61 protein-coding genes, 1 pseudogene and 1 other annotated feature (2 of these 63 cut by a window edge) are annotated in these 57,671 nt (G+C 35.3%); of the genes and pseudogenes, 23 read left to right on the top strand and 39 right to left on the bottom strand.

The genetic code is table 11. The features are described 5' to 3' along the window. Both MWJ95_RS19265 and MWJ95_RS19260 read left to right on the top strand, forming a co-directional pair. A protein-coding gene (locus MWJ95_RS19265) for an alpha-E domain-containing protein (protein ID WP_249106985.1) crosses the window boundary here: on the top strand, positions 1–84 show its end. 882 nt of this gene lie to the left of the window's left edge; the window shows 84 of its 966 coding nt (coding positions 883–966); its start codon lies beyond the left edge, outside the window; its stop codon occupies positions 82–84. A 61-nt stretch (positions 85–145) separates the two neighbouring features. Then, the gene (locus tag MWJ95_RS19260; protein ID WP_249075929.1) at positions 146–1,000 is read left to right on the top strand and encodes a transglutaminase family protein; all 855 of its coding nucleotides are present in this window, start codon (positions 146–148) and stop codon (positions 998–1,000) included. Positions 1,001–1,125: 125 nt separating this feature from the next. On the opposite strand, the gene MWJ95_RS19255 is transcribed toward MWJ95_RS19260, so the two are convergent. The 7 genes from MWJ95_RS19255 to MWJ95_RS19225 all read right to left on the bottom strand — a co-directional run bounded on the left by MWJ95_RS19255 (position 1,126) and on the right by MWJ95_RS19225 (position 8,255). Next, complete coding sequence (locus MWJ95_RS19255) at positions 1,126–2,160, bottom strand: C45 family autoproteolytic acyltransferase/hydrolase (protein WP_249106984.1); 1,035 nt, start codon at positions 2,158–2,160, stop codon at positions 1,126–1,128. A gap of 226 nt (positions 2,161–2,386) precedes the next feature. Beyond that, positions 2,387–3,241 carry a polyamine aminopropyltransferase gene (gene speE / locus MWJ95_RS19250; RefSeq protein ID WP_249106983.1) on the bottom strand — a complete coding sequence of 285 codons (855 nt, stop codon included), beginning with the start codon at positions 3,239–3,241 and terminating at the stop codon, positions 2,387–2,389. After that, positions 3,241–3,675, bottom strand: a complete 435-nt coding sequence (gene speD, locus MWJ95_RS19245; RefSeq protein ID WP_249075926.1) for an adenosylmethionine decarboxylase — start codon at positions 3,673–3,675, stop codon at positions 3,241–3,243. Before speD ends, speE begins: the two co-directional genes overlap by 1 nt. After that, positions 3,672–5,168: an aminotransferase class I/II-fold pyridoxal phosphate-dependent enzyme gene (locus tag MWJ95_RS19240; RefSeq protein ID WP_249075925.1), complete on the bottom strand. Its 1,497-nt coding sequence runs from the start codon at positions 5,166–5,168 to the stop codon at positions 3,672–3,674. Before MWJ95_RS19240 ends, speD begins: the two co-directional genes overlap by 4 nt. Next, positions 5,168–6,343, bottom strand: coding sequence for a methionine adenosyltransferase (gene metK, locus MWJ95_RS19235; protein WP_249106982.1), 1,176 nt, complete (start codon positions 6,341–6,343; stop codon positions 5,168–5,170). Before metK ends, MWJ95_RS19240 begins: the two co-directional genes overlap by 1 nt. A gap of 633 nt (positions 6,344–6,976) precedes the next feature. Further along, positions 6,977–7,135, bottom strand: coding sequence for a hypothetical protein (locus MWJ95_RS19230; RefSeq protein ID WP_249075763.1), 159 nt, complete (start codon positions 7,133–7,135; stop codon positions 6,977–6,979). A 244-nt stretch (positions 7,136–7,379) separates the two neighbouring features. Beyond that, positions 7,380–8,255, bottom strand: a complete 876-nt coding sequence (locus MWJ95_RS19225) for a tyrosine-type recombinase/integrase (RefSeq protein ID WP_249106981.1) — start codon at positions 8,253–8,255, stop codon at positions 7,380–7,382. Between the two features lie 350 nt (positions 8,256–8,605). Between MWJ95_RS19225 and MWJ95_RS19220 the strand changes: the two genes are divergently transcribed. Continuing rightward, positions 8,606–9,400: an enoyl-CoA hydratase/isomerase family protein gene (locus MWJ95_RS19220; RefSeq protein WP_249075765.1), complete on the top strand. Its 795-nt coding sequence runs from the start codon at positions 8,606–8,608 to the stop codon at positions 9,398–9,400. Positions 9,401–9,447: 47 nt separating this feature from the next. On the opposite strand, the gene MWJ95_RS19215 is transcribed toward MWJ95_RS19220, so the two are convergent. Then, positions 9,448–10,263 (bottom strand): hypothetical protein, encoded by an 816-nt coding sequence (locus tag MWJ95_RS19215; RefSeq protein WP_249106980.1) that lies wholly within the window; start codon positions 10,261–10,263, stop codon positions 9,448–9,450. A gap of 221 nt (positions 10,264–10,484) precedes the next feature. Between MWJ95_RS19215 and MWJ95_RS19210 the strand changes: the two genes are divergently transcribed. After that, the gene (locus MWJ95_RS19210) at positions 10,485–11,660 is read left to right on the top strand and encodes an aminotransferase class I/II-fold pyridoxal phosphate-dependent enzyme (RefSeq protein ID WP_249106979.1); all 1,176 of its coding nucleotides are present in this window, start codon (positions 10,485–10,487) and stop codon (positions 11,658–11,660) included. A 30-nt stretch (positions 11,661–11,690) separates the two neighbouring features. Here MWJ95_RS19210 and MWJ95_RS19205 read toward each other — a convergent pair whose 3' ends face one another. From MWJ95_RS19205 to MWJ95_RS19170, 8 genes and pseudogenes are all read right to left on the bottom strand, one after another. After that, the gene (locus tag MWJ95_RS19205) at positions 11,691–12,161 is read right to left on the bottom strand and encodes an NUDIX hydrolase (RefSeq protein ID WP_249106978.1); all 471 of its coding nucleotides are present in this window, start codon (positions 12,159–12,161) and stop codon (positions 11,691–11,693) included. 67 nt (positions 12,162–12,228) lie between these two features. Beyond that, the gene (locus MWJ95_RS19200) at positions 12,229–12,429 is read right to left on the bottom strand and encodes a hypothetical protein (RefSeq protein WP_249106977.1); all 201 of its coding nucleotides are present in this window, start codon (positions 12,427–12,429) and stop codon (positions 12,229–12,231) included. A 475-nt stretch (positions 12,430–12,904) separates the two neighbouring features. Continuing rightward, entirely contained in the window at positions 12,905–14,098 is a 1,194-nt protein-coding gene (locus tag MWJ95_RS19195; RefSeq protein ID WP_249106976.1) for an MFS transporter, read from the bottom strand. A gap of 72 nt (positions 14,099–14,170) precedes the next feature. Then, positions 14,171–14,821 (bottom strand): TetR/AcrR family transcriptional regulator, encoded by a 651-nt coding sequence (locus tag MWJ95_RS19190; protein WP_249106975.1) that lies wholly within the window; start codon positions 14,819–14,821, stop codon positions 14,171–14,173. A gap of 353 nt (positions 14,822–15,174) precedes the next feature. Then, positions 15,175–15,594 carry a DUF1801 domain-containing protein gene (locus tag MWJ95_RS19185; protein WP_249075771.1) on the bottom strand — a complete coding sequence of 140 codons (420 nt, stop codon included), beginning with the start codon at positions 15,592–15,594 and terminating at the stop codon, positions 15,175–15,177. 180 nt (positions 15,595–15,774) lie between these two features. Then, positions 15,775–15,872 (bottom strand): annotated as a pseudogene (locus tag MWJ95_RS24735) (cupin domain-containing protein); the annotation flags it as partial. 113 nt (positions 15,873–15,985) lie between these two features. Further along, positions 15,986–17,185, bottom strand: coding sequence for an AI-2E family transporter (locus tag MWJ95_RS19175; RefSeq protein WP_249075773.1), 1,200 nt, complete (start codon positions 17,183–17,185; stop codon positions 15,986–15,988). Between the two features lie 64 nt (positions 17,186–17,249). Further along, positions 17,250–18,200 carry an LCP family protein gene (locus MWJ95_RS19170; protein WP_249075774.1) on the bottom strand — a complete coding sequence of 317 codons (951 nt, stop codon included), beginning with the start codon at positions 18,198–18,200 and terminating at the stop codon, positions 17,250–17,252. Positions 18,201–18,375: 175 nt separating this feature from the next. On the opposite strand from MWJ95_RS19170, the gene msrA reads away from it, so the two are divergent. From msrA to MWJ95_RS19155, 3 genes are all read left to right on the top strand, one after another. Continuing rightward, a complete protein-coding gene (gene msrA, locus MWJ95_RS19165) occupies positions 18,376–18,897 on the top strand; it encodes a peptide-methionine (S)-S-oxide reductase MsrA (protein WP_249075775.1) in 522 nt (173 codons plus the stop codon). Positions 18,898–19,730: 833 nt separating this feature from the next. Then, the gene (locus MWJ95_RS19160; protein WP_249106974.1) at positions 19,731–20,831 is read left to right on the top strand and encodes a saccharopine dehydrogenase family protein; all 1,101 of its coding nucleotides are present in this window, start codon (positions 19,731–19,733) and stop codon (positions 20,829–20,831) included. Positions 20,832–20,952: 121 nt separating this feature from the next. Beyond that, a complete protein-coding gene (locus MWJ95_RS19155) occupies positions 20,953–21,300 on the top strand; it encodes a VOC family protein (protein WP_249106973.1) in 348 nt (115 codons plus the stop codon). Positions 21,301–21,360: 60 nt separating this feature from the next. Here MWJ95_RS19155 and recQ read toward each other — a convergent pair whose 3' ends face one another. After that, positions 21,361–23,130 (bottom strand): DNA helicase RecQ, encoded by a 1,770-nt coding sequence (gene recQ / locus MWJ95_RS19150; RefSeq protein WP_249075778.1) that lies wholly within the window; start codon positions 23,128–23,130, stop codon positions 21,361–21,363. An 8-nt stretch (positions 23,131–23,138) separates the two neighbouring features. After that, positions 23,139–24,242, bottom strand: coding sequence for a TcaA NTF2-like domain-containing protein (locus MWJ95_RS19145; RefSeq protein ID WP_249075779.1), 1,104 nt, complete (start codon positions 24,240–24,242; stop codon positions 23,139–23,141). A gap of 320 nt (positions 24,243–24,562) precedes the next feature. Between MWJ95_RS19145 and MWJ95_RS19140 the strand changes: the two genes are divergently transcribed. Both MWJ95_RS19140 and MWJ95_RS19135 read left to right on the top strand, forming a co-directional pair. Then, the gene (locus tag MWJ95_RS19140) at positions 24,563–24,907 is read left to right on the top strand and encodes a hypothetical protein (RefSeq protein ID WP_249075780.1); all 345 of its coding nucleotides are present in this window, start codon (positions 24,563–24,565) and stop codon (positions 24,905–24,907) included. A 185-nt stretch (positions 24,908–25,092) separates the two neighbouring features. Further along, complete coding sequence (locus tag MWJ95_RS19135) at positions 25,093–25,533, top strand: hypothetical protein (protein ID WP_249075781.1); 441 nt, start codon at positions 25,093–25,095, stop codon at positions 25,531–25,533. A gap of 134 nt (positions 25,534–25,667) precedes the next feature. On the opposite strand, the gene MWJ95_RS19130 is transcribed toward MWJ95_RS19135, so the two are convergent. From MWJ95_RS19130 to argS, 6 genes are all read right to left on the bottom strand, one after another. Then, a complete protein-coding gene (locus MWJ95_RS19130; RefSeq protein WP_249106972.1) occupies positions 25,668–26,567 on the bottom strand; it encodes a cell division site-positioning protein MapZ family protein in 900 nt (299 codons plus the stop codon). Between the two features lie 55 nt (positions 26,568–26,622). Beyond that, complete coding sequence (locus MWJ95_RS19125) at positions 26,623–27,633, bottom strand: hypothetical protein (RefSeq protein ID WP_249075783.1); 1,011 nt, start codon at positions 27,631–27,633, stop codon at positions 26,623–26,625. An 846-nt stretch (positions 27,634–28,479) separates the two neighbouring features. After that, positions 28,480–28,833 (bottom strand): GNAT family N-acetyltransferase, encoded by a 354-nt coding sequence (locus MWJ95_RS19120; protein WP_249106971.1) that lies wholly within the window; start codon positions 28,831–28,833, stop codon positions 28,480–28,482. A 22-nt stretch (positions 28,834–28,855) separates the two neighbouring features. Further along, a complete protein-coding gene (locus MWJ95_RS19115) occupies positions 28,856–29,893 on the bottom strand; it encodes a serine hydrolase domain-containing protein (protein ID WP_249075785.1) in 1,038 nt (345 codons plus the stop codon). Positions 29,894–30,076: 183 nt separating this feature from the next. Then, entirely contained in the window at positions 30,077–31,249 is a 1,173-nt protein-coding gene (locus MWJ95_RS19110; RefSeq protein ID WP_249106970.1) for an MFS transporter, read from the bottom strand. Positions 31,250–31,421: 172 nt separating this feature from the next. Continuing rightward, positions 31,422–33,095 (bottom strand): arginine--tRNA ligase, encoded by a 1,674-nt coding sequence (argS, locus tag MWJ95_RS19105; protein WP_283175781.1) that lies wholly within the window; start codon positions 33,093–33,095, stop codon positions 31,422–31,424. 41 nt (positions 33,096–33,136) lie between these two features. Further along, positions 33,137–33,356 (bottom strand) — a binding site (T-box leader). Positions 33,357–33,542: 186 nt separating this feature from the next. Between argS and MWJ95_RS19100 the strand changes: the two genes are divergently transcribed. From MWJ95_RS19100 to MWJ95_RS19085, 4 genes are all read left to right on the top strand, one after another. Continuing rightward, entirely contained in the window at positions 33,543–34,094 is a 552-nt protein-coding gene (locus MWJ95_RS19100) for a sigma-70 family RNA polymerase sigma factor (RefSeq protein WP_249075787.1), read from the top strand. After that, positions 34,075–34,470 (top strand): helix-turn-helix transcriptional regulator, encoded by a 396-nt coding sequence (locus MWJ95_RS19095; protein ID WP_249075788.1) that lies wholly within the window; start codon positions 34,075–34,077, stop codon positions 34,468–34,470. The genes MWJ95_RS19100 and MWJ95_RS19095 overlap by 20 nt, the downstream gene beginning before the upstream one ends. Continuing rightward, positions 34,457–35,695 carry an FtsW/RodA/SpoVE family cell cycle protein gene (locus MWJ95_RS19090; RefSeq protein ID WP_249106969.1) on the top strand — a complete coding sequence of 413 codons (1,239 nt, stop codon included), beginning with the start codon at positions 34,457–34,459 and terminating at the stop codon, positions 35,693–35,695. The genes MWJ95_RS19095 and MWJ95_RS19090 overlap by 14 nt, the downstream gene beginning before the upstream one ends. A gap of 559 nt (positions 35,696–36,254) precedes the next feature. Next, complete coding sequence (locus tag MWJ95_RS19085; RefSeq protein WP_249106968.1) at positions 36,255–37,859, top strand: ABC-F family ATP-binding cassette domain-containing protein; 1,605 nt, start codon at positions 36,255–36,257, stop codon at positions 37,857–37,859. Between the two features lie 287 nt (positions 37,860–38,146). Here MWJ95_RS19085 and MWJ95_RS19080 read toward each other — a convergent pair whose 3' ends face one another. The 4 genes from MWJ95_RS19080 to MWJ95_RS19065 all read right to left on the bottom strand — a co-directional run bounded on the left by MWJ95_RS19080 (position 38,147) and on the right by MWJ95_RS19065 (position 41,347). Continuing rightward, positions 38,147–38,284 (bottom strand): hypothetical protein, encoded by a 138-nt coding sequence (locus MWJ95_RS19080; protein ID WP_249106967.1) that lies wholly within the window; start codon positions 38,282–38,284, stop codon positions 38,147–38,149. A 108-nt stretch (positions 38,285–38,392) separates the two neighbouring features. After that, complete coding sequence (locus tag MWJ95_RS19075; protein WP_249075792.1) at positions 38,393–38,866, bottom strand: DinB family protein; 474 nt, start codon at positions 38,864–38,866, stop codon at positions 38,393–38,395. Positions 38,867–39,205: 339 nt separating this feature from the next. Then, complete coding sequence (locus MWJ95_RS19070) at positions 39,206–40,180, bottom strand: TolB-like translocation protein (protein ID WP_249106966.1); 975 nt, start codon at positions 40,178–40,180, stop codon at positions 39,206–39,208. Between the two features lie 489 nt (positions 40,181–40,669). Further along, a complete protein-coding gene (locus MWJ95_RS19065; protein WP_249106965.1) occupies positions 40,670–41,347 on the bottom strand; it encodes a class I SAM-dependent methyltransferase in 678 nt (225 codons plus the stop codon). A gap of 698 nt (positions 41,348–42,045) precedes the next feature. Between MWJ95_RS19065 and MWJ95_RS19060 the strand changes: the two genes are divergently transcribed. Next, positions 42,046–42,855, top strand: a complete 810-nt coding sequence (locus MWJ95_RS19060) for a S1C family serine protease (protein ID WP_249106964.1) — start codon at positions 42,046–42,048, stop codon at positions 42,853–42,855. Positions 42,856–43,130: 275 nt separating this feature from the next. On the opposite strand, the gene MWJ95_RS19055 is transcribed toward MWJ95_RS19060, so the two are convergent. After that, positions 43,131–43,331, bottom strand: a complete 201-nt coding sequence (locus MWJ95_RS19055) for a cold-shock protein (RefSeq protein ID WP_004230088.1) — start codon at positions 43,329–43,331, stop codon at positions 43,131–43,133. 217 nt (positions 43,332–43,548) lie between these two features. Next, positions 43,549–43,836, bottom strand: a complete 288-nt coding sequence (locus tag MWJ95_RS19050) for a DUF1033 family protein (RefSeq protein ID WP_249075796.1) — start codon at positions 43,834–43,836, stop codon at positions 43,549–43,551. A 126-nt stretch (positions 43,837–43,962) separates the two neighbouring features. Between MWJ95_RS19050 and MWJ95_RS19045 the strand changes: the two genes are divergently transcribed. Continuing rightward, on the top strand, positions 43,963–45,690 hold the full coding sequence (locus MWJ95_RS19045) for a globin-coupled sensor protein (RefSeq protein ID WP_249075797.1): 1,728 nt from the start codon (positions 43,963–43,965) through the stop codon (positions 45,688–45,690). A gap of 45 nt (positions 45,691–45,735) precedes the next feature. After that, complete coding sequence (locus MWJ95_RS19040; RefSeq protein WP_249075798.1) at positions 45,736–46,017, top strand: acylphosphatase; 282 nt, start codon at positions 45,736–45,738, stop codon at positions 46,015–46,017. Between the two features lie 706 nt (positions 46,018–46,723). Here MWJ95_RS19040 and MWJ95_RS19035 read toward each other — a convergent pair. After that, positions 46,724–47,458, bottom strand: a complete 735-nt coding sequence (locus MWJ95_RS19035) for a hypothetical protein (RefSeq protein WP_249106963.1) — start codon at positions 47,456–47,458, stop codon at positions 46,724–46,726. A gap of 314 nt (positions 47,459–47,772) precedes the next feature. Between MWJ95_RS19035 and MWJ95_RS19030 the strand changes: the two genes are divergently transcribed. Continuing rightward, a complete protein-coding gene (locus MWJ95_RS19030; RefSeq protein ID WP_249075800.1) occupies positions 47,773–48,399 on the top strand; it encodes a hypothetical protein in 627 nt (208 codons plus the stop codon). A gap of 69 nt (positions 48,400–48,468) precedes the next feature. Here MWJ95_RS19030 and MWJ95_RS19025 read toward each other — a convergent pair whose 3' ends face one another. From MWJ95_RS19025 to MWJ95_RS19005, 5 genes are all read right to left on the bottom strand, one after another. Continuing rightward, positions 48,469–48,645, bottom strand: coding sequence for a hypothetical protein (locus tag MWJ95_RS19025; protein WP_249075801.1), 177 nt, complete (start codon positions 48,643–48,645; stop codon positions 48,469–48,471). A 55-nt stretch (positions 48,646–48,700) separates the two neighbouring features. Beyond that, positions 48,701–49,216: a phage terminase small subunit P27 family gene (locus MWJ95_RS19020; protein WP_249106962.1), complete on the bottom strand. Its 516-nt coding sequence runs from the start codon at positions 49,214–49,216 to the stop codon at positions 48,701–48,703. A 127-nt stretch (positions 49,217–49,343) separates the two neighbouring features. After that, on the bottom strand, positions 49,344–49,724 hold the full coding sequence (locus MWJ95_RS19015) for an HNH endonuclease (RefSeq protein WP_249106961.1): 381 nt from the start codon (positions 49,722–49,724) through the stop codon (positions 49,344–49,346). After that, a complete protein-coding gene (locus MWJ95_RS19010) occupies positions 49,717–50,046 on the bottom strand; it encodes an FmdB family zinc ribbon protein (RefSeq protein ID WP_249106960.1) in 330 nt (109 codons plus the stop codon). The genes MWJ95_RS19015 and MWJ95_RS19010 overlap by 8 nt, the downstream gene beginning before the upstream one ends. 174 nt (positions 50,047–50,220) lie before the next feature. After that, positions 50,221–50,400 (bottom strand): hypothetical protein, encoded by a 180-nt coding sequence (locus MWJ95_RS19005; RefSeq protein WP_249106959.1) that lies wholly within the window; start codon positions 50,398–50,400, stop codon positions 50,221–50,223. Positions 50,401–50,500: 100 nt separating this feature from the next. Here MWJ95_RS19005 and MWJ95_RS19000 point away from each other — a divergent pair, with 100 nt between their 5' ends. Together MWJ95_RS19000 and MWJ95_RS18995 are read left to right on the top strand one after the other, a co-directional pair. After that, positions 50,501–50,782 (top strand): site-specific integrase, encoded by a 282-nt coding sequence (locus MWJ95_RS19000; protein WP_249106958.1) that lies wholly within the window; start codon positions 50,501–50,503, stop codon positions 50,780–50,782. Positions 50,783–51,286: 504 nt separating this feature from the next. Continuing rightward, on the top strand, positions 51,287–51,994 hold the full coding sequence (locus MWJ95_RS18995) for a coiled-coil domain-containing protein (RefSeq protein ID WP_249106957.1): 708 nt from the start codon (positions 51,287–51,289) through the stop codon (positions 51,992–51,994). A gap of 828 nt (positions 51,995–52,822) precedes the next feature. Here the strand turns inward: MWJ95_RS18995 and MWJ95_RS18990 are convergent. Next, positions 52,823–53,530, bottom strand: coding sequence for a DNA alkylation repair protein (locus MWJ95_RS18990; RefSeq protein WP_249106956.1), 708 nt, complete (start codon positions 53,528–53,530; stop codon positions 52,823–52,825). Positions 53,531–53,798: 268 nt separating this feature from the next. On the opposite strand from MWJ95_RS18990, the gene MWJ95_RS18985 reads away from it, so the two are divergent. Further along, a complete protein-coding gene (locus tag MWJ95_RS18985) occupies positions 53,799–53,918 on the top strand; it encodes a YjcZ family sporulation protein (RefSeq protein WP_249075807.1) in 120 nt (39 codons plus the stop codon). Between the two features lie 263 nt (positions 53,919–54,181). On the opposite strand, the gene MWJ95_RS18980 is transcribed toward MWJ95_RS18985, so the two are convergent. Next, a complete protein-coding gene (locus tag MWJ95_RS18980) occupies positions 54,182–54,415 on the bottom strand; it encodes a hypothetical protein (protein ID WP_249075808.1) in 234 nt (77 codons plus the stop codon). Positions 54,416–54,666: 251 nt separating this feature from the next. Then, positions 54,667–55,023, bottom strand: coding sequence for a VOC family protein (locus MWJ95_RS18975; protein WP_249075809.1), 357 nt, complete (start codon positions 55,021–55,023; stop codon positions 54,667–54,669). A gap of 666 nt (positions 55,024–55,689) precedes the next feature. On the opposite strand from MWJ95_RS18975, the gene MWJ95_RS18970 reads away from it, so the two are divergent. The 3 genes from MWJ95_RS18970 to MWJ95_RS18960 all read left to right on the top strand — a co-directional run. Beyond that, a complete protein-coding gene (locus MWJ95_RS18970) occupies positions 55,690–56,187 on the top strand; it encodes an RNA polymerase sigma factor (protein ID WP_249106955.1) in 498 nt (165 codons plus the stop codon). Then, on the top strand, positions 56,177–56,860 hold the full coding sequence (locus tag MWJ95_RS18965; RefSeq protein ID WP_249106954.1) for a zf-HC2 domain-containing protein: 684 nt from the start codon (positions 56,177–56,179) through the stop codon (positions 56,858–56,860). The genes MWJ95_RS18970 and MWJ95_RS18965 overlap by 11 nt, the downstream gene beginning before the upstream one ends. 386 nt (positions 56,861–57,246) lie before the next feature. Continuing rightward, positions 57,247–57,671, top strand: partial view of a 5-bromo-4-chloroindolyl phosphate hydrolysis family protein gene (locus tag MWJ95_RS18960; protein ID WP_249106953.1) — the 5' portion only. The gene runs 226 nt beyond the window's last position; only the first 425 of its 651 coding nucleotides appear in the window; it begins with the start codon at positions 57,247–57,249; the stop codon falls past the right edge of the window.

Raw genomic sequence — 57,671 nt, 5'->3', positions numbered from 1 at the left:
GAGGAAAGATTGTGTCAATGTATTGATTTTGGCAATACGTTTTCAACAATTTATCATTTATATGAACCCAGCGTACAACCTTGAAAGGAATCAACCACAGCTCCCTTTCAACAGGCAAGTCAGTAATCCAAAGGAAGCGGACACGATGAAATTTGAAATTCAACATACTAATATTTTTCAATATGAGTCTGAAGTCGATCAAAGCTTAAATACAATCCGCTTAAAGCCAAGGAGTGATGAGCGTCAGCGCTTATTATCCTATAGAATTGCCATTACACCTTCATCTTTAACGCGGGAGCATACAGATATTTGGGGCAATACGGTTGGCACATTTTATATACCTGAGCAGCATCAAGAACTAGAAATTCAAACGACCTCTATTGTCAGTATTCAACGTGCACCTTTCATTCATAGGATTCAATATTCACCAGAGATGCAGACAATTTTTCATTCGAAACTGTTTTATGAGCATTATTTACCGTATTTAAAGTTTACCCATTTTACGTATATGACTGACAATCAGTTAGAGGAAGTTTATCATACAATTGGTCATGCTGAAAATCCTGTGCTATTTTCGTTGAATTTAATGCAATATTTATACTCGACTTTTGAATACGTACCTGGTGCAACCGATGTCACGACAACTGCAAGTGAAGCGTTTACCCTTAAACGTGGGGTTTGTCAGGATTTTACACATGTCATGCTTGCGGTGCTAAGAGCTAAAGGAATTCCAGCACGCTATGTTAGCGGTTATTTATACGTCGATGAAAACTCTGCCTTGGTCGGTGATATTGCAACTCACGCTTGGGTAGAAGTCATGATTCCAGGGATTGGCTGGATTGGTCTAGATCCAACTAATAACGTAGAAGTTTTAGAAAATCACATTATTTTATGCATCGGCCGTGATTATACCGATATAAGCCCTGTTGAAGGTGTTTATTCGGGTGGCAAACATGATTTAACAGTTAAAGTGAGCGTAAAAGCATTGAATCATTTGTAATAAAACATGCAATAGTTTACATTAAAACTCCTGATTTTTCTAGCTAAACAGAAGAATCAGGAGTTTATTTAGATCTATTGAGGTTAAAAAATTCATGACTGACTTCCATGGGAAATATGTCCTTTTTATTTATTGTGTTTAATGGTCCCTTTCATATATTCTGGTAGAACGAATGTCCCCTCCTTATATTCTTTTAGAGAAAACTTCATCGGTTTACTATTTCCCCCAACGCCAATTATGATGCTTAAATCATTTGAGGAATAGACAACTGTATGCAACGTACCAAAATACTCTTTATATTGTGTAAAAAATAGCGGGGAACTTTCATCATTAAAGTGATGATATGTAGACATGGGTGATAAACTTTCCGATAATAAGGAACTGACATAGTCCTTACGTTTGACCGATCCTTGTACTTCTTTTCTGTTTTTCTCTCTCAAACGTTCCGACTCAAAGTGATTGGTACAAATAAGAGGATGAGTGAAATTGATAATCTGTTGTTGTGGAGAAGCTTCTACAATGACACTTGAGCCACTTTGGTCCGTAATGGAGTAATTGTAGCAATAACCATGAGGTATATTGGTGATGAAATTTAATGCCTCTTCCATATTTGCACATTGTTCTAAAAGCATTCTAACAATAGTCGTTGCCATAAATCCCTCTTCCCTGTATTCGTTATTCACAAAATGTAACCCTACAATGAGTCCCTTTTCATTCATTCCATCAAGTCTTCCAAAAATTTGCTGACTAAAGCCTACGCTAGCATAGCCATCCGTAGGATTTGTCCAGACAAGCCTTGCATCGTACATTTCCGAACTAAAATCATAATTGCGTACGTAATAGCCATCATTTACCAATGTAGTACACCCCATTTGCGGAAATGCTACATCATATCCACTAAAAAGCTTAACCGTATGATCTATTTCCATATCTAATCCTTCTGCCAAGCCGATTAGTTCTTCAAAAAGATTTGGTGAAACACTTTTTAATAGTTCCTTCGCCTTTTGTACATTTGAGTTAACATTCAATTTCCCTAGCTGTTCCAATTGTTTTAAAATCGGTAATGACCTTACTTCGCTACCTTGCTCCAAGCCGAATTGATAATAATTTCCGCTCAATTCTACTAATCTTACAACTAACTCTTCATCATTTTTATCCATTTTTATTTCCTCCTCTCGATAAATCAAAGGTACATCTTAAAGTTACTTGAAGGTCAAGAGGTAAACTAAAAATAATAAGCCTGCTATACAATAATCTATGTATGCATTCAAAAAAACCAAGCATTCAAAGTTTTTTCACTTTGAATGCTTGGTTACTTATTTCGCTCAATTCTGCAGCATTGCACTAATTAGTGCTGTTGATGCTCGATATGGCTATTATGTTAAATTATTCATCACGATCAAGTGATTCTTTTACAAATGTAGGAAGGGCGAATGCACCAACGTGTAATTCTGTATTGTAATATTTCGTTTTTAGACCAAAATTGTCCCAAGCTTCTACTTGAATATCTTTAACTGGATGCAATGCTTTTGAAGCAAATCCGAATAGCCAGTGTCCCGATGGATATGTTGGCATATGGAATTGATATACGCTTGCAATTGGGAAAATGCCTTTAATTTTTTTATGTGCTTTACGCATGTTTTCTGCATACTCCGCAAAGTATGGTGATTCGTGTTGGTTAATTAGTATTCCTTTTTCATTTAACACACGGTAACATTCTTTATAGAAAGCTGTTGTAAATAAACCTTCACCGACTGAGATTGGATCAGTCGAATCTACTAATATTAAATCAAATGATTGATCAGCTGCGTTTTGAACGTAAGCTAAGCCATCGTCGAAAATCATTTCCATACGCGGATCTTCTTCAATACCAGCAGCTGTAATTGGAAGGTATTTTTGACTTAAACGGAATACTAACTCATCGATTTCAACCATTACTACTTTTTCTACTGATTTGTAACGTAGTACTTCACGAGCAGTACCGCCATCACCACCACCGATAATTAATACTTTTTTGATAGCTGGGTTAGTAGCGAATGCTGGGTGCGTAATCATATCGTGATAAACGAACTCATCTTTTTCATTGACCATCATCAATCCATCTAAGGTGAAGAAAGTACCAAACTCTTCACTTTTATAAAAATCGATTTTTTGAAACGGAGATTGTTCACTATGAATTTCTTCGTTGTATCCGATTGAAAATTTACAATGATTGCTCCATTGTTCTGTATACCATTTCATTAAATCACGTCCTCTAATACTTCTTGTTTCACTAGAATTGTATCAATCTGTTGATCAGCAAATTGACGAATCTTATCTGCCATGCCACGTGGTACTTCAAATGATTCTGTCTTTTTCGCTTGCAGTTTTTGTTCTAAATATTCTGCCGCTTTCCAAGGGCTTACTGAGTCGCCACAAGTGTAAACATCTACAGAAGCAAATCCGTATTCTGGCCAAGTATGAATCGTTAAATGTGACTCAGCAATAATGACTGCACCCGAAACACCATATGGGTTGAAATGATGGAAGCAAGATTCTACAATTGTCGCTCCAGAATAGTCCGCAGCTTCATTCATAAACTGCTCGATTAAAGCGTTTTGCTCAATAATTTCACTTGGGCAACCATAAAATTCGATTAATACGTGTCTTCCTAATGTTGATAATTCAATGCTCATTTATCTATCTCCCTTACGACTGTAATATAATTTTCTTCTTTATTGTCAATCAAAACATTCCCAAAATTAAGAAAATAGAAGTTATATAGTTCTACTACTTCCTCTGAAATAACCTCTCCAGGGATCACTAGTGGAATTCCTGGTGGATAAATCATTAATGAATCTGCACTAATTCGACCTACCGCATCAAAAATTAAAATTGTTTCTGTTTCTGCGTTACACGCCTGTTGCGGTGTCATTGCTAATGTATTTATTTGATTCGCTGTCACATAAGCTGACTGAATCGGATCTTTTTTTGCGTGATAAAGTTCTATATCTTTTAACGCATATACTAGTTTACCGATTGTTTCACTCGTATCTACATGACTAATGACTGCCATAATGACATATCCTTCAGCAAGTTCTACTTGAATCCCGTACTGTTGTTTCAATATTGTGTAAACTTCGAAACCAGTTAAACCGAGATCGTTCACACGAATAACAAGTTTCGTCCAATCATAGGATTGATTGAATTTTTTTTGTACGTATTCAGCTACTAGTACTTCATAGCGTGAATTATTTTCAATTTCTTTAATTGCTGCATCAACAATTGACTTTAAATTACTATAACGTTGCTGACCATTCATCGCTAAATCCCTGCGTGCTACATCTAAAGAACTCATTAATAAATAATTTGCACTCGTCGTTTGCAGCATATTTAATACCTTTTGCATATGCTTCGAATCGATTCGTTTTTCTTGTAGTAACAGAAGAGAACTTTGCGTTAATGAACCCCCAGTTTTATGCATACTCAACGTTACTGCATCTGCACCAGCACGAATCGCATCTTCTGCATCAGGTAAAAATGTTAAGTGCGCACCGTGTGCACTATCAACAATAACGGTTACATTTTGTTCATGTGCGAGTTTACAAATTTCTTGTAGTTGATTCATCGAACCAAAATAGGTTGGATACGTTACAAGTAAAGCTTTCGCTTGTGGATTTTCTGCCAGCGCTGATTTTACATTGTCAACTGAAATTCCATGGGCAATTCCAAAATGTTGATCAACTTCAGGTTGAATAAATACTGGTCTTGCTCCACTTAATATAATGCCGTTCATGACTGATTTATGGCAGTTACGAGGTACAATCAATGTATCCCCTTGTTTACATGTTGCTAAAATCATTGCTAGAATACCCACAGTAGTTCCATTTACTAAAAAGTAAGCATGGTCTACATTAAATGCTTGTGCAGCTAATTGCTGAGCTTCTTTAATAACCGATTCCGGATGACTTAATAAATCAAGCTCCTTCATTGAATTTACGTCCATTCTTAATGTCATTTCTCCAAGCGTCCATTTTAAAGGGTTTTCTTGTAGCCCCATTTTATGTCCTGGTACATCAAACGGCGTAACTTCTTGTTTGGCATAATTGACCAAAGCTTCAAATAATGGCATGCGGTCTTGAGTGACTAAAAATTCCTCTGTAGCCACTCGATCTTGCACGCACTGCATTATTGTCCAATAGCAACTGCTAAGAGTTGCTGTAATTCCGAAATTTTGTCTGTTTTTTCCCAAGTTACGTCTACATCATTACGACCAAAGTGACCATAAGCTGCAACTTGTTGATATTGTGGTTTACGTAGATTTAACATGTTAATGATGCCCGTTGGCGTTAAGTCGAATAATTGACGAATCGCTAGTAGAATTTCTTCTTTCGCTACTTTTTCTGTACCAAATGTTTCTAAAGCGATACTAATTGGTTCACTCACACCAATTGCATAGGATAATTGGATTTCACATTTATCTGCCAAGCCTGCTGCAACAATATTTTTAGCAACATATCGCGCTGCGTAAGCCGCTGAACGGTCAACTTTTGTACAGTCTTTACCAGAGAATGCGCCACCACCATGGCGAGCTGCCCCACCATAAGTATCAACAATAATCTTACGTCCTGTTAAACCTGCATCTCCGTGTGGTCCGCCTACTACGAAACGACCAGTAGGATTAATTAAAATGCGGAAGTCTTCATTCATACCAAATTGCTTTGCAACAGCTTTAATTACGTTTTCAGTAACGTAATCAATGAATGCTACTCGGTCAAAATCATCATCATGTTGTATTGACATTAAAACAGTATCAATTTTAGGTTGCATACTATTTGTATAGTCAATGGTTACTTGTGATTTCATATCTGGGCGAGCCCATTTGAATTGACCATTTTTACGTAGCTCAGTTGCACGTTTTACAAGCATATGCGCCATTTCAATAGCTAAAGGCATATAGTTCTCAGTTTCATTTGTCGCAAAACCGAACATAATACCTTGGTCACCTGCACCAACTTCTTTTGTATCGCTTGAAGAATCAACACCCATTGCGATATCAGGTGATTGCGTGTGTACTAAAACTTGTACATTGCAATTGTGACCATCAATACCGAACTGATCATCTGTGTAACCAATGCCGATTAGGGTATCACGGGCAATTTTTTCGATATAAAGTTCTGCTTTTGTTGTAATCTCTCCACCAACAATAACTGTGTTTGTAGTTGTGAATACTTCACATGCTACACGTGATAGAGGATCTTGCAATAATGCTGCGTCTAATACTGCATCTGAAATTTGGTCTGCAATTTTATCTGGATGTCCTTCCGATACAGACTCCGATGTGAATAATACTTTTTCTGACAATTTTCACTGCTCCTAACAAATTTATAGATTTTAGGGCATAAAAAAAAGCTCACCCAATTTTAAGGAAAGCTTCGAATACTATCAGCTGCTGTTCCTCTTATTGTTCACAAAAGTTCATTTTGTGCTCAGGTTCGGCCCACTGGATTTAATTCATGATGAACTAAATTGTTTGGCCACCGTATCTTCGACCCCTCGTCTCAACGGTTATTAATAAGAGCTATATTATTATGCTGAGACTCATATTAAGTCATAAACATTTGAGTGTCAATTTATTTTTTTATATTTTTTTATAATTAATCGCTATGAAGATTAATTCATTTACCCGTTTCAACACAAAAATATTAAGTGTAACTTTTTGCGGCGATCAATATTTATTATAAAAAATGAATAATAATACATTCAGGTTTTTTTTATATTAATAATAGAATGAACTCCTATTAAATTTGTTAATAGAGACGTCAAAATAACATATTGTAAGCATAAAAAATTTTAGATTATCAAGTGAGATATAGGAATTTTCTAAGTCTTTTAATTATAGAAATCTTTTAAATTTCTATAATTCAGACTATTAATCCCGCCCATTTATAACAAGACAAAGACGATAATTTGATTTCAAAAAAGGTATTTGATAAATCAATTTGCTTGTGTGCTTTCCACTTTGGTTTGGCAACCCCCTTCAAATTTTATTTTATATTTTGCATGTATTTTTTCTGTTACCTTGTTCAATCTATATTGATTTAGTCTTTCTTTAGTAAATATAGGTTTTTTGTTCCTACCTACTCTTTTTAACAATTAATCCCACCTGATCAGAAGGTATAATTGTATTTCTGCAAAAGTCATAAAAAACACAATGTCTCTTTTGTATGTAACATGTTCCATTAGAAAAAAGCGTTACTATTGTAGAAACGCTTTTATTTGTTCATTATTAGAAAATAAATTGACTGTTCTGATTAAGAATCTAAGAAATTATTGATACTCTCGATAACAATTCAATAAAGGAGAAAAACTATTCTAATCTTTTTTATAAACAACAATTTTATTCAAAACGCCCCTGTCTTTCTGTTAGCACCCACTTTCGGACATAGCCCATTTTTTCTTGAATATTTTCAATTGTTTTTTCACTTTGGAATGCCTTTTGCATAACGGTGTAGCGCAAATCCGTAGCTCTAACATTTGTGCCTATCTCCTTTGACAACGTTTGGAAAATTCGCTCAATTGTTTTCGTTGAGATTGATTTTGATTGACTAGCTTCGCTAACCCAAATCCACTCTCCCATTTTTTCTTTGTGTAATTCCTCTGTCGCTTCTTTATAATTCATTAGCATATCCTTTAACAGCGGAGAAAGTTTTATTTCTCTACGCCCATTTTGGTTAGAAATATATATCATCGCTGAGTCGAAGTTAATATGAGACCATTTCATACGTACAAGCTCTGCTGGTTTACATCCAGTTTCCATAAGCATTTGGACGATACAGCCATTACGTCTAGCTAGCCATGCATGCTCCAAGGTTTTAGCGTATTGAAAATAGGTTGGCCAAACATTTGCAATTTGCATCAATTGTTTAGTTGTCAGTAATGTCAAAGCCTCTTTTTGCCTCTTTTTTGGCTGTAAAATGGTCTCATAGTCAAAAGGCTCAACCCACTCTCTTAAAAAGACAAAGTCTACAAAGCCTCGTAATGTTGCAATTTTATGATTAAACGTGTTGACATTGGCATAGGTCTCTTTCAAATAATTACTATACACAAATAATAATTCTTTCAATTGATGATCTACATTTAAGAAGTTATTTTCATGAGCAAATGTTAGTAATTGCTGCCCATCTATATTGTATTGCTTTTTAGTAGCAGCGCTTTTCTTTAAAGAATTTAAAAATAATACATAGCTATTCCATGCTTCTTTTAATGCGACCATCTGGCTACCCCCCTTATATAACTGTGCGTGTTGTATCTTTAGTTTACTATATTTTGGGCGCGTACGTTTATAAATAATTTTATAAATTATAATGTCGGTTAATCTGTAGTATTCATACACTTCACGGCTTTCAGTGATCGAAACAAATGTTTCTGTAGCAGTGTCTCATACCTTTTGTTTTCTTACAATAGTAATATCCCTTTTTCCTGTTGTAGTACAATTTCTTTAAAATGACTGAATTCTTGTATAACAAAGCTGATTTACATGAAAATTCGTATAATTTAGTGTTTATTGTTGTTTGTGTTATATAATAAGTGTATCAACTATAAAATGTAGGGGGCTTTTCAAGTATGCAAGTAAAAACAACTCGACTTGAAGCAGAAGACGCAAAAATTATTTATCAGGAAACAGCTGGGCTAGCAATTATTACAATCCATCGCCCACAGGCTAAAAACGCATTAACAGCAAATATGTGGGATCAATTAGCTAAAATTGCTCTACAAGTATTGGATAATCCGAAAAATAAAGTGTTGATTTTACGTGGCTCTGGCGAAAACTTTACGGCAGGTTCTGATATTAAAGAATTCAACGCTATCTCTCTTGAAAAAGCCGAAGAAGCATTTGTACATATGGAAAAAACGATTTCCACCATTGAACGTTTACCAATACCAACGATTGGCGTCATTAATGGCCCTGCAATGGGTGCTGGTTTAGAGCTTGCATTAGCTTGTGATATCCGCATTGGCTCTGAAAAAGCAAAGCTCGGTATCCCTGTTGGTAAATTAGGTATCACTTTAAATAACAAATTTGCACAGCGTTTAGTTCAACTTGTTGGCCCTTCTACTACGAAGGATTTAGTATTTACGGGGCGTATGTTTAAAGCTGAAGAAGCCTTCAAGTTAGGCATGCTTAACTATTTAGTAACAGAAAAAGACTTAAATAAATACATGATTCGCATGGGTAAGCTTGTTGCAGGAATGTCACCTGAATCTTTATTAGCTGTGAAGCAATCTGTTCAAGAATGCGTGGACAGTGTTCCAACATTATGGCAAGGTTCAACACCGTTTGTCGGAAAGGATTTTGCAGAAGGTTGCCGTGCCTTTGTAGAAAAGCGTCAACCACAATTTACCCGCCAATCAAAATAGAAAACAGGTACTCTGCTCGCCCCTCTCGCGAATGGAGTACCTGTTTTTTAGGATTTTCGCTTTAACACAACTGACTTAATGTGGAGATGGATTGCATCTAATTCATAACCAAAATGCTGTAGAAATTCCATTTGTATCGTTTTTTGTAATGTGTATAATCGATCTGGTAAAGAATAATTAATAGGTAGCTTTAGCTGTAATGTAATCGTTGCTTGTGCCATATCCCCTAATATGAATTGTACGTGCTCTACTTTCTGTACAATATCTTGCTTTGCACAGCAAAACGTTAAAAGCTGCACATAAACATGCCGACTAATATCTATATACTCCTGTTGAAAATCAGGGCGAACTATCGTCGTCTCCCCTATTTTTTCACGCTTTGGAGAGAAAATCTCCATTCCCTTTTGAACAAGACGTTTAAAAAAATTTTGCTCGACTTGACGGTACGGTATTGGCATTACATGCTTACCTTGTGTCTGTCGAATAAAGCGCGCTTTTGCAATCTCTTTTTGAGAACGTACATCCTCGACATAGTAATATTGATCGATTGCGCCAAGCTCTAACTGCCGAGCGATCGTTTTTGTCATCTTATCGGATGTGCCGATTAGTAAAATCGACTGTACCTTATATGTATCAAGTGCTTTTTTTACTTCCTCACGGTGTGTATCGTCTGTAAAAATAGCTCGACGAACAGCAGTAATCGTATTTTTCTCAAATTTTGCGGAGATACCCGCTACTTTCACACCATTGACAATAAGAAGACCATCATCAATAAGAGCGTCTACCCCGATTTTATGAGCGAAAACAAGGGCACTTGTACTTTTCCCTGTTCCACTTGGACCACTTAAAGAATAAACATTCATGACTTCCAGCTCCTTTCCTTTTATGATAGCAGAATCATAACATTTTTTCTGTTAATATTATTATTTCTAGCAATAGGTAAATCATTTCCGCTAGCCTACGCACACATCTTCTTTAATATAGAAATATATTCTTTTTTCAGAATAACTTTCCCTTTATGTTCTTTAGTATGATAAAATGTGAACTACTATTCTGTTATACAACTATAAGGAGTGTACTAGTTTTGAAAATCGTACCATCTAAAAAAATGTCATTATTTAAACCAGCAATTTTCGGAGATTTAAAAAATCATGCTAAACAACAAGAAGCGAAAGGCATAAAAATGATTGATTTGAGCCTAGGTAGCCCAGACCTTCCCCCAGACGCTAAAATTCGCGAGCATTTATCGCATAGAGCGGGTTTAGCTGAATCTTACGGATATACATTAACCGGCACACAACGTTTTTATGAAGCCGTTAGTCGCTATTATAAACGTCGTAGCAATGTTGATTTAGATCCCGCTTCTGAAATCATTCAAACAATCGGCTCCCAAGAAGGGTTAGTACATCTACCAATCGCCTTTTGCGATCCAGGCGATATCGTCTTATCCACAAACCCAGCGTACGTTGCCTATGATGCAGGAATTCATTTAGCAGGGGCAACTCCTTACTATATGCCTCAAACAGCCGACAACGATTATTTACCAGACTTAGATGCTGTTCCTGAAGATATTGCACAAAAAGCAAAACTACTAATTTTAAACTTACCAGGTAATCCTGTTCCTGCAATGCCTTCATTAGCCTATTTTGAAAAAGTCATTGCGTTTGCGAAAAAATATAACATCATCGTGCTACATGATGCGGCATACTCTGAGTTCTACTTTACAGGTGATGGCCCGATTAGCTTCCTATCTACGCCTGGCGCAAAAGAAGTTGGAATGGAAATTAACTCTTTATCGAAAAGCTTTAGCCTAGCAGGTACACGTATCGCTTATATCGCTGGTAACGCCGAGATGATTGCAATCTTGAAACAATTAAAATCAAATTTAGATTTCGGTATTTTTGAGCCAATTCAAGACGCTGCGGTCGTAGCGCTTGATAACGCAGAGGAAATTACAGCAGGCCTACGTGCAACATTCTCAGAACGCCATAAAACATTAATGAACGGCTTACGTGATTTAGGATGGGATGCAGCCCCTTCTGACGGTGGTATGTTTGTCTGGGCAAAATATCCATACGATATTGACTGCGTAGAGCTTGCCTTTAAAATAATTGAACAAGCTGGTATCGTGACAGTCCCTGGTACTGTATTTGGTTCAGCTGGACAAGGATACTTACGTTTAGCTTTAGTACAACCGAAAGAATTGTTACAAGAAGCTGTTGAACGTTTAGCACAAGTACAAGTGACACCACAAAAATAATTATGTGAACAATATGAAACCCTTCTACCTTTAATGGTTAGAAGGGTTTTTGCTATAGTTGACTATGTAATCTTCAAGTATGGGTATATCAGGCGGACTAATATTTTTAGGTAAATCATTTAATGAGAAAAACTGTAGCATTGTTGCCTCTTCTTGATCATGAATAAGTAAGCCACTATATTCTTTACATTCAAACGCTGTAACAACGTTATATACTTCATCACCGTGCGGATATTGATAATAAAATTTTTGTCCCGAATACGTATTGATTAATGTTAGATTTTTAGCTGTAAGTCCTGTTTCCTCCAATAATTCTCGATGTGCAACTTGCTCTAATGTTTCACCTAGTTCCATTGAGCCCCCAATTAACCCCCAACACTCATTATCTATTCGAAGCTGTAATAAAACCTGTTGATGATTATTAATGACTAAAACACAAGCACCGCACATAATTAATGGTCTAGTTCCAACTTCTTTACGTAAATCTTTTATATATCCCATAAAAATCTCCTTTATAAACAGGTTCATTTATAGTCAAAATATGCAAAAGTTAACGTTCTACATCTTTTTACTTATTCCTTCTTTTTACTATAAGTATTAGGTAAACGATCACAAATAAAACTATGTAAGCAATTAAAATAATTCCAAGTTCAACCCAGATGCCGTTTTCGAGTCTATCGAGCCTCGTATAAGGTGGAATCAGTCTGAATACTAACTTGATAATCATGATAGTCAAAGCTATGGCCGCAGCGTCTTTTACATTTCTCATTGATACACCACCTTAAAACATATTCATTTTTGTTTATTTCTCTTTAATGGTTCCTTCATGGATCCTGGTACTAAAGACTAGAAAACTTACGCGTAAAATCAATGCTAGTAATACGATTTGAAATCCCTCAAGGCTCGTAAACATTCCTTCATAACAACTACCACTTTATCTTTTAATGTTGAGAGGTGCTTAATACCAAAAATTTCATTTACTATATTATATAATTTTGGATGGTAAATGTCTTAGAAAGCGAAAATTATGTACCTATTTTAATTCGTATGAAAATTGTTAAAAAGCCGCTACAAATCAATAAAAAAGGATATCCAAATTATTTCGTTTTGAAATCCTTTTTATTGTGTTTTTTATGTTTTGTACTCAAAAACAGAACCCATTATCATAAACTGGTCTTTTTTTCATCTACGACCCATTATTATTGTGTAGCATCATTTTTCAACTATCAACACCAGTAGTTCCATTACTTTTTTTCCGTCGCATAATAAATCATCGCCATGGTCGGTAAAGCTATTCCAATCACTAATGCCGCTTTCCAGTCAAACACGGCATATGCCCATCCTCCTGTCGCAGAACCTATAGCACCGCCAGCAAAAAATATGGCCATGTATAAACCATTAAGTCTGCTTCGAAATTCTGCTCCTAATGAGAAAATAGCACGTTGACCAAGCACCAGATTAGCAGAAACTCCCATATCTAAAAGAATGGCGGAAATGACCAAGATTACTAATGATAACGTCGAGCCACTTTGGATCATAAGGGGAAAAATTACAGAAATAATAACTAAAGCTAAAGCGAATCCGGTTGCTGGTCGAACCCAACCTTTATCAGCAAAACGGCCCGCCATAGGTGCAGCTACCGCCCCAGACACCCCAACCAATGCGTACAGTGCCACTTCTTTTTGGGAAAAATTAAAAATTGGACCGGTCAATAACATAGGAACAGTTGTCCAGAACAAACTAAAAGTTCCAAACACACAAAAGTGATAAATTGCTCTACGTTGTAAGACTGGTGTCGTTTTAAGTAAATGAAGCATAGATTTCAGCAGTATTGGATATTGTGTTGTTGTCATTGGCTGCCTTGGAGGCAATAACTTACCTAATACAAGAGCCAGAACAAAAATTATTGCAGCCGAAAAGACAAATATAGCGCGCCAGCCCATATACTCCGCCGCAATACTTGAAATAGGACGGGCGAGCATAATACCAAGTAACAAACCACTCATAACATTACCAACATTTCGGCCGCGTGTGGCATCGGGTGAAAGATGAGCTGCATACGGTACAAGTACCTGAGCTGCTACTGAGCCTAACCCGATAAACAGTGAAGCTGCAAGGAATAGCGTAGCGCTTTTGACTACTGCAGCAATCGCCAACACGACTGCAGTGAAGAGCAATAAAGTAACAACAAGTTTCCGGTTTTCAAGGATATCTCCCAAAGGAACGATCAATAACAATCCGATTCCGTACCCAATTTGAGTCAGCGTCACGATAAGGCCCGCTGCTCCGGAAGATAATTCTAGTGTAGAACTGATGGGTCCTACTAAAGGCTGCGCATAATAGAGATTAGCAACAATCACGCCACAAGCTATAGCCAGAACAAGCATAATCCACGATGAAACTGGTTTCTCCATTTTCGGTTTTGCGATTGAACTCATAGAAATTCTCCCTCACTTTTTTTAGGTCGCATTTTCCGGAATGATCGTTCCGGAAAACATAAAAAAATTTGTCTATATTATCTCTATGACAGTATTCATCATGTCATAAATAATTTTTTTATTGTTTTTCACCTTGGATACTACTTTGATACTATGATTAAGGTTAAGCAATAGATGTGATAGAGCCTTTATATCTTTCTTTGGGTCAATTTCTCCCATTTGCTGTCCTTTACTTAATAGTTCATAGAAAGACTGTTCTAATTCCTCAAAACTATCTCGTATCAATTTACGTAGTTGTTCATCCGGTGAATCCAAGCCAATGCTTGCGTTTGTAATCAAGCATCCCTTGGGCAATTCATCATCAAATGCTTGAGTTATATGCTTATCAAAATACTGTCGTATTCCAACTTTTGCAGATGGCGCATTTACCAAAAAATTGCGTTTATTTTGATTGAATTTTTTGTATTGGTGTATTGCCTCAACATAAAGTGTCTGTTTGTCCGTAAAAGTTTCGTACAAACTTGATCTGCTTAACTCCATAGCTTCTAACAAATCCGGAATACTTGTTGCATCGTAGCCTTTTTCCCAAAATACTAACATTGCCTTATGGAGTACGTGCTCCTTGTCAAACTCTTTTGAACGTCCGATGGTAAATTCCTCCTTTGAATATGAATAATATACTATTTCCGGAACGAATAGTCCAGTATTATTTTTTCTACTCAATACTACGGAGGATAAAATCTTCTCCGGTTACCTTATCGACAAATATGTGGTAAGCTTCTACCCTTCATTTTAGTATTTTATGTAATTGTCGTTGTATTTTTTATTCTTTCCTGCTTACCTTTTTGCAGCCATTCTCAGAACGCCATATTGAACGGCATACGTGAATTAGGATGAGATGCAGCTCTTTCGTACAATCGAAAGAATTTTTTACAGGCAACTGTTGATATCGTTTAGCACAAGTGCAAGTAGCACCACAAAAATAATTATCTAAACAACATGCAACCCCTTCTAACTTTTATGGTCGGAAGGGGTTAAGTAAATTAATTTCATATAAAATGTTAAACATCTATTCATTATAAACCAAGCATTGGAAGATGCTTTCGAGTATGATATGTAAGTGCCAATGCAATACACTGTTTTATTTCATTTACTGGTATTTCGTCATTTTCATCAAATACAATCGCTCGATTACCTTCATAGTTGAATACATCTCTATATACCTCTTTAAACGTATCTATTAGCTTCGTATTACAGTTAAAATACATGGCGTATTGATCTGGACGTGATTGTTTCCATCCTATTCTAATTGTACTCCCTTTTTTTGTGATATAACTAGGCTCTCCCCATTTTAACGTTTCTTCCATATGATCTACACTTTCTGTCTCTAATGCCGTATCCAAAATTAACTGGCGAAGAATCAAAAGTTTCGACTGAATGTGTTTTGGATACTGTTTGAATACTTCCTCAACCTTACTATTTTCAATTGCACTCATAGTATTCATTCCTTTTTTAAAATAATAAATATCTCTAGATGCTAACTCGTACAGATTTAGCGATTCAACATGATACCTATTTTATTGAAATATAAATTTCTGCTTGTCCGTCCTCTGGATTAATATCCTTGCTATAATATTCAAAATCACCTGCTAAATCACCTTATACTTTGACTAGCTAAAATTAATATCATTCATTTCCGCAATAACCTTTGGAGACCAGTGATCTTGGAATTTAGCTAATTTCTCTCTTGTAAATTAATCGGCACGAAATTCAGTTTCTGTTCCCTCCTTGCGACCCAAAGTTAACATATTGAGACCTCATTCTTATCGGTATTGTGCAATTTTAATAAAAAACAGCTACTGCACATTCGCAGTAGCTGTCTCTTCATTACACATCATATTTTTGATGACTCTCATCCTCGTAACGATTATAACGCTGTTTAAATAACTTAAATAAATGTGTCACAAGCACTTTAATAATGGCATAGCCCGGAATCCCTAAAATGACACCTGGAACGCCAAATAAAGAACCTGCCGTCAATAAAACGAAAATTATTGTAATTGGATGGATACTTAGTGATTTACCCATAATTTGTGGAGAAATGAATTTCCCTTCAATTAACTGAACGACCGTCCATACAATGGCTAGCTTAATAAGCATGAATGGCGATGTGACAAGTGCGATAATAACCGCTGGTGTAATGGCGATAACAGGCCCTAAGTAAGGAACAACACTCGTAATCATGGCAAGGAATCCAAGCAATAAAGCATATTTCATACCGATAATTAAAAAGCCAATTGTCACCATGGCACCTATGCACATTGACACTAAAATTTGTCCTTGAATATAAGAACTAATTTGCTTGTCCATGTCATGGAAAATTTCGTGCACTTCTTTACGCATACGTGGTGGGCACATTTTTAAAATAAAGCTCGGTAGTTTTTCACCATCTTTAAGTAAGTAAAATAAAATAAACGGTACTGTAACTAATGATAAAACAATTCCTGTTAACGTTGAAACGAAGCCAGTAATACCAGATGCCACGCCTTGAGCTAAATTCGCAGCTGTGTTTTTAACTGTCTCCACGATATCCGTAGTAAAATTCTTCACCATTGCATCGTAGTTTAAATTTATTTTATCTAGGTATTCATTAAAGCGTGAATTATTGAGATAATCAGCAATATTTTGCGTTAACGCCATAAAATATCCCGGAAATTCCTGTGCTAAATTAGTAAATTGGTCTCGCAAAAACGGATAGACTAATACTACTAATAACGTTATTATGCCAATCAGAATGATATATAGAAGGAAGATACCCCAAACTCTTGAGATCCGCCATCTTTCAAAAAGCCCTACTATTGGACGTAATAAATAATAACCAATACTGGCAAGTACCCCTGGTAGAATAACTACCTCAAATAAAACTTTTAGCGGGGTAAATATAAAGGAAACTTTTTGGAACATAAAAATAACGCACGCTAGTAATAATAAAATAATCAGTGTAAAAAATAAGTTTTTACCACCTAAAAAGCGAATGAATTTCGTTGAAAAGAAATTCGAACGCTCTCTTGGCCTCTCTTTTTCCATCTACTCACCTCAATACAAATCCTATATCCCTATAGTACAGGATAATGTTGGATTTTGCGAAAAATCACTCTAGGGAAATGCCTAAAAAATTACGTAAAAATTCTTTGTTTTTCTCTACATCAACAATAATTGAATCACCAACACCACTAATGCTTTGGAACCTATAACTACCTTCGATTGGAATCGTTGCTTTTTCTATTTTAACTTTACCTTTCGACACCATTTTCAGCACTTGTTGAATCTCACCTGCTGATGAATAGTCCGTTGTTACATAGCCTTGTGCTGCACCGACGAATTTTGGTAAGTTCAAAATATTTTGGGGTGATAAAACTTCATTTTTTAACGCTTCAATCACCTTTTGCTGACGTTCTACTCGACCAAAATCTCCTTTTTCATCGTGTCGGAATCGGGCAAAACCAAGTAATTCTTTACCATTTAAGTTATGAACACCTTGTTTTAATGAAACACCAATTTTTTCGGACATATCCTTATCTACATTAATTTCAACTCCATTTGGCGCTAAAATATCTACAAGAGATTCAAAATTTTTAAAATCGATAATGGCATAATGATGAATTGGTAGGCCAAACATATTGCCAATCGTATCTTTTAATAATTGAACACCATCTAAATAGTAAGCCGTATTAAGCTTATAGGATTTATAACCTGGAATATCTGCATAAATATCTCGCATTAATGACACGAGCTTAATATCATTTGTTTTCTTATTCCAAGATAATACCATCATTGTATCTGTACGTGATTTTTCTTCACCACGAGTATCGATTCCTAATAATAAATAGTTTTCAACATCACCTTTTACAGGATCACCTTTGAAATTTTCTTGGACTACTTTTGTATCACTTGCCAATTCTAGTCCACTGCGATATTGCATAACAGAATAACCTGCAATGACAATGACACAAAGTAATAGCAATGTGAAGAATGCTCTCCCTTTACGCAAGCGACGTTTTTTTGGACGTTGCGAGCGTCTTGAATAATCTTGCTCTTCCATACCTGTTTACTCCTCTATTTTTTATAGTAATGTAACGATTTCACATAACGAAAGGTTCATTTTATATGATGTTACGAATCCTATCAACAACTACTTATAGGTTATTTTACACCTAATTTGCCAGTAATGAACAAAATAATGCTATAATATTTTCACGAAAGAAAGGATGATGAACATGATCGAGAAAGCTACGTTTGCTGGCGGTTGTTTTTGGTGTATGGTAAAGCCATTTGTTGAGTGGGACGGTATACATAAGGTTACTTCAGGCTACATGGGTGGCCATTTAGACAATCCTACTTATGAGGATGTAAAAAAAGGGACTTCTGGCCATTTAGAAGTAGTCGAAATAGAATTCGACCCTAGCATTTTTAGTTATGAGCAGCTGCTTGATATTTACTGGATGCAAATCGACCCAACGGATGCTTATGGTCAATTTCATGACCGTGGTGAATCTTATACGACAGCAATCTTTACCTATTCTGATGAACAAAAACGCATTGCAGAAGCTTCCAAGGAAAAGCTAGCAAACAGTGGTCGCTTTGATAAACCTATTGTAACCACAATTCGCGATGCCAAGCCCTTCTACCCTGCAGAAGATTATCATCAAGACTTTTATAAAAAAGAGTCGGAGCATTATCAGAAAGACCGAGCGCTTTCTGGCAGAGATCAGTTCATTACTGAACATTGGGAGAAATAACTTATAGAAAATTCTATTTTGATTGACGAATGCTTTTCAAAATGGTTTTTTTCTTTTTTTAATGAACGTGTATAAAAAACAATGAACGGTCTATACTATTTAAGATTTCACTTCAAATCCAATGACAAGGAGGGTTAACCCGATGAGTGGGGCTGACCGGTAACTCAGAAGGACCATCAAAACTGAATGAAGCTAAAGCATAATGCGGAAGCGAGGCAGTGTGTCATGGAGCACTTTGAGTAAGTGAGAATCATGCCCGGAATATTCATATTCCGGGTTCTTTTTTTGCATTGTCCTACAAATTCACTACTTTGCAATAGTCGTGTATAAAAAATAATAAATGACCTATACTATTAAAGATTTCACTTCAAATCCAATGACAAGGAGGGTTAACCCGATGAGTGGGGCTGACCGGTAACTCAGAAGGACCATCAAAACTGAATGAAGCTAAAGCGTAAATGCGGAAGCGAGGCAGTGTGTCATGGAGCACTTTAAGTAAGTGAGAATCAAACCCGGAATATTAATTCCGGGTTCTTTTGTTTTGGTTCTACTGGGAATACCTTCAGAAAAATCTTTAAACACAAAAAAAGCCAAAAACATAGTTCCCCCAAAATAGCACAGTAACTAAAAATGACAGTATGTTTGGTTCTTGATAAGCCCAAATGGTTTTTTCTCATGGCTCCGTTTTTGGTGCCAATCGCAAAGGATAAATGGATATTTATGTTAAGATAGAGAAAGAAAAATTTACTTAACGTTCGAAGAGTTGAAGAACAATTATTGATAGTATCGTGATACGGTAGTTTTTATTTAACTATGAGAAAGTGGGTTTTCTAGTGAAAAATATTTTAGTTGTCGGCGGTTATGGTCAAGTTGGTACCGTGATCTGTAAAAATTTATCCCAGATTTATCCTGGCAAAGTTATCGCGGCTGGTAGAAATTTTGAAAAAGCAAAACGGTTTTCTTTGTCTATGAATGACAAGGTTCTGCCGTTGAAACTAGATATTTATAATTTGGAGGCATCCGATGAAGTATTTACACACACCCAGTTAGTAATAATGTGCCTTGACCAAAAAGACACTAATTTCGTTGAAATGTGTATACAAAATAAAGTTCATTATATAGATATTTCCCCTTCCTATACTATCTTATCTAAAATTGAAAGTTTACAGAGTAAAGCACTTGAATTGGAAACAACTTTAGTATTGGGTGTAGGTTTAGCTCCAGGTTTATTAAATTTAATGGTCAAAAATTTAGTCAATCAGGTTACTAAAGTTAACAGTACGGACACTTATCTAATGCTTGGGATTGGTGAAAAGCATGGAAATGACGGAGTACAATGGTTGCTCAATAATATAAATAATAATTATTCAATATTTGAAAATGGTCAAAATAAGTATGTAAGTAGTTTTACCGATGGAAAATATGTAGAGTTACCTAATAAATATGGGAAAAGGATTGCTTATAGATTTAATCTGGCCGACCAACATATTCTCACTAAAACGCTTCATTTAGAAAATGTATCTTCTCGCTTCTTTTATGACTCGGCCTTTACAACAAAAGAGATAGCGATACTGAAAAAGTTGGGAGCTTTTAAGCTATTAAAATATAAATTCTTTATAAATATTTTAAAAAATATATTTGTGGGAGCTTTGCATATTTTTGATAAATTAAACATTGGCTCAAATGATTATTTAATAAAAGCGGAAGTACATGGGGAAATCGAGGGAAAAGAAGGAACTATTGAATCTGTTTTATTTGGCTCAAATAATACCGAGATAACAGGTAATGTTGCCTCGATATTAGGGAATAAGTTAATCGAAAATAACTATTCAGCAGGTGTACACTACATAGAACAGCTTTTTGACTTAGACGATATATTATCAATTCTAGATAATAGTATATCTTATAAGTATGAAATCAAATCCTTCAACTAACGATCGTTTTACATGAAGTAGCCCACCCAAATAGTCGATGTGAAAAATTGTACTAGAACTATTCGAGCGCTATCGTTCAAGAAGGAAGTAAAAAATTTAAAGCAGACAGGGGTTAAATACGATGATAAAAGGTTTTGGAGGAATATTTTGGAGAACTAACAATCTTGATGTTATCAAAAAGTGGTACGGTGAAGTGTTGAAGATGGACATAGAAGATTGGAATGGGACTGTAATTAAACCGCAATTAGGAAATGAGACGATCTTTTCATTCTTTAGCGGAAATGACAGTTATTTTCCAACAGAACAACAAGTGATGTTAAATTTCCAAGTATATGATCTAAACGAGACTATTAACCATCTTGAACATATTGGCGTACCTCTTGAAAGAGAAAAAGAAGTCAGCGAATTCGGAAAGTTTATTTGGATTAAGGATCCTGAAGGTCGATTGATCGAGCTTTGGGAAAAATAGTGGGTTGTAAAAAGGAAGTGCCTAATTCTTGTGAATGTAGCACTTCCCTTTTCTCCTATATCATGTTGCTTTCAAAAAAGACTGAAGAGCATCGAAGAAACGATACCCATATTTTTCGAATTTTACTTCACCAATTCCACTAACATGTCTTAATTCTTCAAGCTCAGTCGGTTTTTTATCACATAAATCACGTAATGTTTTATCAGAGAACACAACAAATGGTGGTACCTTTTCTTCATCTGCAATCTCTTTACGTAATAATCGTAAATGCTCGAATAACGGATCATTGTCTACAAGCTTACGTACAGTAACAGCTTCTTTTCTCATGACCTGTCGATTCCCCATTAATACTTCTTTGCCTTCCTCTGAGACATAAATGGTCGGAAACGTGCCATGTTTAACGGCAAGTACGCCCTCTGCAATTAAAAATTCAATAAAGGTTGAAACATCCTTTGAAGAATATTGACCTTTTAAAATGCCGTAAGTCGACAGCCTTGTAAAACCAAATTCAGTGACCTTTTGATTTTTGGAACCAATCAACACTTGGGCCACCATCGTCTTACCGAATTTTTGCCCCATCCTTACAACACAAGCTAATACCTTTTGTGCATCTACGGTCACATCTTTAACTTCTCGGCCATCATTACAATTACTACAACGACTACAAGGCTCCCCTGCTTCGTCAGCAAAATACGTTAAGATCGCATTTTGTAGGCAGCCTTCTGTATGACAATAATCAACCATCGTTTGTAGCTTTGCCAATTCCTGGGCAATTCTTGTTTCATCCTGCGTCTGTTCAATTAAAAAGCGCTGTGTTTGAACATCACCTGATGCATAAAGCAAAATACAGGCACTTGGCAAGCCATCCCGTCCTGCACGCCCCGCTTCCTGATAATAGCTCTCCATATTGCGCGGCATTTGATAATGGATAACAAAGCGTACATTACTTTTATCAATACCCATGCCAAATGCATTGGTAGCTACCATAATGCGCGCCTCGTCTTTTAAAAAGCGTTCCTGCTCTGTCATACGCATGTCCTCTGACAATCCCGCATGGTATTTGGCCACCGCTTCGCCCGAACGACTTAATAGCTCATAGATTGCGTCTACAGCCTTTCGGGTCGCCGCATAAATAATGCCCGCTTCATTTTTATTTTTCATTAAATAATTTTTAATGTAGCGCTCTTTGTTTTCACCGATTAACACAGAGAATGCTAAATTATCACGTGAAAACCCTGTAATTACTGTTGAATGCTCATCAATCCCCAATAATTGTCTAATATCATCGCACACAGCTGGTGTAGCTGTTGCTGTAAGTGCTAAGACAGTTGGCTTTTGCGGCCACAATGTAAATAATTTTTGAATTGCACGGTAGCTTGGTCTAAAATCATGTCCCCATTGGGATATACAGTGCGCTTCGTCTACAGCAAGCAACGGTACTGATAAATTCGATAATACCTGTAAAAATGTTGCACTCTCTAATCGCTCTGGCGCTATATAAAGCAGCTTTAAATAACCTGCACTCGCTAACTGCATCGTTTCATTCACTTCTTGCACGGTTAAGGTACTATTTATATACGCGGCCGGGATATTTGCAGCACGTAATGCTTCTACCTGATCTTGCATAAGAGAAATTAAAGGAGAGATGACGACTGTTAGGCCATCTAGCATGAGCGCCGGAATTTGATAGCAAATTGATTTACCTCCGCCAGTTGGCATCACACAAAGACTTGATTGACCTCGTAATGTTTGTTCAATAATTGGTTCTTGTCCATTGCGAAATGAATCATAGCCAAAATGATGTTGTAGCATTTGTCTTGCTTGCTCCATCCAACTTTTCACTCCTCAGTTATTAGACGAATAAGCTGATATTCGCCCTGTTCATTTTTATTTATTTCATATACCATCATAGAGTTAGCAAGTGCCTCTTGACCAGCAGAATTTGTTAATACATATTCTATTTTGGCACGAACAACAATATTTTGCCCATCCATGCTAATGTTTTTAATTGACGTATTGTTAAAACGTATTTTCGCTTGTTTGGATGCATAATACGCCACCATATTATCCAATGTGCTTTGTAAATCGTCTCCTCCTACATAAGGCTTCATAACGCTAGCATCTTGAATATCAACTGCCGCTTTTAAATGCTTAAAAAAAGTATCTAAAAACAGTTTGATCTCATCGACATTATAGGCAAAAATATTCTTTCCGAATTGATCAACCGCTTGCTGTACTGCTTCTTGATCACGCTGTTCTATATACGGGTATAGGTTTTTTGATTGAGATAATCGATCACTTGTCTTCATATTACCTGCGACCCATTCATCCAATAACTGCGCAATATCTTTATATGGCAATATAAACGGCTGTGAAGTCCCGTTTTGCTTGCGTTTAAAATAGATGCCCGCAAGTTTACCATTCTCTGCTTCTAGGACGGGGCTCCCAATAAGTGTATTTTGTTCTGCATCTATGTAATAAGCTGCTACCTTGTCACTATATTTTTTAATGATGTGCGGTAAGCTATTAACATAAACAGCTAACTGATTTAATTCACCATTATAGACGGTCGGCAACTTTACCGATGCGTCATATGCTACTTCTAAAATGGCGATATTATAAGCTGTTGAAATATAATGCACTTCGGCTTCCATTAATTTATCATTATTAAATTGTACAAGTGCAGCCGGCTTTGATGCTACAAGCGCACCATTTGTCAAAATATAAAGCTTAGCGTCCTCTTTTTTTACAATAATCCCTGCACCGATTCCATTCTCACCAACTACTTTAACTTCCGGTACCACTTTTTCTTGCTGCTTCGTCACAGCCTTTTCCGATTTCACATCGGTCTTTTTCGTATCAAACACCTCTGCCGATGTTTCATTTTTACAGCCCGTTAATAATAAAGCTGTTGCTCCAATAATGAGCATCTTTTTCCGCATACATTCACCAAAACTTTCTTTAGATCTTCCCTTACTATCATAAACAACGTTACCATTCGTTTCAAGTTTACATAATATTATTATTAATTTATGTATGTTATTTAAATACTGCTCTCATTTTTAAACACTTCGTTATACCTATAATAAAAGGCTCTATGTTGGCTTTGCTATAAAAAATGACTTGTGATTTGCGGTTAAAATGTTATTTAAAAAAGGCTGTTTTCGAAAAGATTGTTACTATTCAACTAACGGTGCAGAATAGTCGAGGAAGTGTATGATTTTTTATGGTAATATTGTATTGCTGTATAGGGGTGGAACTATTGATTATAGGTACAATGTCCGTAGTGATCTTTATGATTGTTTGGGGAATACCAGCGTTTATGGTTGTTAGAGGTTATTTAAAAATGAATACCGACGATAAAAAATCCGCAATTAATGATTTTAGGTCGCGCCATTTTATTTTTACAATTGGATTTATAGTAATAGGGTTTTTCTTTACACATTTAGGTATGTTATTTGCCGTAAGCATAATTAGAATAATTGGTATTCCTTTAATGATTTTAGGAGGAATCTTTTCAGCGTTAACTACGTCGAAGGAAAGTAAAATCAGGATTATGTTAATACTTATTGTATTATCAATAATAATTTCCGTAAATATTATATAGTTCAACTATCATTGTGCTAACGGGTGCTCTAGTTGAAGAAGATATCCAAGCCAGAGGCAGCAATCTTTGAGAAAACAGCCTTTCTAAAAGATTGTTTATTAATCTAACGAGTATTTTTGGTAAAAGAAGGGATTGTCATCTCCCCTATAGAAATAACAAGGAAACTAGTTTTGGGAGAGGTATTTATGAAATCGAGAAAAACAAAATTACTTTCTACAATTGTACTTATATTGGCATTGGTCTTAATTTCTTATTATTCAGTTGATGCATTTTGGGCTGGCAATAAGGAAACTTCAGCAACATTCATAGGAGAAAATAACAGTTGGGCTGTAACAGTAAATGTAAATGAAAATGGGAAACTAGCTGAAGGCTCTTATGTTGCAAAATACAAAGGGAACAATATGGAGAATCTATTGAAGAAGGAAATTGGAAACCAGGTACACTATAAATCCTCATCTTCTGGTGGAAGTACATATTTATCAGATAATGGCGTTTTAGAAGGGAATGCGTTTAAGAAAAGTTGCGGTAATGGATGTTCCTATTCAGCGTTCGATGATTCTGAACTTGCTTTTGTGGTTGTCGTAGATGGCAATGAGGAGAGTATAACACTTCAAAAAACTGAATGAGAAGTGTTATTGAACGTTTTCTTATACAAGGTCCTTGCTCTGACGATTTACATAAAAAAGAGAGCAGGTCCTAGTTATGGAACCGACTCTCTTTTTGTTTTTGGCTGTTAGGATGTTTTAGAATATGAAATTACTCATCCGTGGTACCAACCTGTTTTTACGTTAACAACCACGACATATGCTTCTTCGCCATCGCGCATAGTGTATACGCTGTAAAAACCTTCGTTATCAGTAACGCCCTCTTTTTTGTAGATAATGTTGTCGCGCGAATCCACGTATTCCGCTTCAACCATTGCTTTTTCGAAGGTGTCTTTTACGCCTGGAGCCCATTCAAACGGAGCTGATGCTTTGGCTGCAGCGACCTTTTTTTCAGCTTCTTGTTTTACTCGTGCTATTTCAGCTTCTTGTTTTGCTCGTGTAATTTCAGACTCTTTTTTTGCTTGTGCGATCTCAGCTTCTTTTTTTGCTTGTGCAATTTCGGCATTCTTTATGGCTTCATCGTTAGAAGTTCTTAAATTAGAAGATTCATCTTTGATAGAAGCGAAATGGGTTAAATCCGCTTTCGAAAGTTCATCAAGTTTCCCGTTAGAATTTTGATAGTTGCCTGATTGAGATAAATTCTTCGCTTCTGTTAACAGAGCATTGTACTTCTTTTCATTTTCCTGAAATGCGATTTGTGTATCTTTTTTATCTTGCGATTTGGAGGAAATTACTTTCGATCCTTCTTCGATTTTTATTGATTCATCAAGTAATTTAACAGCTTCAGCTATATTATTTTGTTCCACTGATTTATCTGCTTTTAAAATCAATTGTACCTGGTTTAAATAAGCCTTCGCTGAAACATCGTCTTCCTTCGTTTCTAATGCTACCTCGAACAGTCCTTCGGCTTTGCTGAATTGATCATCTGCGATTGCATCCAGCCCTTTTTGGATGGACTCTTGATATAATTCGTCTGTTTTTGAACTGCACCCTCCAAGGATCAATAGTGAAGCTATGAGAACCATCGTTACCGCTTTGAAGTTATAAATCTTCATCCTGTAAATCTCCTTATATCGTAATTTTTAATAGCAAAAAGTGAATGATGGCATTTTAATTAATTACAGTTACAGTTATCACCTTAGATCTATCCCAATCATCGCCAGGTAATATCGATATATCTGTAGTGCCTGGTGCTATTGCTATAAATCCATTTGTATTATGAAATGTATCAATTACGCCGTCACTACTAAACATCGTCCGTTCGGATATCTTGTTATGATCATCCCTTGTAAGGACTAATCTTTGTCCGACTTTCAGTATTATGGATTGAGAAAGAAGTTCCAATTCTCCATTCGCCAGAATGGAATAATGGACAACTACATCGTCCGCTGAAAGTGTATTCGGTTGAATGTCTTTCTTAGCCTCTTTTTCGGCTGCAGCAACCTTCGCTTGAGCTTCCTTTTGTGCCTGTGCCACCTTTTGTGCTTGAGCATTCTGTGCCTGTGCATTCTTTTGTGCTTGAGCATTCTGTTGTGCCTGTGCATTCTTTTGTGCTTGTGCAACTTCGGCATTTCTAATAATCGTATTGTTAGACTCTTTTAATTTTGTAGCTTCATCCTTGATCGATGCGAATTGAGATAAATCAGCTTTCAATAATTCATCTAGCTTTCCATTGGCTTTTTGATAGTCGCCAGATTGGGTTAAATTCTTGGCATCTGTTAATAACGTATTGTAGTGAGTTTGGCCTTTCTGATGTGAGAGCAATACTTCTTTTTTGTCTCGTGCTTTAGATACAATTACCTTAGAGCCTTCTTCGACTTCTATCGACTGCTCAAGCGATTTTAAGGCTTCGTCTATTTTATTCTCTTTCATTAAATCATCTGATTTTAATATCAATTGCACTTGATTTAATAAAGCTTTTGCCTTTGGATCCTTTTCTTTCGCCTTTGTTGCCATTTCAAAAAGTCCTTCAGCTTTACTAAAGTTATCTTCAGCGATGGCGTCCAACCCTTTTTGAATGGATTCTTCATATACTGCGTTGCTCTTGGAACTGCATCCTCCTATAAGGAGTAAAACCCCTATTAACAACGCTGTTTTCCAGTTAAAAATATACTTTTCCATTAACTACCTCTCCTCTATATGAAAATTCTACTATAAAAATTGATTTTTTTGCAGAGTAATATTTGTGATTCCTTGAAAATGTTGTTGTTGCTATAAAAACATAAGGCTATTTTCAAAAAACTTGTATGAAGTTATACCTAGTTTTGGTAATATACTTAAGTGACTTAATACGGACCGAAAAATTTGTCTCAATTTAGGAACGTTCTTAGGCTAACGGAGCAAGATAGTTAAATTAAGGGAATTTGTGTTAAGGTACATATTATAAGATAAAACATAAATGTCAGGGGGGTTAGATTTGTTTGCTTCCGTTCTGTTTATCTATTTGCCTATTTCTATTTCATTACTAAGTATTTGGGGATTGTTTTGGGCAATCAAGAACAAGAGAAATATATATGTTCCTCCATTGATTCTTGTAAATCTAAGTATCATAACGCATTTTGTTGGTTTGAAGGTAATTAGGGGATTTGAAGGAATGGGAGTAAGTATGCTAGGTGCAATTTTACTTGGAATATGCCTTATAATCTTAGTGTTGATATTAATTACAGATTCCAATATGAAAAGAAAATCGCAAAGATCCATTTGATTGATTAAATATGTTTTTATTAAACTAACAGGGTCTTTAGCAAAGGCTGTTTTCTAAAAGATTGTTGCTGTTAAAACATAAAAACAGAGTTAATCTACAAAATGTGTAGAATCAACTCTGTTTTTATGTTTGATATTTTGTAAATCGAATATTTAACTAAAGCACCCCGTTACTTTAAGTGAAGAAGTTTACAAAACTTAATTAGGGTTACTAAAAACCCAGATTTTAAACTCGTCACTTAGTTCTTGTAAAATCCAACCCGATTAATAATAATATTCATTAAAATCGGAATCAGTCGGACATAGTGCGACAATAGGTAAATCATTTATCGTTTTAAACATCTTTTTTAACAACCCTTGATCACGATAAACCTCGCTTATCGCAAATTGATACAAAGAAATTTTGTTTTGTGTTTTTTTTCGGTAAAACCGAAATGCCCCCACTACTTGGCCTTCTACTGTTGCCACTATCATTTGCTTTCTTCTTATAGCTGCTTTAACTCCAAGAGGACATAAAAACTCTTCAGAATAGATCGCACTGTTATTGCGTTCTATATTTTTGTTGAAGAACGTTACAACTTCAGATATATGAGTTGGATTTGCTAAGGCTATCTGCATGTTTCTCCTCCCTTAACACTTTTTAAAATAAAAGAGATTTATATATTTCTCCTATAATACCTTCCATTTGATGAACACCCAATTCTGCATTGGTCATTATGACCGCACCTTTCTCTAAATACGGAAACACCACCATCATACATTGAAAACCCACTCCCCAACCGAGTGATGTGATTTCTAGTTCTTTTTCTGAGCCTTCAAGAAACACACCTAATCCAGTCCAACTTTTATCTCTTTGGGAGGTTATCATTTCTTTTGCTAACCTTTCCGAAATGCCAACCTTGCTTTCTCCCTTTACAGCATTCATTAACTCAAGAACTAATTCAGCTAAATTCAAAGAAGTTGTCCATAATCCGGCCGCCGCTGGATAAGGATATATAGGATATTTCCCATCTACTAACTCACCGTTTTTATTGTGACCGCAAGAAAAGTTTTGTCTATCTACTTCCAACATTGTTGTAATGAATTGGCTATTTGCAATTCCTAATGGTTCAAATATTTGCTCATTCATAACTTTATGAAACGGTTTTTCAGTAACATCTTCTATTAGTTGTTGAATGATACAAAAACCTGCATCGGAATAATGGAATTCACTTTCTGGTTCACACTTGACGTCAATAGGAGTGTTACAATATGGAGTTTGCCCCTCTAATAATTCAACCATCGAAGGAAACCCTATTTCCGAATTTAGTTCAGGATAACTACCCTCAGGGTCTTTAATTCCAGATTGATGACTTAGTAAGTTCCTCAATGTCACTTTTTTATTTTTAGTAAAATCATTTTCTGGTACTTTCCACGATACAAGACTTTCATTCACATCATCATCTAAATCAAGAAGTCCTTCCTCTACTAGCTTCATAGCAAGTATTCCTGTTAAGAACTTGCTAATTGAACACGCACTAAAAATAGAATCTTCATTTACTTTTCTATTGCTTTTCGCTTCTAATAAGCCGTAATTTTCTGTTCCACTAATTTCACCACCCTCAAGCAATGTTATACTTAGACCTTGTACATTATAATGTTTCATTCGTTCTACAATGCGAATGTTCTCCAATTTCACAATTATCCCCTTTATCAGTATTATCAAATAAATTATAACACGAACGTACGCTCCCTTTTATCTGTTTGTAATATATTTATCTTCAATTAACCTACTTCGTTAGTTGAAGAGCAACAATCTTTACGAAAACAGCCTTAAAAAAAGATAAAAAAACATGCACGTCATTTCGCGCATGTCTTACCATTATTTCTTCTTTAACATCATTGTTGTAGCTAAAATGCCCAACATCAATAGTATAAAAATCATATAGGTAAATGTATGGTTACCAGTCTTATCATAGCAATAGCCGATAAGTATAGGGATCACGGAACTTATCATAAAGCCACCTGAAAGAACCATAGATGACCAGCTATTTGCCTCCTCGTCATTTCTTGCTTCATCCAATGGTAACAATAGGCCAATTGGAAATAAGCCACTTAATACGAAACCTATGATGAATACAGCAATCCATAACAATGACCCTGAACCTAACCAAAGCATCACAAAGCCTATCACGCCTATGAACCCTAAAGAAAAGAGCCAACCGATTCGACTCGACCATTTTTCCATTAGTATGGGCACCAAAATATTACCAATCATTTGTATAATAGACATAAATGTTAGCATCGAACTTGCCGCGACAAGAGAAAAGCCCTTATCTTGTAAGATTGGTGCTAGCCAAGACATAATAGAGAAGAACAAAGATGTTTGGATACCAAAGTAAATTAAAATGATCCATGCACGGACATTTTTCCACGGATTTCGTGCAGCTTTTTCAGCCATTGCACCTGTCTCTGGCAGGTGTTGATTTTGTATGACAAGGGACCATATACACAGGGCAATAATAGCAAGTACCCCCCAACTACCAAGCGCTATTGTCCAGCTCTCATGAAAATAATTATAAAATGGGATTGTTAGTGCTGCACTCAATGTTGCCCCTGTTCCGATTCCAAATGAATAAATGCCTACAACAGTCGTAAAACGCTTTGGGAATTTTTTCTTTATATAGGCATTTAATATGGGACCAATCAGTGCAATTGCAAATCCTGCAGCAAAGCTTGTGACTACAAGTAGAACATAACTTTCTTGTAAAAAGCGTAGCCCATTTGCTAATGCCAGGATCATGATTAAGAGCGTAATGGCTGTTTTTGTTCCGAGTTTTCTTTGTAATGGCACTGCAAATGGGGCAAAGAGCCCCATACAAAACACCGGAATAGATGTTAAAAAGCTCATTTTTGTATTTGATATATGGAGTGATTCCAAAAGTACATTAAATAGTGGTCCGATTGCTGTGACTGCTGGTCGCATATTGAGCGCAACCAAGAAAATACAAACAACCACAAGTACCATGGAAAGACGCCATTGTTTTTTCTGCATACTTTCAAAAAACCTTCTCTCTATTGATACAGTTAAAAATTCAACTAAATTTGTTAGATCTTTGAATTCTCACTATATCCTTTTACCATTTTTTCTAGTATCGGTCAATTTAATGGCAATTATTGATGAAAAGATATAGCTAGTATCAAGAAATAGCTGCAGCTTACGATACTTACATTTTTTTTGGCGCTGCAATTCCTAACAGTGCTAACGATTCTTTTAGAACAACGGCTACACAATGACAAAATGCTAATCTAGATGTTCTTTGGCTGTCATCGACCAATACTTTATTGTGCGCATAATATTTATTAAATTGGCGGGCTAATTGTAAAGCATATTTAGCAATTTGTGATGGATCTGCTTGCTCTAAAGCGTTAGCAATTACTTTCGGAAATTGTTCCAGTAATAAAATAACTGGCCATGCTTGCTCCCCTAATGCTTCAAACGATACTTCGTAACTTTGTTCATCGGCTTTTTCCAAAAGTGATGAAATACGTGCATACGTATATTGAATATATGGCCCTGTTTCGCCTTCGAAATGCATCATTTGCTCAATCGAAAACTCAATATCATGAAGACGATCATTTTTCAAATCGTTAAAAATAACCGCTCCTACACCAATCTGACGTGCAATGTTCTCTTTATCCATTAGATTTGGATTTTTTTCCTCGATATTTCGCTTTGCAGTAGCAATCGCTTCTGTAAGTACATCTGCTAATAAAACGATTTTACCTTTACGCGTCGACATTTTTTTACCTTCTTTTAGAATCATGCCAAAAGGTACATGTTGTAAGTCTTTTGCCCAATCATACCCCATCTTTTCAATGACTTTAAATAACTGGTTAAAATGAAGTGACTGTTCATTCCCTACAACGTAAAATATTTTTTTCGGGTCATATTGTTGTTGACGATAAAAAGCAGCTGCTAAATCACGGGTAGCATAGAGTGTAGCCCCGTCTGTTTTAGTTATTAAGCAAGGTGGCATATTATCTATTTCAACGACATAAGCACCGTCGGATTTCACAAGTAAGTCTTTATCTTCCAACTCTTTCACAACAGCAGCCATTTTGTCGTTGTAGAACGCTTCTCCAACGAAAGAGTCAAAGTTAATTCCAAGCAGTTGATAAATGGTCTTGAATTCTTCTAGTGATGCATCTCTAAACCATTGCCATAACGCTAACGCTTCTTTATCGCCATCTTCTAATGCTTTAAATGCAGCACGTGCCTGTTCATTGAGTGTTTCATCCTGCTCCGCTTCTTCATGGAACTTCACATAGATTTTTAAAAGTTCCTCGATTGGAGCAGCTTCAATTGTTTTTTGATCTCCCCATTTTCGATAGGCCACGATTAATTTCCCAAACTGTGTTCCCCAATCTCCTAAATGATTAATGCGGATTGCTTGGTAGCCATTTTTCTCTGCTATGTTTGCCAATGCATTGCCGATCACTGTAGAACGTAAATGACCCATGGAAAAAGGCTTCGCTATATTAGGTGAAGAAAAATCCAACACAACATTCCCCTTCGATTCCTGCTGAGTCCCGTATAAATTTTCTTCTTTTACTATTTGACTAAGCACCTGCTGTGTAATCGTTGGTTGATGGTAAAATATATTGACATACCCGCCTACTACTTGAATCTCTTGTATTACATCACAACTTAAATTGTTTTTTATGTCCGATGCGATACTATTTGGAGATTTTCTTAATTTTTTTGCCAGTGTAAAGCACGGCAATGCTACATCCCCTAAGCCCAAATTTTTCGGTTTCTCTAGTAAATTTTGAATGTCATTGACAGTTAACTCATTATTTAATGCCATAGCGATGCTTTTCGCAATTTGTGTATGCATGTTCATTCTCCTTTCCATAATAAAAGCCCCCGTCTCTAAAAAATAGAGACGAGAGCATAGTTATCCCGTGGTACCACTCTAGTTGCCATATAATATGACCACTTTCTGTTGTTAACGAGGTGACTCCCCGTTATTCTCTACTACTAATTCGAGAACCTTCTCCAAAGTGCGTTTCATTTATGGCCCCTGCATTAGGCTCACACCATCCCTAATTCGCTTTCCAGTAGATCCATAAATTACTCTCTTTTTCATTGAATTTAACTGTAATTTCGAAATATTCTACACAACACCTCGATTAAAGTCAATAGTGCTTTTGCAATGTAATAAAAAAACGGTTGTGAACGGTGTGTTACCATTATTTTTAAATGATTGATATTTTTGATCATACAAGGAAAACCTGTACTATTTGGCAATCGTCTAATGAATGAACACGTTAGGAGGGACGATATGGAGGAAACAATAACAGCAAGTAGCTTATCACGAGATCAGGTGGTTGAGGAGCTAATGACAAATTATGGTCAAGAGGTACTGCAGCTTGTTTATACATATGTACATGATGCCCCTCTTGCTGAGGATTTGACGCAAGAGATTTTTATCAAGTGTTATAAGGCTCTCTCAACATATCAAGGTCATTCCAGCTTGAAAACATGGTTGTGGCGTATTGCTATTAATCATTCAAAGGACTATATAAAAAGCTGGTATAAGAAAAACGTCGATGTAACGGAAACGAAGGTGTTAGCGGAAGCATTAGAAACGGGAGATTTGCTTGAGCAAGTTGTGCAGAATAGTGAGGACGAGGCATTGTTTGACATAGTGATGACTCTCCCCGTTAAGTATCGTGAACTTATTTATTTTTATTATTTTGAAGACTATTCGATCCAAGAGATTGCCAACATTTTATCATTGAATAACAATACGGTGAAAACAAGACTTCGTAAGGCCCGTTCTTTGTTGCAAAAAGCGTTAGGAGGGAATCCATTTGACGGAAACACGTTTTAAACAAGCTATGAAAAATCAATTTAAAAAGATGCAGTTTACAGAAATGCATAAGGAAGCTGTACGTAAAGGGATTCAAGAGGAACTTTCAGATCAGTCGCTACTAACGATGCTACAAACGAAGCGCTCAGGTTTTGAAATTACGCAACTTCTTTATGCAAAAAACAAAGAGGTCATTCATTTAAATGAAGGAATGATCTATTCTTCCTTACATCGCCTTGAACAGCAACAACTCGTCGTAAGTGAGTGGTATGGGAATGAAAAGCGCTATGTTCTTTCACGTAAGGGCGTTAAGCTGTTAACAAAGCTTCACAAAGAAACGGACAAACGCCCTGTTTTTGAGCAATTACTGAAGGAGGTACGCTATGCGAACGATTAAAGAATTTACTCAACACGTAAAGGGACATATTCGTAATAAGGAGGCACATGATGCTGTTGAAAAAGAGCTAACTTATCATTTAGCGAAGTCAAAGCATGCTTGGCAAGAAAAGGGCTATAAAGCTACAGATGCGGAATTACGGGCTGTACGTGAAATGGGCAATGCTACAAACCTCGGCGTCTCACTTAATCAGATTCATCAGCCGAAAATCGATTGGCTACTCGTTATTCCATTTATGCTTGCAGTAATGTGTAGTTTCTTACCACTTCTACCAGCTGAGCTCTCGTTACGAGATTCTATCATCCGTAATATCGTGATTGTTATTGGTGGAATTGTTTTGACAATCTTCTTAATGCGACTCGATTTTCGCAAGCTAGAGCGCTATTCCACGCAGATGTATATACTGGGATGTCTCTTATTTCTTATTATTTTAAATGGTAATGAAACAATTAATGGGGTTGTTTTTTTTAGAGTTGGCCCCCTAGAACTTAAAGGTTGGATGACGATGCCCCTCTTTTTAATGGCGTTTGCAGGGCTTTTCGCTAAACCAAAAAAATCATTATGGTTGCTGCTCACTCTTTATTTAATCGGTGCATATTGCTACTTGCGATTACCAGATATTTCATTATTTTGTTCATATTCAGCGATTGTTGCCACATTATTTTATGCGAGCAGCTTTTCTCGCAAGCAAAAGCTAGCAATTACTATAGCATTTAGTCTCCTATTTGTAGCATTCATCTGCTACTTAATGTTTGCACCTTTAAAATCGTATCAACTTGAAAGAATGCAGACCATCTTTACAACAGACTTAGATGAGAATTCTATTGTTGCACTTAGTTCAACTGTGATGAAGCACCTCACTTGGTTTGGCACTAGCTCTCAACCTTTTGCTAATGCAGCGCATACTGATTTTGCATTACTCACAATTTTACAAACGTATGGGATACTTGCAGGTGTTATCATTATATGCATTCTTGGCTTCATCATTTATCGTTTAGCACATACACTTGGTTACATTCATAACGAATACGGTCGGTTATTAATTACTGGTGGTCTTGCTTATGTTACAACGCAAATTGCCTATCAAATACTTATGCTTTTCGGACTTGTACCCTTTATATCAATGCCACTCCCATTCATTAGCCATGGTGTTTTCCCAATGCTTATAGGAAGCGTTCCAATTGGCTTAACACTTAGTATTTATCGCAGGAAATCATATATTTAATAGTTTGATATTAAATGGCTTTGAAAACTGTTTAGGACTAATTGGATACATCCGTTAATCCGCTACTTCCTAGGAACCGCTACTTTAGTTGATACTACTCTCCATGCTGGATAAGGGATGCTGAATTAAACTTTTCTCATATTCTACAAGACTTAAAGATGCTTTAGGATTAGAACAAAACGATATAAAAGCAGCCAATTAAGGTTGCTTTTTTATGTAGAAATAAATATTGTTAAGAATTTTTCTCTCATTTTACCAACAATTTATTTTTTGTATGTGGAATTTCTGAGTAACTAAGCGTTCGCAGTCCAACTGTTACCAAAGCAAATCAATGTGTTTTAGTGTATTTAAAGACTTTTTTCCCTATTGTCTGACCTCTTTTTCATCCGATATCTAAAAGTGTATTAGCTTTCTTGTAAGGAAAATCTGTATTAAGCGACGAAGAACTCATGTTTTATAAAAATTTAAATAACGCTAAACGTTGATTTAATAATGTTTATAGACTATGGTACATATTTCATGATATACTAGTGCCATTGTGAAAAAAGGAGGAACTTGCATGATTCAAGTAAGTAATGTAGGTCTTCGCTATGGCGATCGTAAACTATTTGAAGACGTAAATATAAAATTCACACCGGGGAATTGCTACGGTTTAATCGGAGCAAATGGTGCTGGTAAATCAACATTTTTAAAAATTCTTTCTGGTGAAATTGAAGCTCAGGAAGGTCACGTATCAATGGGTAAGGACGAACGTTTATCAGTCCTTAAACAAAACCACTTTGAATACGATGAATTCAATGTATTAGATACAGTTGTTATGGGGAACAAACGTCTTTGGGAAGTAAAATCTGAAAAAGACGCTATCTACGCAAAAGAAGACTTTTCTGATGAGGATGGCATGCGTGCTGCTGAATTAGAGGGTGAATTCGCTGACCTAAATGGTTGGGAAGCTGACTCAGAAGCAGCAACATTATTAAACGGGTTAGGGATTGGCGACGAGCTTCACTATATGCTAATGGCTGACCTTGAAGGTTCTGACAAAGTCAAAGTATTATTAGCACAAGCTCTATTTGGTAAACCAGATGTTCTATTACTCGATGAGCCTACCAACCACCTTGACTTAAAAGCAATTCAATGGTTAGAGGAATTTTTAATTAACTTTGAAAATACAGTTATTGTCGTATCCCATGACCGTCACTTCTTAAATAAAGTGTGTACACATATTGCGGATTTAGACTTCTCTAAAATCCAATTATATGTTGGTAACTATGACTTCTGGTATGAGTCTAGCCAATTAGCACAAAAAATGATGGCAGACCAAAACAAGAAGAAAGAAGAAAAGATTAAAGAGCTACAAGCATTCGTTGCTCGTTTCTCTGCGAACGCTTCGAAATCAAGCCAAGCGACTTCTCGTAAGAAAATGTTGGATAAAATCGAGCTTGACGACATTAAACCTTCTAGCCGAAAATACCCATTCATCAACTTCCAAACTGGACGTGAAATCGGTAACGATGTGTTAACAGTGGAAGGCCTTACAGCAAGCAATGAAGGCGAAATACTATTTAAAGATATTCGCTTTTCAATGAACAAAGAGGATAAAATCATTTTACTTGGTAATCCAATGGCAAAAACGGCTCTTCTTGATATTCTAATGGATGAAAGAAAAGCAGATGCTGGTACATTCAAATGGGGCGTAACAACATCTCAAAGCTACTTTGAAAATGATCACGATAAATACTTCGAAGGTACTGAAAAATCATTAGTAGAATGGTTACGCCAATATTCTCCTGATGATGAAACAGAAAGCTTCTTACGCGGCTTCTTAGGACGTATGCTATTCTCTGGTGAAGAAGTGAAAAAATCTCCTTCAGTTTTATCAGGAGGCGAAAAAGTTCGTTGTATGCTTTCTAAAATGATGCTTGCAACTGCAAACGTTATTTTACTAGATGAACCAACGAACCACCTTGACCTTGAATCTATTCAAGCACTAAATGAAGGACTTATGCGCTTCAAAGGTGCTATGCTCTTCACATCTCATGACCATCAGTTCATCCAAACAATTGCGAACCGTGTCATTGAAATCCGTGAAGACGGCACAATTTTAGATAAACTATTAACTTATGATGAATTCCTAGAGTGGAAAGATAGCCAAGGCTTAAACTAATAACAAACAGGGTTCTCCTATTCAAAAGGAGAACCCTGTTTCTTTGATGAAGGATATCTTCAATGTACTTGTCCCTTAATATAACTTGCTTCTTCACTGCTAAAAAAGCAAAGTCAGCAGCTATTTCACTTGGTAGCCCCATACGTTGAATCGGCTGATTGCAACTTTCGTAATTGACGCCTTTTGTTATACATGTTTCAGTCTCCCCTTGTGAGATAAAGCTATCGCAATTGCTTAACCAATACCATTTGCAGCCCCTGTTATGATTCCCACTTCTCTTGCCATTACTACGATTTAGTCGAGGTCATTGCTATTTCTACTTGAGCATCTGACATCTGTTCACTCTCTTGTATTTTCTCGACAGTTTCCTCATATTCAATGATCGTCCGTGTATCAGGGGAAAATACTGCCAGTAGCAGTGACATCAGTAGCCCCGTTATCATTAATACACCAAATAAATAGGGTGATGTCCCATATTCTGTCATTATATTCAGTAAAAAAAGACAGATACACCGAGTATCTGCCGTTTACGGTTATTTTTGCATTTCTTTCGTTGGACCTAATACACCCGGAACTGGTAAGCCTGCTTGACGTAAGAGCACTGTCATTTGTCCACGGTGATGTGTTTGATGATCGATTAGGACACGCAATAATGCACCTCTTTTAACTGGTCCATTGAAGCCTTTTACTTCCTCTAGCAAATCTTCATTTGATAGCTTTGCCGCTTCCTCTTTCACATCATTTGCTACCTTTTCGTAAGCAGCTACAATCTCAGCTGCTGTAGAAGGAATTGAGTCTTCTTGACGAATCATAGGAACCTGTAAACCTGCTAAATAACTGAAATAACCAGCCGCACCAACTAAATGCCAGCCTAGCCAGCCTAGTGTGCTGTGATCTTCTACGATACTTTGCTCAAGCTTTTCATCCGTTACGGCTTTTAATACTTGAATAGTGCCATGTGCTGATGCTGCCCACTCACTTAAAAAATCATCTACTTGTCGATACATCTAAACGCCTCCCATTTTCGTAAGTTCACTTCTATCATATTAAATATGAAACTTTCTTACAAGTTTCCACCTCTAAGTTTACATAATATAATTATTTCATAAAAATTAGTATGCGAATCATAAAATTGTATACTAGTTACAGATTTAGCCATTGAGCTAATGCAGCATAGTGTTGTTCGCATGTCTCATGTTTCACTGGATTTTTCGACTTATACCTAGTATTTTACCAAGCTATTGTACATAAACACAAAACCCCGAACAGAGACACTTTTTTTTATAAAGTGTGTCCTCTATTCAGGGTTCGATTCAAAGAGACATTAAATAATCAATTAGCATATTCTAATATGTAACCGTCATATCCGTAACAAAAGCAGGTTTTTTATACTCATATACTTTTGTTATTTCTTTATTATCAAAGTCATACTTATAGATACACTGTATTTTAGTAGTTATACCGTTAAAATTAACTTCTTCATTTTTAGGTATACCTGATAGTTTATATATACCACTTCCTTCATCTTCATTTACATTCTCACCTCCAAGAATTATTGACTTCTCATCAGGTCCATAAGCAATAGAATCAATATTGATAGCTTTTATACTTGTGATCAACTTCATGTCGGATCCATCTAAATTCATTTCATATATTGAATACATAATTTGCTCTAGAGTTTCTCCAGTCTCATTACTTGCTTTAAATCTTGCCTTGTTTTCTTCCTCAGAAACAAATGCACCAATGATTTTGTTAGTAGAAATGTCATACATTTCTACAGCACGATCAGCTTGTTCAGTATCAAATACAATAGAATCTTTCTTTTCCACATCTACTTTTGCAATCTTTGAAACAGGGTATTTTTCCCCTAATATTTCACTATAGATTGTTTTACCTTCCTTATCACCAAATCTAGGCATAAGTTGTCCTAAAGTATCATTTGTGACTTGATGAGTTTTTTTATCATTTCTGTCTAATAAATAAATCTCCCAAGGTCCATCACCTTTTGCACTTGTATAGGCAAGGTATCGTTTATTGCCTGAAAGTGTTGCATGCAACCAAACCGTTTCATTAGTCACTAACTCTTCCTCTACAATTTTTTCAGCATCTAGTTCCACTACGCTACTTTTGCCTTCGTTATCAAATATAGAAACAATGAGTTTTTCGTTTTCGTTACTAATCGTACTGTTCTCTTCCTTTTTTTTCATAAGTGTACTGTCGTCTTCTTTCTCTTGACATCCAAACAATAGAACCAATAAAGATAATAAAATTATTGCTGTAAAAAACGATGATTTTTTGCATTTACAAATAAATATATACATTATACGATTTTCCTTTGCTAAGTTATTTTCGATTATTAAATTCCAATAACACTCAAAACGTTAATAGGGTTGATATACCAACGTTTACAAATACTTTATGGTTCAGGTCGATTCAAATTAACCAGAAGGTCTTCATTATCATTAGATTGAAGGAAGAAAAAAAGCACAAAGTTCTATGCTTTTATTGTTATAAGCTGCTTACTTTATTCCGCCATCTGGTCGTTAGCTGAATAAATTGGATATGTAATTTCCGTTGAAAAATAAGATTAAGTCTCCAATTGCTCCAATACAAAAAAATGTAAAATAATAACTTGCGATTGTCACCCTTTTGTTAAATAGTTCCTTTAGCGCTAGAATAAACAATTCGTCAAACTTAAACCAACTGACTATCCAACCAGTTAAAAGAAAACTTAAAATCATCATTTCCCCTTTTCTGCCCCCCTGATAGAAGTACATTCTAGATTTACATCTTTGCTGTTTACTGATTTCTTAAATCTTTTTCACAACAATAGCTTTTGAAAACGGAAATGTATAAAAAAATTGCTTTATTTCTACGCAATTGGAAACTGTATTTAATATTTGAATGTATTCTGAAGTTTTACTGAAGTCAGAAATGACTAATCGTCCATTTGGGCTTAAAACTCGCCACATTTCAAGAATCGCCTTCCGTCTTCCTTCCACACTTTTAATGTTATGGACTACGAAGTTTGAAACCACAACGTCGAAACTCCCGTCCGAAAATGGAAGTTCCCGAGCGTCAGCATCCACGATGTCGATTGCCGCTACATTTTCAGCAACTATATTAGCTTGCAGTTTAGCTTTTCCATTCCCCCCCAAGTCCCATTTTGACCAAATATCAGTGGCTGTCACCTTACAACCCCTTTGAGATGCCGAAATAGCCAAAAGTCCACGACCTGTTCCCACATCAAGAAGTTCATCACCTGCTTTAACTTGTGCAAGGTTCAAAATCACCTCTCTGTGTGCGATTTTAATAGTTGTTGAGTATATAAACATCCATAGGCCCGTCACAAGACAAATCAAACCATAGCCCAATACAAATCCATTTGTTGAACCAAACATACCCAATAACGTAAATACTAGCCCGATAATAGTTAAAAGAGCAACCCAAAATGGAGCGTCAACCCCATACCGCATGGTAATTTTCATTTATCTTGACCGCCTTTCTACCTTTCCTCCCCTGCATTTGTAAAACGCAACATAGTGATTTCTATGTTTTTTTATATTTTCATATTAACTTTAATACCTTTGTATTCTTATAAAGCCTGTATCCATTGTATGTAACTGTTCTCTATATTAGTTCAGTAAAAATTTCATGAAACATAGATACAAAAGGGTTAGGAGGTATTCGATATATTTAGCAACTATCTGTACTTCTCAAAACACTACATATTATTCAAATGTATTTATAGGTAAAAAAATACAATAAGTAATAATTATCCATTTTAAGCAGAATATCCATATTAGTCAATGTAGCTTTAATAAATTGATGAATGTTCCATTTCCAAAAATCAATAGTTGGTATATATTTCTATAACATTCCACTTAAGTTTATCTATCGATGCAACATTAATTGTCTAGAAACTCGATTTCCCAAACAGTCGTATAACCTAGGAACTTCAAGTATAATGAAAAAAATAGCTGAAGGAGCTTCACTATGTCTTTCTTTGGAACTACTTGTTGGGGTAAACCATACTGGGACAGAGGGCAAAACACCAGTAGTCAAATTAGTCCTGTTGAACATCAAACAACTGAAAGTGCCAAACTTGCCACAGAAAATTGAATGAAATTTACTTATTCAGTCGTCCAGATTGGGCGCTTTCATTTTGAGTAAGGAGGAAGTTTTGATGAATGATTTACATAGATCAACAACAGATGAAGAACTGACGGAAGAAGAATTGATCGAGCTTGTTCTCGCTGAACAGCAAAAAGCGTTAGCGCAGGAACAAGAAGAACAACTGCAAGGTAAAAAACCTAAAAAACGAAAACCAATTGTCAAATGGATTGTCTGGAGTATGGCATTTGTGTTATTTTTGAATACATTTGCCCTTATCTTTCAAATTTACTCCATCCCAGCTCTTGAATTTTTGAAGGTGTCTGCTCGGCTATCAGCGCAAGAGGATATAAAAACCTATAAAAAAGCAGTTGTAGAGATCTCTACAGGTTCTAGTAAAGGCACAGGCTTTTCGATTTCTTCAGATGGGCTGATCGTAACTAATGCACACGTTGTAGAAGATGCCCAATCTATATTCGTCGTTTTTCCTGAGGAAGGATTAATGGGCGCTAACTTAGTGCAAAGTTACCCAGATATAGATTTAGCATTATTGCAAGTAACTGGTAATAAGCTTCCTTCCCTTTCACTTGCTGAAAATCCTAGCTATACCAAAAATGAGCATGTCTATTTTATCGGTAATCCACTAGCCTTTACGGGCATTGCAAATGAAGGGACTCTACTTGAATCAACACACCTTGAAGATTGGCAGGAACCAGTTATGATGATGAAGGCCCCTGTTTATCGCGGAAATAGTGGGAGTCCTGTTTTAAATTTGGATGGTGAGGTTATAGGAATCGTCTTTGCAACGGCGAATGTAGATCCGTATGGTCGTGTCGGTTTGTTTATTCCCGTTAAGTTGTTACAGCATTTAGTAAGTAAATAATTATACGTCAAGGTGCTTGTCCCGAATGTAATCGAGACAAGCAATTCATTTAGGTTCAGTTTACATAATAAATTTATTTTATTATGTATTGAAAGGCTTATTGTCTCCATGTCCAATTCTTTTTTAACTTTTGTATTGTAATAATAGTAGTATCTATACTCTTTCATACTATTGTTGTTCCTATTGTAACTCTTGAAATTCAAAGCACGTAAAAAAAGACATCCTATATCAATAGGATGTCTTAGTTTAACGGAAGTAATTTTAATTACTGAGAATTAAAGTTTAGTTACGTTAGCAGCTTGTGGTCCGCGGTTGCCATCTACAACTTCGAATTCCACCTTTTGACCTTCGTCAAGAGTTTTGAAACCTTCGCCTTGGATAGCTGAGAAGTGTACGAATACGTCGTTTTCACCTTCAACTTCGATGAATCCAAAACCTTTTTCTGAGTTAAACCATTTTACTGTACCTTGTTTCATTTAAGAAAACCTCCAAAAAATAAAAGTGAACAATATGTAATTTCTTCAACGAATGAAAAAATTCACATATTACAAAGAGTACCGAACTAACGCGATCACTTTTTGTAATATGTGAATTCATGTTTCCGGTGAAGCAATTAAATTGTTAAACTAAGTATAACCGTCATTCATAATTTTGTCAAATAAAGAAAAATGTTTTTTTTCAAATTTTTAAATTTTATTTCTGTTTTTCAGGTTTTATAACGATAATACCGTGATATATTTGGACATCATCATCACAAGCATCACAAAAAACACTTTCATCTTCTGACCAGAAGGCCCAAAATCCTCCTTCTTTCGTTACCTCATTGTCATATGTTAATCGGAAGTGCTGTAACTTTGTTTGCAATGCTGCATTAAATTGCTCCTCCGTTTCATATGTTTCATTTGTTTGTATAAAAGCCTCCCAGCCTTCAAACTTCCACCAAGGCTCATAATCAGCTTTCATGTAAATAATTGTATACATATTTGCCACATTCCCTGCTGTATTAGATATTTTCATTTTAGCAAAGACATTTGAAATGTCTATTAAAACACCCTGTAATATGCTATTATTACCTTATTATTCATTATTTTTGGGAGGTATTTTTTTATGTTTTCAAGTATTCGACCTAAGGCCGAACTCGAGGAATTATTAAAGCGTGGTACAAATTTAAATGCTACTGGGCGATTTAATAAAACATTAGCATTTAACCATTTCAATTCTCAAGATGAAGAGAATTTAAAAACTCTCTACACTAAATTAAAAGATATCACGCCTTCAATGAACGCGATTTTTAATAATTATTTAAGTGAACTCTCTCTCTCCTCTCAACTAACAATTAGTGAAGAAAATATTAATCGATACTTAACGCAATTTTTCTTAGCTAATCGAGATGATGAATATGTGGAAGAAACCGTTAAATTTTTCAATTTATTCAGAAAGAATCAATATGAGCCTGGTAAACTAATCGTCGTCTTCAATCAATTTGCATTTTATATTACTACATACATTCTACATAACTTTGGTTTAAAACCTAATAAAGCTTTTGAATACATGAAATCTTTCCAATCTGCTGTCAATGTTGATCAGGAATTACTCATCGAAGTATTAACAGAACGCACGATTGAAAATGTAGTCGCTGAAATTTCCTCTTTAATGGATGTCAACGCAAAAATCATGTATATGAAAGATTTAGTATATAGCTTAGATCAACAAAACGAAGAAATCCAGTCCTCTACCGCAGCAACTGAAGAAATTGCCGCTTCTATTAACGAAGTTGCTCGAATGTCTTCCCGTATTTCTGAAAAAACAACTGAATCTGTTGATCATGCTGTTCAAGGGAAAAATGCAATTGAGCATGCCCTTTCTGAAATCTTTAAAACTGAAGAGACATTTACATCGATTGTTGAGTCCTTTTCAGAATTACAAAAACGGGTAAATGATATCGAAAATGTTGTAACGTTAATAAACCAAATTGCCGATCAAACAAATTTACTTGCTTTGAACGCATCTATAGAGGCAGCACGTGCAGGTGAACATGGAAAAGGCTTCGCCGTAGTTGCACAGGAGGTACGAAAGCTTGCTGAGGGAACGGTATCAGCGCTTAGTGAAGTCACTACAAATGTTCATCATTTAAAGAGCTATTCAAATGATGTGTCAAACTCGATTACAGAAACGACAGGAATTATTAAAGAAGCGACAGTGGAAGCTAAAGAATCGTTACCATTATTAAATGCGATTGTTAATGCCATTGAAGATATAAACCTAGATGTGACAAATACTGCTGCGATATCTGAGGAGCAGGCAGCAGCTATTGATGAAGTCTCTGCAAGAATGATTGAAATTTCTAATCTTCAAGATGATATTCGCGACTATAGCCATAATACATCAAGAGATATTCACGCTTTAGGAAAAGAAATTAATCGTTTCCGAAATGACATTATTTCGAATAATAATGTTCAACTATCATCTATAGCACTTTTACAATTATCAAAGGCCGATCATATTTTATGGAAATGGCGAATTTATAATATGTTCTTAGGTCTTGAAAACGTTGAACCAAGTGACGTTTCTTCGCATACTGATTGTCGTCTCGGTAAATGGTATACATCTGCTCGCGCAGTAGAACGTTTCGGACACTTGCAGGAGTATCGTGATTTAGATGCCTATCATTTACGTGTTCATGAATCGGCGAAGTTAGCAGCAGAGGCGTACAAGTTGGGCAATATTCAACAGGCTGAGGTTCATTTAAAAGAAGTAGATCAAGCTTCTCAGCAGGTTCTCTATTATATCAATAATTTAATTGCGTCTTTAGAAAAAGAACGTGTGATGCACTAAGCACAAAGGGGGCTCTTTCCCCCTTCACTAGTAGGAGGTGTTAGCTTGAACAAACGAGCGCGAATTCAATTTTTCGGAGATATTTATGGAACTGGCTACCGTTTTTTCATAAAACAAAAAGCGATTGAGCTAGGATTAAAAGGATACTGTAAACTAAATGATCAAGATCAAATTGAGGTTGAAATTGAAGGATCTCAAAAAGCGATAGATGAATTTTTAATATTTGTTCAAAAGGGTGTAAGCCCTCAAGCAGATTCCAATTCATTTACATTAGAGCTTTTTGACAATTTAAAAGGTTATGCACGCATGGAGTCAGACATTGTTTAGTCTGGCTTCATTATTTTTATAGTGCAGTAATACCAAGGTTTATCAAGCTTTTCGGCTCTTTACATTATTGAATGAATACGGTTTTGAATACGGTTTATAAAAAAAGACGTTGCTGGGGGCAAGTTTAATTAGGATTGGGATAAATTCCACAGTCCTTTTTATTTTGCCTTCCAAAAAAGCAACTGCCGTAGCAAGTGCTTATTTTATTACTTATCTTTATTCGCATATTGTTGGGATTCAACTTCTTTTCGTCTTTGCTCTTCTTCCAAACGTTTTTTATAAATACGTGGTGCTGATGTTTTCATAAAGAAAGCATGCATACGTTGTTGCGTTTCAATAGATGGTATGGTTTTCAGTACATTCCCTCCTATCTCTCTATTCTTTGTCTCTATCTAGCTATGAAGTGCAGATAGTATCACCCACATATTTGAGTGACCTCATCCAACAGTTTTTTTATGGTTTTTGTACCCTCACCCCAAGCTTGCAAAAGTTCCAGTGCTTTTTCTGGATTCGACTTAGATAGTTCAGCTAATCGGAGGATGACGGTGGCAAAAAACATTAAGACCACCCATCACGGAGTGGTCTTTATATATTTTCTTCATCTAAGCCCAAGACCATCGACAAACATCCTATCCGCATGTCAATCAACCATAAAAAATAGCCCCCTTATCAAATAAAAAAGAGGGCTTTATAAATTCTTAATCTATCACTTATCTACAACTGGCTTTAATACATTCACTGGAAGCCAAATATTTGGAGCGTCATTTCCTTCTAAGCCTACATATAGATACCCATTCATTTCAAGACCCTTTACATAAACAATGCTTCCCTTTTCCATAATTTTTTCAGTTTTAGATTCTTTTAATGGAACGCCTTTACCTTCTGCATTTTTTGTTATCTCGTAACGCGTTCCGTATTCTCTTTCTATCTTCTCAGTTATTTTAAAATCTGTACTAAGATACCTGTCACAATATGTTCCCTCATCACCATCACTAAAACAATGGTCAACGCGACCATTATCTAGGAAAGTAAGTTGATGTCTAAGAAAATAATATCCATACGAACCCATACCATTATCACGATTTATATGAATGTAAATTGGATCGTTATAGAAAGATGAACGAATTTTTATTGGTACTTCTTTGAAAACTACCAAATCCGTTGCTTGAACGCGGTATTCCCCCATCTGGTAAAATATTTTGCCATCATATTTTTCGATATCATACGTTCTAAAGAATTTATTTCGCTTAACCATTAACGAATCAAATGTGCCATTTGGATTTTTCTTGTACACCTTGATATCTTTTTTAAAGGTCATTTTCCCTGTTTGCCCTTTTACAACTTCTGCTCCATCATACATCACTTTTGCTTCTGATTTTGTTGGATGTACTATCGCAAATACAAATGCTGCTAGTAACACAATAAATAATTTTTTCATCATTCTCCTCCTACTCAGTTTTATTTTAAAGAACATATTATCTTTGTATTATATACCTGAAATCTTATATTCTACCAACAAATGTTAAAAATACAACAAGTAGAGTGTTTTTCCATATCATTATCTCATCCATCTACCATTCTACCAAATTATCTAAATTATATGGACTATTACTCATTGATTGTGGATGGCTATCACGCTCATTTAACCAGTTATAAAAAGGCACTGGATCTTTACAAATAAAAAATATTCATATAGTTAATAGCCCTTCTCTCTCACTTTTTTTTACATAACATAAGATGAAGGGAGGGTAAATTATGTGTATAAATAATGGAAGTTGTAATTGTTTATCACCGCGAGTAGAATGCAAAAATGTTGGACCTTTTGTGGCAAAAAATATAAACTGTATAAACTCGGAAATTGAAAGTGGCAAAGAAAACGACAGCGGTTCAATAATCCCTTTTACCTCGGGAATTTCAACTTCTGTAGTTACTATAGGACCTGACTTTGGATTAACGTCTAGCCTTATAGGATTCGGTACTGCTATTAATGGTGTGCCTATCTTAAACAATACTATAGACTTATCTGGACTTTTAAGCGAAGCCTTCTCAGTTCCACGCAATGGTAATATTACTGCTATTTCCGCAGCATTTAATTACTTTTTAGATCTTAACCGAGGAGGGCTTACTACTATAACAGCTCAAATCTATCGTGCGCCTGTAGGAAGTAACATCTTCACTGCTACAAATGTACGTGTTGATTTAGCTCCACCTGTCGCTGGAGTTCCAGCAGGAATAACTTTTGGTTCAGCAAATGTTGAGCCTGTACCAGTATCGGTTGGGGATCGTTTATTAATGGTATTTTACATTTCATCAATAATAAATCCTCCTGCATTAAATTTTTCAGTTGAAGGTACTGCGAGCGCGGGTATTAATATTGTATAAAGAATTCCATCTACTATTAATACAATAAATAAGTGTATGATTTAAAAAAGGTTAAATTGAGTCATGCGCTTATTTATTGTTTATGAATATTCTTTCCTCTAACCAATTATAGAAAGGTACAGGACGTTCTTTATGCGGTTCGCCCTCCACAGATGATGATTTAGTCGACTTATTATTTAATCTCTCTACAGCCTTGTTATGTGCACCTACAAATACAGCTCTTAATGTACTTGTAACTGTAAGCACACCTTCTTTAATGTCCATAGCAATTATGAATAGAACGTTCTTAGCCTTTATGAAGTCAGATGCATTTGAACCGCTTCTGTGCCTCGCTTTTGCCTTCCACAGTTGAGGGGGAAGGAATGACTAATTTCAAACGTGATGTAATAGTAAGACCAAGATCAGCAGCTGCAGAACGACATTCGTTAAACAATGTATTTTTTGTACGTTGTAACTTTGGATAATCGTCATTGACAATTGTGATTTTTTTGCCGTTTTCCTGCTCAACTGTCTCTGTTGGTTTGATTTTTCGTATATCTTTTACCAGTTGTAGATACTGATGTTTCGAGTCCAAATACCTCGCTAAAGAATCCACATCAAGCTCGCTGAAAATTTCAAGTGCTACTAGCTTTTCAGCAATCTCTGTAAATTCCTTCTTTTGTGCAGCTGTTAAATACGATGGAATTTCAATGTTTTCAGTCGGTCCACGCATCTTTTCTTCATGTTTTTGACGCTTTTTCATCTCATCTTTTGTCAAATGCTTAGAGCGTCCATTTCCTATAATCACTTGCAATGGCTGCTTATTTCGACCTGCCATACTATCACCTCACTTTCAATTAATCTAGGTCCTCCAAACAAATATTCAAAAACGGGTTTTTGCGCAGAAAACGGGCAGTCGGTGTAGGACGCTTTCGCTCACTAAAGTGAAAAGGAGGGGGGCTATCCTATTTTCTTCCGTACTTTTGTACATCTTCGTTTGTTTTTTTGTTGTGACAAGATTGGCAAAGCAATTGTAAGTTGTCTTCGTCTAATCTTTTGTTCCAATCCACAGATAATCGAATGATATGGTCAACTAAAACTCCAATTGTAATTCGCTTTTCCGTTTTGCAATGCTGACATAATCCGTTGTCACGAATCTTAATGTAGTCTCGGCATTTAATCCAAGAAGCTGAATGATAGAAGCGATCATGTTTCTTGTTGCGTTGATATTTGTCGTAGTAACGATTGTTTTCTGATTTCGTTTCCTTGTGCTGTTCGCAATAACCACTGCGCGTTAAGTTAGGACATCCAGGCTTGTTGCATAGACGTAGAGGTTTACTATTCATGTTGCTTTTCAGCCTCTTGTTTAATTGCATCCATACGTTCCTTCGTAGCTGCACGTATCCCTTCCAGCTCTATCAGTAGCGCCTTTACTTCAGCGTCATCAGTCATCCACTTTAGCTTACGCTGTAGTTCACGTTGCCTCTTTTGTAGCTTCCTCACTTCTTCATCGGTATAAAAACAGACATACTCTTGTCCGCAATTAGGACAGTTGAAGTATGTCTTTTCGATAGTGTTATGCAGTTTATCTTCCTTGAAGTGTTGGACATAGAAATTGTGACCACATGACTTGTCACACCTTGCGTAGATTGGTTCCATGTTACTCATCCCTTTCCACTTTCGCTTCTATCTTAGGTAAATATTCAACCTCTGCTTATGTTCTTGCGGTTTAACTTTTGCGTTGGTTAAATCATTGAATACTGATAAGTATATTGCTAATCGTAATTCAGTTTTTTCAATTTGATTTTTGGATTTGTAAAGTACAATCGAAAACCTATTTAGTTATTCGCTGCCTTCTAATCGAGTTGGTAGTTTATCATCGTTCTCTATAATATACATTGCAACTACTTTCTTCACGAGACTTTCAAGTGATACAGCACATTGATTTCGAGTTATGTTATCAGCTACTTCATTAAACTGTTTTAAAAATGTTTCAGCTGCATGGAATGATATAAATTTCAAAACAAACGAAATTCGTATTAATAAAACTTTGTCCTGAGGTTTAAAAGGCCGCCTTTTAGTAAAACCGCCAAAAACAAAAAAATCCATCCGTACAATCGAGATGGATCAAAAAACAATAGATATTTTAAATGAATGGAAAAAAAGACAAAAACATGATTACTTTAAATTAGGCTATAACACATTAAAACCAGACCAACTTGTATTTAGTAATAAGTACAACGAATATTTGCAGCTCGCCATTCCACAAAAATGGATGCTGTCGATCCAAAAAGAACGTTTAGGACATAGCAATATCAATACAACTTTAAATATTTTCACTCATGTTACCAAAAAAGCAAAAGGTGAAGCAATTCAAAAATTCGCCAACTACATTAATATCTAGTTAGTTTGAATACGATTTTGAATACGGTTGAATACGACTTAGTGAAGTTTCATGCAAGCTGTAAAAGTGAAAGTTCATTGATTTAAAGGGATTTTGACACTCATTGAGCCTAGATGAAACAGTGTTGTCAGACATTGTTTAGTCTGGCTCCTCCTTTTTGGTTAATGAGGATTGGGAATAAGCCCAGTCCTTTTTATTTTCCCTTCCATAAATAAACTCCTATCGTCTTTTCCTCTATATTCCCTCTATTGAAAAATTAGTATCCCTTTACCTCCCTATTACCCAATTTTTAATTGTATAACCCATTTTGGAAGTTTCAATCAAAAAATGAATGGGAGGACTTTATCCATAATTTGATTTTCCAATAGTTCTCTGCCACTTTTAAATACTGTTTATGATTATTCTATATTTCCTTGTTTAATCATAAAATAGAAAAAATTTGACTAAATGAAGAAAATGGAAAAAAGAATTGTCTGTTTAAATAAAAAAACGGGGGTGATTCAAATGAAATTTATACAAAAATTAAGTGTGATCGGACTGTCATTATGTATATTGAGTATCGTTTTTTCATCTGCCAGCATGGCAACAAAAATCGATACAGAAGAGTATCTGAATTCAGTCAATCAAAAAATCAAAAATGAAGTTCCTAATTACAAAAGCGATTCCGCCAAAATAGTAGCACAAGAAACAAAAACGGTGATGATTAAAACTGAAAGAGATGATAAATCATTATTAGAGCAAAAATCAAAAGAATTTGAAGAAAAAATGAAAATCGAGCAAAAAGCCTTTATTGAAGAAGGATTGAAAAAAGCAACAACGCTGCAAGATGTAGAAAAAGTAAAAAGTGAAGCAGCTAACTTATTAAATAAAGAAAAAGAATTGTTTAAAGAAGAAAGCGAACAATATGTAAAAAAAGTGATTGATACGGAAAAAGTAAACTTAGCGATGATTTCAAGTTCATATAAAACGGTTATGGATGACTTTTTCACCTTTAAGAAACACAAGTTTTATTACTATGATGTAACTAAAAAAGAATTTGTTCCAAATAATAAAGTAAGTGCAACAGACGAGGTAAGAGAATTTGAAAAAAAACACCAAGAAGATACTATTTTAAAAGATAATCCAATCAACAACTTCATTCTGTTCATTTTCCTTGGATTGTTATGTATTATTCCTCTTCTCATATGCAATCGACAAAAAAACAAAGCATAAGCTTTGTTTTTTTGCTTGCCTTTTTTCATTTTATTGGACAATTTAATTTTATCTATTAAATGAGATGTTGCCTGTGGGACAACTCATAATTTGAACTAAAATATTGTTATTTTTTCCTAGTACTGCTTCCTTTTTCTACTTGTTGTAGTTGTTACTGCTTGGTCTCATTTCTCTTTTCATCTATGTTTTATTTAGTTGCTACCGCATTTAAAAGTAATTGTTTGTTGCGATCAGACATTATACGCCATTCTTTAACCGTTACTTTCATTTGCCTCCACTTCCTTTCAAATGTATGCTCCTAAACACTGTATGCAATCGTTAGCGAATGTAAAACACCTCCGCATTGATTAATAACAATGCGTGTCTATTTTTTATTAAAAAAGTAGTCTAGCCTTTACGGCGGGCATGATTGCCTTGTCCGGTTAGCCAACCCTTCCTACAAATGAATTCTAGTTTTTATCGAATCATATGTGTAAAGGCTCCTTGTCAAGTCGCAATTATTCACACACTTATATAGAAAAGTAGTTAACCATCATCGAAAGTGTACATGCTTAAACGAGCAAAAATGTACATTGTTATTTGACATTTACATTGATAAAATTTTGTTCAACTTTTTCTTATATTCAATAGAACCGATAATCATTCCATATTCTTATTAATTTTTCTATTTTATTCACATTTGCCCTTCTAGCCAATAAAACGACTGGACATTCTCTATGCTTTTGTCCTCTACTGCTCAAAATTCATTTCCCTATGTACAATAAAAAGCCACACCTTGTTAGATGTGACTTTGGATAGTATTCGTCTGGATCCATACATCGATCCGTTTTAACACCTTACATACTTACGTTTGAAACCGATTCTCCCTTTATCTACTTCTTTTTGAATACTTTCAAAAGCATTTAGAAGACTAGGTTTTTTCTTGTCCCGTTTGACTTCTACTATTCCTATTTCCTTTGCGGTCTCAACAGCCTTTTCATGTAATGGTACATATGAAATCCCCACTGTGTATAGAAAATTATTCATAGCAGACTTCGTTCTTTCTGGGGCATCATGAATAGAACTTTTCACAATTTCCAGCATATTAGAAATCTTACTTTCGGAAAATTCATGGTCTTTTCGATTCCCTAAAAGCCAGCAGTAGCAACTCCAACCCGCTGACATTTTTAGCTCGTCGCCGCTTGCAATCCATTTATCAGCAACGTCTTGTGCAATAGCTGACTCTGATAATGTTACCGCCACTACATAATCAGACAGCATATAAAAATACGCTGCATCCATCCATCGATCAAAATCGGATTCAGTCATAGCATTTGGATCTGCAATAATGCCTGCAAAATACATTGCATCATAATTACCTGTAGCGTAAAGCTCTTCAGCTAAAAGTTGATTTATTTTTATCTTCTTTGCAATAGGTTTCATCACTCCTGTTGCAACACCAAAAAGAGGCTCGTGCGCACCATTGGATATATACATTTTTTTAGTTCGTTCTTTACCTAGAGATTCAAGCTCCCTCATAACTGTTTCGAAATCCATAGTCCTGTACTTCCTTTCTATCATTACCTTTATAATTTTAATTAACTTGCTATTCACTTCTGCTGCCTACTCAAAAGCCCTGTCAATTTGGTCTAATTAACGACGCCACTCCCTGTAAAGTCGTACTATACGAAATTAAGCTGCATATTTGCACATATTATTTTCATCGTATAAAAAAATTAATTTTTCTATGCCGATATAGGATATATATCGCACTCACTTTTGAAAACTATACATATTATACAGGAAAGAAAGGAGGAGAATTAATATGTCTCAATATTGTGGTAACCGTGGTGGCTACGGCGGTGGTTCAGCGTTCGCGCTACTTGTTGTACTATTCATTCTTCTAATTATTGTTGGTGCTGCTTTCTTCTATAATTCATATTAATATTTCTATCATAAATCATATCTATTAATCCATAACAATACAAATAATCCTATACCTCTATTTCTTTTCTAAGGGTCACTTTTCTCAGGTGACCCTTTTATTATTCATTACACAAAGTACTATAATCCACTCAAAACATCCACTGGACTTTACAAGAAAAAGAAAAGGCCATACCCAATTGGATATGACTTTGCACGTTACTTTACTTTTTCTATTATTGCCCAAATTAACATTGCAGAAATGGATGAGACAACCTACCATATTTATTCAGTCGTTAATATCCCAATCGTTTTACTGCTTTTACAGCTAAGACTATTTGCTTTAAATTTTATACTCATTGAAAGCATCTGCAACGTACTTAATTCGTTAGCCAACTTATCTAATTCAACTAATCCTTCCCTTTGTAAATGACTAATTTCCAATTCAAGCTGTTTTAGTGATTTTTGAATATCTTCTATATTTTCCTTGTATTTCTCTAAAACAATTTTAGTATCCAATATCTCAATTTTATTGTTTGTATGTTTTATGACTAACTCATCCTTTCTACTTACAAAGTCATCTTTATGGCTAAATTTTTAGTTACATGAGATATTGAAAATCACCTTTGCACATGTAAGTTTTTAAAGAATTGGATTTAATTAACACCATTATAATGTTGTTTAACTTATTTAACAATCTTATTTTCAATTAATCGAAGTTAAAAAAAGTCACACCTTGTTAGATGTGACTTTCTGTAACATATATCTATCTACATAAATTGTAAATACTCTAAAACATTCCCGAAAGGATCTCTGAAGCTAATTACTTTTCCTGGAGGGCAATCCATCGGCTCATCTACAATGAACTCAACATTATGTTCTCTTAACTTATTAACTGTTTGATGAATGTCATCTGTTTTTAAAGCTAAAACCACGCCTAAGAAATCTTTAGAAATAGAATTAGATTCTTTTGATTCCTCTAGAACTAATGGTAAATCACCATGAACGAGTGTTACGATTTTAGGTCCGTATTGTTTGTTAACTTCAAAACCTAGAACAGTAGTGTAAAAATCAATTGCTTTTTCGATGTTAGGTACATAAATGCTGATAACACAAACTTGAGTCATAATTCATCCCCCTATAATTCGTTTAAATACCTGTTATTTACAATTATAGAATGTTCAAAATTATCTTTCAACTACGAAGGTAAATAAAAGTCAAAGGGCCTTATCAAAATTAAAGATCGTACGCACTCCTATACCAATCATTATGTTAACGGGATGATGTGTCACCATTTGAAAAATATAACAAAAGGTATTACTATTTGATTTATATATATTCTAGATGGAATACATTTCAAATAATACTAAAATGATGATAGACAGGATGAATTTAAAATCAGAAGAGTTGGGGTTTGCCGCCCAATGATTATGTTAGCAAATTACCAAAATGCTTAAGGCCGTTTTTATTACTGAAACTTAAATTCAATAAGTAGAATCTTTAGTTGTTAATACCCATCTATCTATTATGCTGATAGATGGGTATTTTATTTCAATGAACCGAATGATTATTCGTAGGAAAAAATTAAGTAGACTTGATAGAGACAAAAAGGTAAAGAATTTTTATAAAAACTGTAACGAATCAATGAAATTTTGGATATATGAATGATTAACTTTTTAAGTAGCTTGACTTAAAAACATGCCGTTTTCTTATATTGATCAACCGACCGAACTTTATTTGGGGTTTTTCAAGCTATTTAAAGTAATCTAATTTCATTTGAAGGGAGGTAAACTGTGAATAAAAATAATATATACCAAGAATACGGGGATTTTGTTTTTAGATATTTATTGACTTTAACTAATAAACATCAAATTGCTGAAGAGTTAACTCAGGAGACATTCTATCAAGCGATTAAGTCTATACACAAATTTCATGATGATGGAACTGTGAAATTTTCTACATGGCTATGTTCTATCGCAAAAAATGTTTGGTTACAAGAATTGAATCATGATAAAAAAAGACATCAACTAACAGAGTCATTAAATGATATGAAAACATTAACCTCCAACTTAGAAGAAGAGTTTTTTAGAAATGAAGATAAGGTAAATTTTTTTAAGCAAGCTCATCAACTTAGTGAAAAAAAGCGTGAAATACTCTACTTACGGTTATTAGGTGATCTTTCTTTTAAGGAAATCGGCTCCATTGTTGGAAAAACTGAAAATTGGGCAAGAGTTACTTTTTATCGTGCAAAACAAGAATTAAGAAAGGATGTTATCAGATATGAACCATAATATTTTTAAAGATTTAGTACCCAGCTATATAGAAAAGTTGACTAGCGAAGAAACTACTAGACAGATGGAAAAACATATGATGGAATGTGAAGAATGCAAAAAATATGTAACGGAAATGCAAGAAGGTCTTTTTGTAGATAATACACATGTACATAATAAGGAAAAGGAAAATATTGATTATTTTAAAAAGGTGCGTTCTAAAAATAGAAGAAAAATTTTTATGGTCGCAGGATCCTTACTTGCTTTCTTTATTATTTTATCTATGAGTTATTATTTTCTTTTTGTCCATATGTGGATAGCAGATGAAAATAATGTGGAAAAAAACATTCAACAAAATGGAACAACAGTTACCTTGACATACCAAACGAAAAGTAACAACCGATACCTTTTAGCTGTGAAAAATTCAAGGAATAATAATTATACAGATGATATTATCATTTATGAAAATTGGAATATTTTAGTCGATAAAAAACTGAATTTATTTTCTGAAGTAGCAATGTCCTATAAAGACGGTGTTAACATCACTTACACTTTCTTAGATGAAAATACTTTATTACTCAACAACGGCGAAAAAAAACAATTAACGGATGCGGACAAGATAACAATTCAATTTAAAAATAATACCGAAGAAATAAAATTAAAAGATCTCTATAAATTCAAGAACGTCGATTAAGGAAGCATTAGGATCATTAACGATTAATTATGTAAGCGTATTTTGAGAATAAACTCTCGAATACGCTTATTATTTTTAGCAAGAAAACTGATGGCGAGGAATCAACAACAGATGAAAAAACAATACTAATGTTTGACCTACCACTTGTGAAGAATGCGCTAATCACATTGTGAAGATCGGCAATTGGCCATTATAGATGTAATAGCAAGATCTGACTTCTTTTCTTCCTAAATAAAAGCAAAGGAATTTCTTGTTCTAATGTAATATCATTGAGAAACTTTACAAATAGCAGTAAAATTTATGTAAGGTTTCATTTTTCATTGAAACTTTATGTCGATTATTTCGTATAAGAATATAGACATATTTAAATGCTAGGAGGAAGAAACATGCTTAGTGTCGGAAAGTTTTTCTCTAGACATACCGCTAGCTTCTTAATTTCTCTCTCTACTGTTTCTATTACAGCCATAGCAGCAAATCCAGGATTCTTCCTTGGTGGATTATTGTTTGCTGGAACATACGCTGCGAGTACTGCAGTGTTGAAATATAGACAGAAAAAGAAATTCATGCAATTAGTAGGTATAACAAAAGAAGAATACAAACATATTGAAACACAACTAAAAGCAGCCAATAAACACATACAAACATTAAGTCAAAACTACTTACGTGTACGTTCTGTTTCTGCATTTAAGCAATTGCTCGAAATGACACGAATTTCAAAAAATATCGTAAAAATTGTTAAAACAGATCCGCAAAAATTTTATAATGTAGAACAGTTTTTTTATGCACACCTCCCTTCTGCTGTAGAATTAAC

This window comes from Lysinibacillus sp. Bpr_S20 (genome assembly GCF_023337835.1).
In the GTDB taxonomy this organism is placed as follows: domain Bacteria; phylum Bacillota; class Bacilli; order Bacillales_A; family Planococcaceae; genus Lysinibacillus.
This window is presented reverse-complemented; position numbering and strand designations above follow the sequence as displayed.

Excerpts from the sequence above, each read along its gene's own strand:
- argS (WP_283175781.1), bottom strand. The coding sequence starts at position 33,095 with ATGCATACACAAATTGCGAAAAGCATCGCTATGGCATTAAATAATGAG.
- MWJ95_RS19135 (WP_249075781.1), top strand. The coding sequence starts at position 25,093 with ATGAAATCGAGAAAAACAAAATTACTTTCTACAATTGTACTTATATTG.
- MWJ95_RS19030 (WP_249075800.1), top strand. The coding sequence starts at position 47,773 with ATGTGTATAAATAATGGAAGTTGTAATTGTTTATCACCGCGAGTAGAA.
- MWJ95_RS19085 (WP_249106968.1), top strand. The coding sequence starts at position 36,255 with ATGATTCAAGTAAGTAATGTAGGTCTTCGCTATGGCGATCGTAAACTA.
- MWJ95_RS18975 (WP_249075809.1), bottom strand. The coding sequence starts at position 55,023 with ATGACTCAAGTTTGTGTTATCAGCATTTATGTACCTAACATCGAAAAA.
- MWJ95_RS19200 (WP_249106977.1), bottom strand. The coding sequence starts at position 12,429 with ATGAGAAATGTAAAAGACGCTGCGGCCATAGCTTTGACTATCATGATT.
- MWJ95_RS19010 (WP_249106960.1), bottom strand. The coding sequence starts at position 50,046 with ATGAGTAACATGGAACCAATCTACGCAAGGTGTGACAAGTCATGTGGT.
- MWJ95_RS18985 (WP_249075807.1), top strand. The coding sequence starts at position 53,799 with ATGTCTCAATATTGTGGTAACCGTGGTGGCTACGGCGGTGGTTCAGCG.
- MWJ95_RS19065 (WP_249106965.1), bottom strand. The coding sequence starts at position 41,347 with ATGAAAATTACCATGCGGTATGGGGTTGACGCTCCATTTTGGGTTGCT.
- MWJ95_RS19070 (WP_249106966.1), bottom strand. The coding sequence starts at position 40,180 with ATGTATATATTTATTTGTAAATGCAAAAAATCATCGTTTTTTACAGCA.
- MWJ95_RS19195 (WP_249106976.1), bottom strand. The coding sequence starts at position 14,098 with ATGAGTTCAATCGCAAAACCGAAAATGGAGAAACCAGTTTCATCGTGG.
- MWJ95_RS19045 (WP_249075797.1), top strand. The coding sequence starts at position 43,963 with ATGTTTTCAAGTATTCGACCTAAGGCCGAACTCGAGGAATTATTAAAG.
- MWJ95_RS19215 (WP_249106980.1), bottom strand. The coding sequence starts at position 10,263 with ATGAATGTTTATTCTTTAAGTGGTCCAAGTGGAACAGGGAAAAGTACA.
- MWJ95_RS19100 (WP_249075787.1), top strand. The coding sequence starts at position 33,543 with ATGGAGGAAACAATAACAGCAAGTAGCTTATCACGAGATCAGGTGGTT.
- MWJ95_RS19205 (WP_249106978.1), bottom strand. The coding sequence starts at position 12,161 with ATGGGATATATAAAAGATTTACGTAAAGAAGTTGGAACTAGACCATTA.
- recQ (WP_249075778.1), bottom strand. The coding sequence starts at position 23,130 with ATGGAGCAAGCAAGACAAATGCTACAACATCATTTTGGCTATGATTCA.
- MWJ95_RS18965 (WP_249106954.1), top strand. The coding sequence starts at position 56,177 with ATGAACCATAATATTTTTAAAGATTTAGTACCCAGCTATATAGAAAAG.
- MWJ95_RS19130 (WP_249106972.1), bottom strand. The coding sequence starts at position 26,567 with ATGAAGATTTATAACTTCAAAGCGGTAACGATGGTTCTCATAGCTTCA.
- MWJ95_RS19255 (WP_249106984.1), bottom strand. The coding sequence starts at position 2,160 with ATGGATAAAAATGATGAAGAGTTAGTTGTAAGATTAGTAGAATTGAGC.
- MWJ95_RS19055 (WP_004230088.1), bottom strand. The coding sequence starts at position 43,331 with ATGAAACAAGGTACAGTAAAATGGTTTAACTCAGAAAAAGGTTTTGGA.
- MWJ95_RS18995 (WP_249106957.1), top strand. The coding sequence starts at position 51,287 with ATGAAATTTATACAAAAATTAAGTGTGATCGGACTGTCATTATGTATA.
- MWJ95_RS19000 (WP_249106958.1), top strand. The coding sequence starts at position 50,501 with ATGGATCAAAAAACAATAGATATTTTAAATGAATGGAAAAAAAGACAA.
- MWJ95_RS19175 (WP_249075773.1), bottom strand. The coding sequence starts at position 17,185 with ATGGAAAAAGAGAGGCCAAGAGAGCGTTCGAATTTCTTTTCAACGAAA.
- MWJ95_RS19020 (WP_249106962.1), bottom strand. The coding sequence starts at position 49,216 with ATGGCAGGTCGAAATAAGCAGCCATTGCAAGTGATTATAGGAAATGGA.
- MWJ95_RS19090 (WP_249106969.1), top strand. The coding sequence starts at position 34,457 with ATGCGAACGATTAAAGAATTTACTCAACACGTAAAGGGACATATTCGT.
- speE (WP_249106983.1), bottom strand. The coding sequence starts at position 3,241 with ATGAAATGGTATACAGAACAATGGAGCAATCATTGTAAATTTTCAATC.
- MWJ95_RS19035 (WP_249106963.1), bottom strand. The coding sequence starts at position 47,458 with ATGATGAAAAAATTATTTATTGTGTTACTAGCAGCATTTGTATTTGCG.
- MWJ95_RS19125 (WP_249075783.1), bottom strand. The coding sequence starts at position 27,633 with ATGGAAAAGTATATTTTTAACTGGAAAACAGCGTTGTTAATAGGGGTT.
- msrA (WP_249075775.1), top strand. The coding sequence starts at position 18,376 with ATGATCGAGAAAGCTACGTTTGCTGGCGGTTGTTTTTGGTGTATGGTA.
- speD (WP_249075926.1), bottom strand. The coding sequence starts at position 3,675 with ATGAGCATTGAATTATCAACATTAGGAAGACACGTATTAATCGAATTT.
- MWJ95_RS18990 (WP_249106956.1), bottom strand. The coding sequence starts at position 53,530 with ATGGATTTCGAAACAGTTATGAGGGAGCTTGAATCTCTAGGTAAAGAA.
- MWJ95_RS19075 (WP_249075792.1), bottom strand. The coding sequence starts at position 38,866 with ATGTATCGACAAGTAGATGATTTTTTAAGTGAGTGGGCAGCATCAGCA.
- MWJ95_RS19225 (WP_249106981.1), bottom strand. The coding sequence starts at position 8,255 with ATGGTCGCATTAAAAGAAGCATGGAATAGCTATGTATTATTTTTAAAT.
- MWJ95_RS19110 (WP_249106970.1), bottom strand. The coding sequence starts at position 31,249 with ATGCAGAAAAAACAATGGCGTCTTTCCATGGTACTTGTGGTTGTTTGT.
- MWJ95_RS19240 (WP_249075925.1), bottom strand. The coding sequence starts at position 5,168 with ATGCAGTGCGTGCAAGATCGAGTGGCTACAGAGGAATTTTTAGTCACT.
- MWJ95_RS19080 (WP_249106967.1), bottom strand. The coding sequence starts at position 38,284 with ATGTCACTGCTACTGGCAGTATTTTCCCCTGATACACGGACGATCATT.
- MWJ95_RS19015 (WP_249106961.1), bottom strand. The coding sequence starts at position 49,724 with ATGAATAGTAAACCTCTACGTCTATGCAACAAGCCTGGATGTCCTAAC.
- MWJ95_RS19220 (WP_249075765.1), top strand. The coding sequence starts at position 8,606 with ATGCAAGTAAAAACAACTCGACTTGAAGCAGAAGACGCAAAAATTATT.
- MWJ95_RS19120 (WP_249106971.1), bottom strand. The coding sequence starts at position 28,833 with ATGCAGATAGCCTTAGCAAATCCAACTCATATATCTGAAGTTGTAACG.
- MWJ95_RS19050 (WP_249075796.1), bottom strand. The coding sequence starts at position 43,836 with ATGTATACAATTATTTACATGAAAGCTGATTATGAGCCTTGGTGGAAG.
- MWJ95_RS19260 (WP_249075929.1), top strand. The coding sequence starts at position 146 with ATGAAATTTGAAATTCAACATACTAATATTTTTCAATATGAGTCTGAA.
- MWJ95_RS19170 (WP_249075774.1), bottom strand. The coding sequence starts at position 18,200 with ATGGAAGAGCAAGATTATTCAAGACGCTCGCAACGTCCAAAAAAACGT.
- MWJ95_RS19145 (WP_249075779.1), bottom strand. The coding sequence starts at position 24,242 with ATGCGGAAAAAGATGCTCATTATTGGAGCAACAGCTTTATTATTAACG.
- MWJ95_RS19185 (WP_249075771.1), bottom strand. The coding sequence starts at position 15,594 with ATGAGTGCAATTGAAAATAGTAAGGTTGAGGAAGTATTCAAACAGTAT.
- MWJ95_RS19155 (WP_249106973.1), top strand. The coding sequence starts at position 20,953 with ATGATAAAAGGTTTTGGAGGAATATTTTGGAGAACTAACAATCTTGAT.
- MWJ95_RS19060 (WP_249106964.1), top strand. The coding sequence starts at position 42,046 with ATGAATGATTTACATAGATCAACAACAGATGAAGAACTGACGGAAGAA.